Origin of the sequence: uncultured Campylobacter sp. (assembly GCF_905373215.1) — a bacterium.
Lineage (GTDB): Bacteria > Campylobacterota > Campylobacteria > Campylobacterales > Campylobacteraceae > Campylobacter_B.
Window position 1 is genome coordinate 1 of the sequence record NZ_CAJPRT010000013.1, and the last position, 56,984, is coordinate 56,984.

The following is a 56,984-nucleotide window of genomic DNA, read 5'->3' on the forward strand; positions in this document are numbered from 1 at the left end:
TAGTCGGATTAGTCGGATTAGTCGGATTAGTCGGATTAGTCGGATTAGTCGGATTTTGGTGCGCCGGGTTCGTCCCGCGAAATTTCATTAAATTCTGCGTAAAATTCTACGCAGAATTCGGCGCAAAATTTGCGTGGGTTTGCATTTGAAATTTCGCTCGCAAAATTCCGCGTAAAAACCGAGCGCAAGATCTTAAACCGAGCCGCCCGCGAGCTTGCGAGCTCACTCGCGGCGAGATTTAAAATTTCATAATGTGCGAGCTCGCCGTAAAATTTAAAATTTCACGCGGCCGCGCACAGTGTCATGTGTCACTATGAGATTCTAAATTTCATGTCGAGCGCACCGTGAAATTAATCCGTCGGTCGCGCAGTAGATCGCCGCACGATCTAAAATTCGCGCTTGCGCCGCGACATGCACTGCCGCGAGTTAAATTACGCGACATCGCAAGCTAAATTTTACGCCCGCGCAATCAGTCATGTTGGCGGAGGTTTGCGGCGCCCAGATTAAATTTTACCAACCACCGTGCAGCGCCTGCAGTGGGCACGGATGTCTGATCCGCTTTGCTTGCAAAGGCGCAGGCGGCTATAGTTGCGCGGTAATAGGATTAAATTTTACGAGCCGATGCGTCGCGGCAATGAAATTTCGCGCCGTGCTGCCCGCTGCGAACTGAATTTGCGCGACGACTATATGCCGCTGCGCGCTCGTAAATTAAATTGCACTCCACGCGCCCGTCGCCTGATTGTCGCGCGGGATTGAAATTTGCGCGCTGCTGCTTGTCATAGATTTAGATCGCTGCGCGCCGCGCCATAGCTGTCGTGAAATTTTAAATTGCATGTCGTACGCACGAGCTAGCCGTGAAATTTAAAATTTCACGCGGCCGCGAAATTTGCTGTGCGTTATGCCGTATCGCGCATCTTCGCGAGCCAAATTATGCGCTGCTGCGGAATTAAAGTCTTGCATGCCCGCTGCTACCGCTCGGGCGCCGTATGCCTGGCGGCTCTGTTTTGCGATCCGTTCGCGCCGTATTTGTTGCGGCAGTTATGTAAGTCGCCGCGCCGCAGTGCGAGATTTCGCGTCGAGCTCTATTTTAGAGCTTTGATTTGCAGCGAGATTTTACGGCGAGCAATGGCGCTAAATTCCATCCTGCGTGAGATTTTGGAATTTTAAAATTCCCTTTCGCGGTATAATTGTATGAAATGCTAAATTTGCAGGATTTTAATAAAGGAATTTTAAAATTTATGCGGCGCGGCTTTGTGGCGCGCCCGCAAGAGAGGAGCGATCATGGACAAGCTGGATAAAGAGGAGCTTGCAGAGGCGTTTATCGCTAGGCTCAAAGCCCTAGCGCGTAGTGGCGGCGCCGATCTGCGCGAGCTTGATCGCGAGTTCTACGGATTTATCGTAAGGCTTGGCGTGCGTTATGACTTTGCCGGCAAGTTTAGCGTCTCGCGGATAAGTGGCGGCGAGCGCGCTCAGCTGCATTTCGCTGACGTCGCGCAGTTCGAAGCTCATGCGCGCGAGTGCCTGCGCGCGGCAAGCACTGATGCAGAGCTAAGCGAGGCTTTTATGCTACGCCTGCGTGCAGACCCCCAAAAAGCCGCTACGAATGCGGATCAGATCATAAAATTTCACGATTTTAAACCCTTTAGCGTTCAGCTGCGTTGCGAGCATTGCGGCGGTGCGGGCAGGAGACGCTGCAAAGCCTGCGAAGGTGCGGGCAAGACGCCGTGCGCTAACTGCGGCGGACGCGGGCGCTTGATCTGCCCCACTTGCAAGGGCGCCGGTGGTTATAGCCGTGCGGCATTAAGCTCTACGGACGCTCATGCGCGCGGTCTTTCTGGAAGCGATTCCGCAGGCTCTGCGTCAAATTCTATGGGCTATCGCTTCATTCCCTGCGCTAGCTGCGGCGGTAGCGGCTCGCGCATTTGTCCCGCTTGCGGCGGCGCAGGCAGATTGCGCTGCGAAAAGTGTGGCGGCGCGGGTGATTTTCGCTGCGAGCACTGCGATGGGCGCGGGTATTTCACTCGCACCGGCAAAGTATCCGTTTATGCCCGCCCGAGCGTCAGCATAGGCGCTAGCTCACAGGTTTTCGGGCGCGAGCTGCTGGATTTTTTATGCAGCAAGGGCGTGGGCTTTGCTGCGCGCAGACTTTTGTTTCGTCTAAGCTCGCTGCGAGCGGTGCAGGGCGGCTGCGAAGCGGTATTTAGCGCGGAGGATGATTTTTTGCGCTTGAGTTTTGCCGTCTGCGGCAAGGCTTACGATGCGGCGTGCTTCGGCGGCGTGACATTCGTAAGACCTAACTTTTTGGACGAAGTTTTTGCGTCGGAGCTTGCGGCGGTACGCGGCGCGCCTGCTAGGCTAGGGCGGGACGATGCGCAAAGCCTTTTTGCGCTATTTCGCGCAAAGCCTGTGCTGGATGCGGCGATGCGCCTAGCTAGTGCTAAGCTGCGCGGCGAGACGCTAAATCTTGAGCAGTTACGCGGCGCGGATGGACATTTTAACTCTGTAAATTTTGCCCGCAGCGCGGCTGATCGCGACGCTTTGAGCCTTGCAAAAGACGCTTCTCGCAAAGAAAATCTCGAGGGCGGCGCGAGCGTAAAATTTGCGGGCACGAAATTCGCGAGCGCTTCGGCAAATTCTATGGGCGCGGAAGATAATCGCTTGGGATCGCGCAGAGAGCAAAGCAGGTTCGCAGGAGGAGTGAGCGGTGGCATAAAATTTGCCGGGGCAGATCTTTCGGAAAGTGGAGAGAATTCTGCCGGCGATTTTGAGGCTAGGCAGCAAAACAGCGAAGCTCGCGCGCAGAATGGATCTAATTTCGCCGGCTCGCAAGAGGGCTTAAGCGGCACTTTTGATCGCGCCGCGGAGGATCTTTGCGAATTACGCGGCGAGCAGGATTACCGAGATTTAAGTGTCTTAAATGCTCAAAATTCCACAAATTCCATAGACTCCGCTGCGATAAATTCTGCAAATTCCAAAAACTTTGCCGCTGCAAAATTTAAAAATTGCGCGAATACGCGAGATCCTGCCGCGTCAAATTCTAAAATTTCGCCCTTTGCACGATTAAAGAAATTATTTTTCCCGCGTTCTTTGCGCGAGGATTGCGCGCAGAGTTTCGCCGCGGCGATTATGCGAGTTTGTGAGGGCTTTATTTCGCAGCAATGCGCTCGTGATTTGGGCGGAGCGATGGCTGGGGCGCTTGGCGTGCTAAGCCCACGCTATGACCGCGTAATGTGGTACGTAGGCGGAGGCGCGCTCATTGCGGCGGCCGCGCTGGCGTGCGAGGGCTGCTTCGAGATGATCTTTGCGGAGCATTATTTTTGGGCACTTGCATGTGGCGTGGCAATCGCTACTGCGGGGTTGTTAGGCGGTGTGGCGCTGTGGCTGGCAAGCGCAGTGCGGTGTGCCGTAAAAGCTCGTAAAATTCCGCGAGAGTATCGCTGCGGCAGAGGCGGCGCGGCGTTTGTTCGCTTTTGCAAAGCTCTGCTCTGCGCCGTTTTGGCTAGTGCAATCTACGGAGGCGCGGCAAATACGGGCTACGTGCTAAAAACCGGCGCAGCAGGGCTACTGCAAGGGTGGATGCCTACATTTTTTGAGGACGAAAATTCCGCTTCCGCGAGTGATGGCGTAAATTCTGCAGACGAAAATTCTACGAGTGCAAGCTCTAGCGGCTCTGAAAGCCCTGCTTCAAATTCCGTTTCCGGGGCGACTAAGGATTCCGCTGCTATGCAAAAGGATAAAATTTTATATATCCAAAAAAGCATCGGAGTGAAGCAAGATGGGATTTTTGGCGCACGCACGCTAAAAAAGGCGAGAGAGGTTTTGGATCAAAATCTAAGCGGCGTCGATGAAATTTACGAAGCGCTAAAAAGCAAAGAGCAGGCGACGACAAATCTACGCCAATGCAATAAATCCGCACCTTAGGCTTAGCGCGCGATCTTAAAAAACGAAAAGGATGAAAATGAAAAATAAAATTTCAATTCTAGCGCTTATCGCGACGTTTGCTGCAAATTTCGCGCTTGCCGAAAATTTTGAAATCACCGCAGACGATATAAGCTGGGCTACAAAATCCTGCGATAAGGGCGATGTGAAGGCGTGCGGGGCGTTGGCGCAGATTTATAATTATGGCTGGGGCGTGCCACAAGATCTGCTAAAGGCTGCGCCGTTATACGTCAAAGCTTGCAAAGGCGGCGATGTGGAGTCGTGCGTAAATTTAGGCATTTTGTATCAAAGCGGAGAGGGGATACCGCGCGATGAGGCGAAGGCGGCGGAGCTGTTTGACAAAGCCTGCGATGACGGGCACGCGATAGGCTGCAGTAACGCAGGCTCTGCGTATATGGGAGGCAGAGGCGTGCGCAAAGACGCTATAAAGGGCGTAGGTTACTATGTGCGCGGTTGCGATATGGATATCGCAGACAGCTGGCTTGCGTGTTTAAATTTAGCACGTCTTTACGAGGGCATAGATAATGTTAAAGCCGTAGAATACTACAAAAAGGCCTGCGAGCTAGGCGGCAAGGATAGATTTATGAGCTCGGTAGCGGAACATGAAAGGGCATGGCAAAGCTCATGCGAAAGCTACGAAAGGCTTAAATAGCCCGCAAATCCATGCTTTGAAGCATACCCTCGCGCTCGTCGTGGCTACGGAGTAAGAACCATAGCAGATTTCGCATAAATAGCGCAAATCTAAACATCAAGTATCCTGTAGGAGCGGAAACATAACGGCGCAAGTTCTTAGCGGGCTCGTATTTTAGGAGGCAAGATAATGACGCTAGCGCTGATCCGCCACGTTACGCCGCTGATCGATCGCGGCGTATGCGACGCCGCAGAAGCGGCACGGCGCGCGATCCTATATGGCGCTACGCAAAGCTTAGCTCTGTATGAAACCTATAAATTTAAAAGCAGCGCCGCATACGAAAAGCTCGCTAGCATAAGCCGAGTATGTTCCTCGCCTCTGCCGCGCGCCGCGCTTACGGCGCAAAAGCTATTCCCGCAGCGGGACATAGAGTACCTAGAGGCTTTACGCGAGTTTAATCTGCGAATATTTCCCGTGCCGCTAATAAAAATGCCGTTTGATTGTTGGCTCGTGCTCTCGCGCCTGCTGTGGCTGTGCGGCATGAACCCTAGCGGTGCGAGCGCGAAAGAGGAACGGTGGCGCGCGCTTGATCTGGTGCCGTCTTTGCTAGAGACGGACACGGCGGTGATCGCGCACGGCTTCGTGCTGCGCGTCATATGCCATAGCGCGCGGCGGGCAGGCTACCGCTTGATATACCGCTTTTGCGAAGGCTGCTTTTGCGTAGAAATTTGGCAGCGCGCCGCGTAGAGATACCGCTCTGCGCGAAATTTTGAAATTTTGCGTTTTGTAAATTTTAAATTTAATGCGCCGTTTGACAGCTGTCGCGAGGCGGCGAAATTTTATCATGCAATGAGCGCTGCTTTTTGAATGCGGATAGCCCGCCGCCGCGAAGTAAAATTTAAACCATACGGCGCGAGCGAGGTCGTTTTCGAGCCCGAGGCGCAAAAGGTGCTGCAGCACATCAAGGCTTTGGGGCTTGAGCGGCTAAACGTCTGCGTTGCTAAGACGCAGTATAGCTTCAGCAACGATGCCAAGGCGCTCGGGCGCGCACGCGGCTTTAAGCTCAGCGTCAAAGACCTTCAGATCCGCACGGGAGCGGGATTCATCGTCGCCGTCTGCGGCAAGATAATGCTTATGCCAGGACTACCAAAAGTCCCTAACGCGATAAATATGAAGATCACTAGCGATGGCGTAATAAGCGGGCTGGCGTGATTTGAAATTTTATTTTTTGCGCCTCCATTTTTTTGTGCGCTCGCCTTGGGGTTTAAGCCTAGCTCGCCGGCCTAGTCGCGTTTTAAGCTTAGCGTTCGTAGGTACTCAGACGAGAGCGGAGTAGAGTTACCGATTTGCAAAATTTAGCTGAATTTGCTCGCTTGCGGGTAAATTTTAAGCGCGGGATTTTGCGGATCGGCTTTTATTTTTAAAAACAGAGGCGAATTTGACGTTAGGTTCGCCTTTTAAAATTTGACGAATTGCCCATAATCTCTCGCCAAAGCGGATAAAATTGCTTGCCTTTTTGGCAAATCGCCACTAATCGTAAATTTGAGATTTTTACGTCAAATTTAGGGGAAAATCGGCGTAATGTATTTTGGCGTTTTTATTGATCAAATTTGCCTAGGCAAGCCAAAAATCCTGCGCGAAACAGAGCTAAATTTTAACCCTCTCCCACGGCTCGATCCCGCCTGCGACCTCCTCAAAAACGCCTGCGATTTCTATATTTTTTATGCTTAAATTTCGCTCGTAAGCCTTGACATCGCGCATTTTTAGCTTCTTTTGTAAAAAGGCGAATTCATACTCGATCTGGCCGCGAGCGGCGCTGATTTTAGCCAAATTTCGCACGTCAAATTCGCCCACCTTCGCGGCGTCAAATTTATACCCGCGAGCACAGCCCTCCTCATAAACTTCCGCCAGATATGCATTTACCGCCTCTAGCGCGTTTTCGTGCGCGTAAAAGCGGTCAAGCTGCGGGTGATTTTTGTAGCCTTTAGTAAGCCCAGCTAGCACGTTTTTAGCTAGCAGCGCCTCGCGCCACAGCGCCACGAGCCCCTTTGCGTCGAGATATTTAAAGCTTATCGTCCAAAGTCTCATTTTCGCCTTTCGTTAAATTTTGTCGTCAAATTTGGCGCGCTTTGCGCCGCAGCCTGAGCGGCGATAAATTCGCGCCTTAAATTTAGCCAGGCTCTACCGAAGCTAAAATTTTATCTCGCCGCACCTTTGAGTTTGTCCGCTCATTGCAGCTTGCCTCTGCATAGCACGGGGATCTTTTCTACGACCTCGCCGCCGCTTACGAGATAGGCGAACTCGTGCAAATTTACGACGGGGCAGATGTGGTTTGGATAAATTTCGAGCCGATCGCCCACGTGCACGGCGTCTCTCAGCGCTCTGTCGTAGATGATCGCATGCTCGTCGTAAACGCCATTTATCCACACCTCCGTGCCCTTTATGCGCCCGAGCCCGGGCGTTGCCGTAAAGCCCTCGGTGCGCCTTTGCTGCGTGAGCCCCTTGGCACCGACGTCAGTGATGATGCGATCCGCCGTAGGTCTGCTGATGACGGTCGTAAAGATACTCGCCGCATTCATCGAATAATCGCCGTACGCCTGCGCTTGCGAGGCGTCCATAAAGATATATGTGCCCGGGCGGATCTCGGTGACGCCTTTTAAAATTTCAAAATCGTTTATGAGCGAGGGCGTCGAGCCGATACTAACGACGCGTGCGGGCAGAGCCAGCTCGCGCGCGATATCCGCAAACTCCAGCGTGCGGCGCTGAGCGGCTAGATGGATGCGCTCGCACTCGCTTTTATCGGCGGCCTTGTAGGAGTGGCCGTCGTGGGAGAACACGCCGCGAAATTCGATATTTTTGCAGCCTTTTAGAAATTTTATAAACGCCGCGAAATCCTGCTTTTCCACGAAGCCCGAGCGGTTTTCGCCCACTTCGATCTCGGCAAGCACGCAGGCCTTCGTGCCGCTGCGCTCAAAGGCACGCTCTATCAGGCGCGCCTGCTCTATGCTATCTGCGCCGAAGCTTAAGTTTATCCCCGCGCGCAAAAGCGCGATGATGCGCTGAAATTTCAGCTCGCCCACGATCTCGTTTGCGATAAATATATCTTTCAGTCCGTTTGCCGCCATGATCTCGGCCTCGCCCGTTTTGGCGACCGTGATGCCCGCAGCGCCGAGGCTTTTTTGCAGCTTCGCGAAATAGGGCATTTTGTGCGTTTTGGTGTGCGGGCGCAGGCGCACGCCCGCGGCGTCCGCGTAGCTTTGCATCTTTTTCAGGTTGCGAAGCACGATCTCTTGCTCAATCAGCAGCGCTGGCGTGTCGATGTCGGATACACTCATAAGCTTCCTCCTAGTTAAATTTACGAAATTTTAATTCAGCCGCGCTTATTGGCTGCGCCCGTTTTGCGGCGGCGAAATTTTAAAATTTAGCGCCGCTTGCAAAGGGCGAAATTTACCTGTCGCTCGCGAAAAGCGAATTTACTCGCCGTAAATCGGTGCCCTTCGCGAAACGTCTGAATTTAGCGAGTAAATTTGCGTTTCCTTGCTGCACAAAGCAGCGCAGGCAAAAGCAATACCGCGCGCCGCATGAAAAAATCAAAATAAAATTCTAAAATGCGCTGAGTGAAAATCAATATGCGCGCCATATTGCTAGGCTCACTGAGTTTTCGGCTCCGCTTCACGCCGTTTTATTCCTCGCGCGCCTGTTTTTCTTGCGGCACATATTCGCGTTAAATTTTTCAGCGAGCGACCCGGCGCACTATCTGTTTCCGCGCCGCCGCTCGTATTTTTTTGATAAATCTCGTTTGCGCCGCCGCCCGTGTTTTTTACTAAAGCTCGTTTTGCGTCGCATGCTGCACATCGCCGCCTATTTTTGTGCCGCTCGCTTCGTAGCAGCGCTTCATTTCTAGCGCGCCTCGCCTCGAGATTTGCTATTTTTTATCCTGAAGCACCTTGTCGCGCCATTTTGAGTTTGCTTTATTGTCGGTCGCTACGTCCTTGGATATCTCGGCTGCCGCTTCGAAATTTTTACTCACGCCCTCTTTGGAATTCTCGTATTTTAGGGCGTTTTCGCTTTTGATGCCGATGCTTTGCGCTTCGCTTGCGGCGTCGATATTAGCGCCTAAAAAGATAAACTCCCAGTCGTATTTTTCCTGCTTGTCGCTAATCATCTTTTTGATCTGCGCTTTGGAGTATTCGCGGCTCGAGTTCTCCTGTCCGTCGGTGATGATGACGAAAAGCACGCGATTGTTTTTGGCATAGATGTCAGGTACTCGCTCGATACGCGCTATCGTGCTGCCGACGGCGTCAAGTAGCGCGGTGTTGCCGCCGGCGTAGTACTCCTTGGACGTTAGGTTTTCGACCTTCTTAAGCGGCGTGCGGTCGTGGATGACATTAAATTTCGTATCGAAAAGCACGGTCGTGACGCTGGCGTCGATGCCCTCTTTGCGCTCCTTTTCTATCATCGAGTTAAATCCGCCGATCGTATCGCTCTCAAGCCCGCTCATCGAGCCTGATTTATCTAAGATCAGCACCAATTCCAGGTGATTTACGCCGTCTTTATGATCGGGCGGCGTCTCTAGCTCTACGCTTTTGGCAAACATTATGCCCGCAAGCGTGGCAACAAGAAGGATGATTTTTTTCATAGGGGCTCCTTTGTTAAAATTTCATTATTTTACTATTGTATCGCTTAAGCAATGAAATTTTATCGCTAAAGCTTCGCCGCACGCCCATGCTACGTAAATTTTAATACGAAATTTTGTCGTGGAATTTTAACGTATCCTTGCAAGAGGCGCCGCAAAATTTCGCGCGACATAGAATTCTGTGAGGCGCGGAATTTTATACGGCACGGGATTTCGCGTGCAAATTTTATGCGGCACGGAATTTTATGGCGCAAAATTCCACGTGGCATGGAAGTTATGGAATTTGCGCCGCCGCAAAATCAAGCGCCTGCGGATCTGCTCCGTTTTGCGCTAAGGTAGCTTCCGATCTCGCTTATCAAAACGCCTGCGAGGATGAGCGCCGCGCCTAAAATTTGCATCGCGCTTAGCCTCTCGCCGCCCACAAATACCCCCATAATGCCCGCCGTCACGGGCTCGAGCGTGAAAAACAGAGCTGTTTTTACGGGCGTAGTGTATTTTTGCATCAAAGCCTGCGCAAAAAAGCCAAAAACCGTTCCCAGCAGGCAGATCACCGCCATCGCGACGAAAAAGCTTCTATCCATCACTGGCACGATGCTGACTCTTTCAAAAAAGATCGCCGCGAAGCAGCAAAGCGCGCTTAGGCAGAGGATCTGTACGTAGGCGATGCCCGCTACGTCGCAGCTTTGAACGAAGCGGTTGGTCAGCACGATGTGAAACGAATACGCGCAGGCGCAGACTAGCGCCAGCGCTTCGCCCTTGCCCAGGCCTAGCTGCGTGTCGCCGATGAGATAGAGCCCAGCGATCGCAAGCGCGATGCCCGCGTAGGCGTAGGAGTAAATTTTATGTCTAAACAGCGCCGCGGCGATGAAGGGTACGAGCGCGACGTTTAGGCCGATGATGAACGCCACGGAGGAGCTTTGCGCAAATTTAAAGGCGAAGGTCTGCGACGTAAAACCCGCGAATAAAAACAGGCTAAGCACCGCGCCGTGCTTGATCTCGCGCGAAGTTATGGCTTTGAGCTTCGGGAAAAATATCGCGCCTGCGATGATGCTCGCGGCAAAAAAGCGCCAAAATAGCAGCACGAAGACGTTGTTGCTCGCAAGCGCCTGCGAGGTGGGCAGATACCCGAGCCCAAAAGCGATCGCCACGAAGAGCATTCCGATGTCGGCTCTGAATTCCAAACTTTTATTCATCTGCGTCCTTTTTGAAAATTTAAAGTGGTAATTTTACGAAATTTTAGGTAAAAAATAGGCTAAATTTTGACGATTTTGACGGATCGGTTTGGAATTTTGGTTTTTAAGATCGCGAGTTAAATTTTAAGCGCCCGGCCCGTCTTTTTAGGGCTTGCGTTGGGCTTGTTCGCGCACTTGTTGCCGCCGCTTCACTACGCGTACATTTTACAGCTACTACTCGCGTGATCATTATGCTGCTTTGCTACGGCTTGTCATAAATTTTCATAGCTATTGCTCGCGCGTGGATAAATTTAAAATTTAATCGCCCGCGCCCTCTTTGTCGTTTTTTAGAATTTCTATGTTTGCGCGCTCATTCGCGCCTTTTAAGCTTATAGTTTTTTTGAGCGCGGATTTGAGGGGAGCTTTCGCCTCTTTTGATTTCATCATCTTATAGCGCCTCTTTCTTATCTCTGCTTCGATAAATTTTATATCTTGCTGTGCGTATGGAAATGAGAGCGTAAAATTTTTGCCGCTTTGCCCGTCTTTTATTTTTAAAATCGGCATCTCGCCCTTCATCCCTTTTTCCATAAGGGCATTTTCTATATCGATCTTTGTGCTAAATTTAAACGGCAAACATTCCCATTCTCTCCTTATACTTCGGCTGTCTATGATGACCCCTTTTTCGGTTAATAGCCATAGCGATATAAGTATCAAAACAATGCCCATCGCGATCGCGAGTGCGGTCTCGTCGCCACTTCTGTGCAAGAAGCCGTCTATACATAAAGGGTCGCTTGCGTCAAAGCATGTAACTTTACCTTTACCTTTTATCCTTTTTATCCAGGGCTCGTCAAACGCCACTATCGACCCCCAAGATAAAATAAATATGACGAGCGTAAATTTGGCTACAGGGCTAGGCGGTATGAGCCAGGCGCCATTTTGCACGGTTTTATAAGAAGCGCTGCTTTTAAACAGAAAGTTTTTTAAACCGCAAAGTACAAATAGCACTACATTTGCAAAAAGTACAAAATACAAAAGTCTCATGCGGCTCCTTTCACTTCGGATATTTTACGACGATATATTTAAATTTAGGCGTTTCGCTCGACTGCTTCGGCTTTTGAAATTTCAGCTAGCTTTTCTAATATAAAATTTTGCAAAAAATCTATATCCCTTCGTGCATATAAAAATCCCGCCCCAAATTTAACGCCGCTAATTTTGCCGCGTATGCTGATTATTTTTACGCCTCTTATAAACCCTACGGCGTAGCTCATCTCGTCAAAGTTTATCCTTTCCGTATGTTTAAACGGCAAAACCTCCCATTCTTTGCAGATGCCGCTTTTATCTATTCTAATTCCTTTTTGAATTAGCACGATAAAGGAAAAAATTATGGCGCAGACAGATATGATTTTGCCAAGTATTAGTCTTGGCTCGCTTATTTGCAGATACCCATCCACGCATCTGGGATCGCCTTCTTCGAAGCATCTTAAATTTATGCCCGCCGCTTTGTACTCTTGCGAGCAAACTTTATCGTGAGTGTAAAAGCAGGGTACCGGATTACCGTTGTGTTTTGCTACATTCGAGCTGGATAGAGTGACTACACCGAAGCTTAGGCATATTATAAACATAGGTATTTTTAAAAGCGGATCGGTTGGGATAAATAATGTCCCGCGATACACGGTTTTATAGGATCTATCTGTCTGAAACAATGAAACAAGAAGGCAAAAGCCTATCGTAACATAAAGGATTATCGTAGCAAACTCGGTTATACTTTGCGACATAATAATGACCTTGTTTTTTGGATTACGCAAGCTCGCGTCTTTGGCAATTTTAGCGCAAAATTTCTAAATTTACGAGATTTTGAGCACGCTTTTTATAAATTTGAGATTAGAATTTTACTTTACTAGAGTGATCTTGTCGCACGAAAGGCGGATTAAATTTTTGGCTTCGATATTCTGAAATATGCAGTTTATGACATTGCGCGAGGTACCTAGGCGCTCTTGCGATGCCATAAAACGCCTTAAATTTTTGCGGCCTAAATCTTAATGATAATTATCTAAATATTTAAAATCGCACAATATAATTGCGAACCTCAATCAAATAAAGATTAAATTTATCTCGCAAGGATCTACAATGAGCTCGCTTTTGAAGCGTAATAAAATTTTGTTTAACGTCCATCTTATTTTGTCGATCGTTTTTTCTATCCCGCTGCTTATCATAGGCGTTACGGGCGCGATTTTGTCGTATCAGCACGAGCTTGAGGCGCTAATAAACGCGGGCTCTAAAAAGGTCGAAAAAACGGGCGAAATGCAAAGCGTGGAAAAAATTCTGCAAAGCTTTAGCGAGCAAACGGGCATTAAACAGCCCGTAAGGCTCGTCGTGCCCAAAAGCGATGACGAAGCCTTCGTCATTTACGCAAACAGAAATGATGCGTATCTGGTCGATCCGTACACCGCGCAGATCATCGGCAAGGATCGCGGCACGGGCTTTGTGCTAACGGTGATGGCGCTGCATCGAAATTTAGGCCTAGCGCTAAGCGGCAATAAAACCGCGGCCGAGATCGGCAAACAGATCGTAGGCATGAGCGCCACAGCGATGATACTGCTCGTAATAAGCGGCGTATGGCTGCATTTCCCAAGGCTAAAGCGTAAATTTATCGAGGCGATAAAGCCGAATTTTAAACTCAAAAAATACGCTCTTTTTTATAACCTACACACGAGCCTAGGTTCGCTAAGTGCGGTGATTTACCTACTTATCTGCCTAACCGGGCTTAATTGGTCGTACGGCTGGTATAACGATGCGGTGATGAAGCTTTTCGTTAGCTCTCAAAATTTACCGCAAGCTAGCGCACCTAAAGCCGCCGCTTCTAAAGATCACGCCGCCGCACCTGCTAAAGAGGAGGGCAAAAAGCCCGCTACGTATAAATTTAGCGACGCGCAGAGGGCTTATGAGATATTCAGATCAAGCGGCATAGAGTATAAAGAATTTACCCTAATGCTCGCAGCCGGAGATAAGATCGGCGTCAGATACTACGAGCCCGATGCACCCGCTACCGCCCGCCCAATAGGCGCGAGCGTGAAGCTAAAGGAGGGCAAAGTCGCACAGCAGAAGCAGACGGAGGGTATCACCGTGGGCGAGTTTAAAGACGCGAACTATCAGCTGCATACGGGCTATTTTTTTGGGCTCGCGGGTAAAATTTTATGGTCGCTCGTTTCGCTTTGTATGGCGCTTTTTATCTTTAGTGGCTTTTATATGACGGTAAAAAGGGCGTTTAAGTCAGAAAAGCTCGGCTAAATTTTACTTTGGCGATAGAGGTGCGACGAGCGGCGCAAGAGAGCCGAATACCTACAAAGCATTGAGATGAAATTTGCCGAAGCGGATCAAGAAAAGCTCTGATTTAACGATATTTGAGACATTCTAAAATTATCGCGGATTAAGTCTATGTGAGGTATATTGCGGAAAATTTTAGGAGCGAAATTTGAAAATGAGATATTATTTGTGCTTAGCCTTCATCATAATAATATGTGCTTCCGGCATAATATTTTATTTGGTCGAAAAAGAAGAAACCGATCCATATGAATGGATATGTAATATGGATGGCAATCTTACGGATATACAGCTTAAAGATAGGGCGTTAAAGTGTATGCTTAAAGATTGGCACTTTTTTTATAACTTTAATAAAAGAGAATATGATAGACGAATTAAAGCAGTTAAAAAGGAATATGGCGATACGGCCAACGAAATCGGCGGCGGCGTAGAGATCCGTTATTCAGAATGCCATAGCGATAAACGCCCCGATGATAAATGCGAATTTTACAAGATAGATAAAAGGCTAAATTTAGATTATCTTATGGATTTGGGCTCAAAAATTTGCAGAAACGGCAAAGCGATACAAGATGCCGAAACCCATATAGATAAAGAAATTTTTAATGCCGAAGTTGTATATCCTTGGGAAGATAAGGAAAGTTTGGTTTTGGAAGATGGTTCTTTAAAGTACGGAATATTTTTTAATTATATCGATGAAGATGACTATAGAGATAGGGAATCCGGGGAAATTATATTAACAGAAAAAATTTTCAATAATTCATTAGAAATTGATAAGAGTTTTGGTTTTGACCATACGGATATTGTATTTGTTATACCAATAAATTCGATATTTTTGAGTCTTTATGCATATATTGAGCCGAGTAATCCAAATTATGATATTTTTTGCCATAGGTATGAACAATATAAAAATAGAATAAAAATTGATGAAGCGAGTTATAAAATAGATGATTTTGAGACGCCTATAAAATATCTACCGCTCCATGTTAATTATGGCTTTCTATTTATAGTAATAGATAAAAATATGAAATTTAGCAAAAGTCTAGAATACGACTTATTGTATGAATATTACTACGATGAAAAAGAGAAAACAATAAAACAAATATCGAATAATGAGCGATAAATGGAGGATATAATTAAATTTTACCTTCGCGGCAAGAGGTGCGACGAGCGGCGCAAGAGAGCCGAATACCTACAAAGCATTGAGATGAAATTTGCCGAAGCGGATCAAGAAAAGCTCTGATTTAACGATATTTGAGACATTCTAAAATTATCGCGGATTAAGTCTATGTGAGGTATATTGCGGAAAATTTTAGGAGCGAAATTTGAAAATGAGATATTATCTGTGCTTGGCTTTCATCATAATAATATGCGCTTTGTGCGCGATACTTTCGATTATCGCGGAGTATAAATACCCAAATTCAGCCGAAAAAATTGAAACCGATCCATATGAATGGATATGTAATCTGGATGGCAATCTTACGGATATACAGCTTAAGGATAGGGCACTAAAGTGCATGCTTAAAAAGACCTATAAATCTATAAATATTTCAGCGGAGGAATTCCGTGATATGGAAAGAAAAATAAAGAAACAATACGGTAAAGTAGAGGATGAATTTTATAATTTTTATAGCGGGTTGGCGGAAAGATGCGGTGGAAATAATCGTCCAGATAAAGCTTGCGAATTTTTCATTGTAGATGACAATATAAATTTAGAATATTTTATGGGTTTGGGAGACAGGGCTTGCAACGGCAAACAAGCCGTAGCAAATTTCAAAGATTTTGTAAATATGTCCATGCTCAAAGGCGAAGTTGTTTACCCCTGGGAAAATAATAATAGTTTAATCTTGTCGGATGGAAATTTAAAATACAAATTATATTTTAGCGGATTAGAAAATGATAAACATGTATTTGATATGTTATTTACGGAAAAAATATTTTTAAATGAAATTAATCCTAAAATATACGATCACAAATATCCTAATGATAAAATTTTTTCTATTCCAACCGACATGCTATTTTTTGATATGTATGTAAGCCTAATAGATAAAAAATACGATAACTTTTGTAATTTATATAACTTTAAAAAGAAAGATATAAAACCGTATAAAGCGTTTTTTGAGTTAGAAGGTAGAAAATATAGTCGGTATGCTTTTTATCTAGGTATTTTTGATGAAAATTATACATATAAATGCGATATAAAAGATAATTTGCTGGGTGTGGAGCAAGGATATTATTACGATGAAAAAACCAAAGAGATAAAACGAGAGCAATAAAATAGAATTTATAAAATTTGCCCGTCGTGCACGCTTAAAATTTCTTATTTAGCGCTATTTGCTCCTTGCGCCGCGAGTGATCATCAAGGACTGCTCATAGAAAATTAGCAGCGTTATTGAAACGCCCGTGCCGAGCGCCAGTGAGATCGAGATCGTGGCGAGGGCATTATCGAAAAACGAGATGAGGTGGGCGAGTTTATGCTCTGCGCCCGCGGCTCTGATATAAGAAAACAGCGCCAAAACCGCCTTGTAGGCGTAGATGCCGGGGATCATCGGAAGCAGCGCAGGAAAGGCGATGATCTCTGCGGGTACCTTGAGGCGCTTGGCGCAGAGCATCCCTAAAACGCCGATCAGAAACGACGCAAAAAGCGTCGCGGCGGCGATCGAAAAAATTTGACTTTGGATCAGCAGAAACCTGCACGAATGCGCTACCGCCGCAAGCAGCGCCGAGAAAATAAGCGTCTTTTTAGGCGGCATGCACGCATACGCAAAACCAAGCCCCGCCGCAGCGGCAAAGCAAGCATCCTTAAATACCAAAAGCGCTATATCAAACATTTACAAGCCCCAAATTTGAGATGCTAAGCGTCAGAAAGAGCCCGATCGCGATGCAGATGATCAAAAGCCCCGTGTTTAGTCCTCTGCTGATGCCTACGAGCATATTTTCGTTTAGGATGTCAAATACAGAGTTTATCAGCCAGACGCCGGGGATCAAAAATAGTATACTCGATCCCACGGCGACGTCGGGCGTGGCGCTAAGCCCGTAGCGAGCGCCTAGCGAGACGATGAAGGAGACTGCGAACGAAACCGCGATGTATTGGATTTTTAGGCTGATTTTAAGCTTGCTAAGCAGATAACGAGCGCAAATTCCAAAAGCCGTAGCCGCAAAAACGAGCGCCATCGCGCCGCCATCGCCGCCGAAAAGCTCGCAGAACGCGGCGTTTGCGACGCTGAGCAGAACGAGGGTTTTGGCGAAGCTTTTCTTCTGCGAGGCCAAAATTTCTGCAAATGCGGCTCTGGCGCGCGCAAGGGGGATTTTTTCGTCGTAAATTTCCCAGCTAAGCGCGCTTAGCTCCGAGATCAGATCAAAGCTGATCCGCGCCGCAGCGCCCGTTTTAACGTAGGTGCGGCGGATGGAGTTGTCCGCAGGATCCATCACGCTGATGATGAAGTGGCGCACAAAGATCATCAGGCTCGCCTCATAGTCGTAAGCGTCCGCTATCCTGCGCACGCAGCGCTCGATGCGCGCGGTGTAAGTGCCGATACTAAGCATCTTGGCGGTGTATTCGCTAAGAAAATTGGTAAGCTCTTGGATCTGCGGCCTCGCCGCCTCTGCTTCTTTTGCTGCCGCCATTTCTGTTGTCATTATTTCCTCCGCTACCCTTGTAATCTCAATATCGTTTTGCGCTGTTTTCGTCGTTTTTACTTCTACGACGCTCGTTGTAGCTTCCTGTTTTTGCGGCGCCCGCCATCGTTTTTGATGTCGCTACGGTGTCCGCCGTCGCGGAATTTTTATTTTTAAAATTTAATGCAGTGGCAGCGTCCGTGGAGGAATTCTCGCTATCTAAATTTGACGCGGCGACATCGCTTGTAGCGGTAAAATTTTGATTGTTTAAATTTGACGTCGTTTCGGAATTTGAGTTATCTAAATTTAGTGCCGAGGCGGAATTTTGCTCGCTTAAATTTAACGCCGCCGCAGAGCTTTCATCGCTCAAATTTGAAGTGGCGCAATTCTGCTCTTTTAAAGAATTTTGCTCATCTAAATTTAAATCGCAGCCTGAATTCTGTCCGCTTAAATTTAAACTTTCGGCGTCCTCGCAAGATCCGCTAAATTTAGAATTTTCCCTGCTCACGGCTTACCTCAAGCTGATTAGATCAAGCGGGTTGATGTGGTAGTTCTGCTGCGTCACTTCAAAGGTCAGATCCGAGCCGATGCGCCCGATAATGTAGCCCTTTTTGACGTTGGAGCCGACGCGCACGGTAGGCGGGATCTGATTTAGATGCGCGTAGATCGTGTGGATGCCACCGCTGTGCTCTAGGATCACGACTTTATCGAGCACGGCGGTTTCTTTGGCAAAGACCACTTTGCCCGGCAGCACCGCCTTAACCTGCGTGTCGCCGTTGTTTGAGCCCAGCACGATATTTTCATTGAAAAGCTTGATATTATACACGGGATCGTTGTAATTGCCGAATTTTCGCTTCAAATACGCGCCGTTTAAAGGCGCTGCGGTCTTGGCTCCGCTGTATTTTTTAACGCGCGAGGACTGATAGCTCGAGCCGTACTGCTTGACTTTTTGGTTGATCTTGCTTACGCGCTCATCCGCTGGCTCGCTCACTTCGGGCTCGGGCTCAAGAGGCGGCGCAGGCTCGGGCTTGCCCGCTTTTTTGGCAGCCGCCTTTGCTTTGGCGTACTCTTTTTCGCGTGCCTGGCGCTCCTTTTGCTTCTGCGCTTCAAGCTTTGCTTGGCGTGCCGCTTCCTCCTTCTGCGCTTTGGCTTTCTCTTCGGCATCGTCGATGATCTTAAGCTCCTGCAGGGTCTTAGATATGGCGTCTTGCTCGTCGTTTATCTTCTCTAAGCGCGCGATATAGTCCTCTTTGTCCTTTTTCATCTGCGCGAGCTTCTCTTTTTGGGTGGTTAGCTTGGCGTTAAGATCGGTTTTTTTCTTGTCGTAGCCCGCCATGCTCGCCTGGATCGATTTGATCTTTTTGTTCTGCTCGTTGATAAAATTTTGATTATTTTCGTAGTCTTTGATCAGCCCCTTCAGCTCGTCGTTCATAACGACGCCGAGCCCCTCTAAAATTTCGCTAGCTACGATAGAATCGGGAGTGGTTGTGGAATTTACGTCGGTGATGAGATCAAATGATAGCTCTTGCGAGATCACGCTTATGATCTTGCTTTCTAGGTCGTTTTGCACGCTAAGAAGCATGACGTTTTGGCTATTGAGCTTCTCAAGCTCCTGCGCTTCGGCGGCGTATTGATCCTTTAGCCCTTCGATCGTTTCGCTTAGCTGTTTGATCTCGCCCTCGCGCTTTTTAAAGCCCTCCTGCTCCTTTACGATTTGGCCCGCAATCTCGTCGATCTTTTGCGAGAGCTGCATACCCTCCTTTTGCGAGCTTTTGAGTTCTTGACCCGCTTTGGCGATCTTATCTTTCGTGCTTTGCTGCTTTGCGGGCGCGGCATAAATAAGAGCCGCGGCAAGCCCCAGCGCAAGAAGCGGCGCTAAAAAAGCCCTTTTCATGCTCGTTTATTTCCGATTTGCAGCATCACAAAACTTACCGCGATTATAGATAGCGCTAAAGCCACGCCTAAAAGGATCAGCGCGTCGTAAGGCAACACTATGGCGGTGCGTAGATCGCCGATACCCTTAAGCGTGGTCGAAAACACCTCCCAAAAAGGAAGCGCTATATAAAAGCAGGTCACGATCAGCGTGGCGATGAAGGAGTCTATTATCGCCATTCGGTAGAGTTTGCCGCTTTTTATCAGAAACGACGCGCCGAAAAGCTCCATGATCTCGATGCGCTCTTTGTGTTCGTAAACCCAGATACGCATCTGGCGGTGAATTAACATCACGCCTAAAAGCACGATGAGAAACGCAAAGCCGTAAACGAGGCTTTTGATAAGTAGTAAAATTTTAAAAATTTCATCGTGGGTCTTTTTAAAAATTTCAACCCGCGTAAGCGAGCCGATAGATTTTAGATCCTGCTCGATCTTTGCAAGCTGCGCGGCGTCGGGGAAGCTTTCGAGCTTGACGCTATAAAATTTAGGCAAATTTTTACTAAGCTCGGCAAAGGCGTTTTGTGAAATTTTACCCTTCAGGCGCTCGGTGATGCCCGCTGTGGAAATTTCGCTAATCGAGCTGATTTTCGGTACCGCTTTTTGCGCGTCTTGCAGGCTGAGCGAGGTTTTGGAGACTAGCACGATGTTATATTCGTTTTGGATCGAGCGCTCGTAGCTTTTGGTTAGATTGCTCATAAAAATTCCAAACTGCACTGAAAAAAGCAGCGCGACGAGCGAAAAGATCACGCCGAAATGGGTTTTAATCGATTTCATTTACTTTAGCGTCCTTAATCTCAAAATGTCGGTGCCTAAAACGAAGCGTAGCGGGCATTTTATGCGTCACGATAACGACGCAGGCGTTCCACGACTCGCACGCAGAGCGCAGCAAATTCCAAATAATGGCGCTGGAGTAGTCGTCCAAATTTCCCGTAGGCTCGTCGCACAGCAGCAGGCGCGGATTATGCGCCATCGCGCGCGCCAAAGCCACGCGCTGCTGCTCGCCGCCGCTAAGCTCGAGCGGGTACTTACCCATCTTATGCCCGAGCTCGACGTGGCGCAGTAGCTTTTTGGCTTGGTCTTGGCAGACCTGCTGATTGTAGCCCATTATCATTAACGGAAGCATTATGTTGCGCTCGATCGTCCATTCGTTGATCAGGCGGTAGTTTTGAAAGATAATGCCGATGCGCTGGCGCAGGGTGCGCAGATCGGAGTTCGTGATGCCTTTTAGGTCGCACAGGCAGACGTTCAGCTCGCCGCCGATGATGTCGATGCCGCCGTAGAAGGACTTAAGCAGCGTGGATTTGCCGCTACCGCTCTTGCCCGTGATGATGACGAAGTCCTTCGCGCCGATGCCGAAGCTCGCGTCTTGGATGACCGCGCCCGCCTTTTCGTAGCCTAGCGTGAGGCCCGCTGCGGTGATGATGTTGTAATCGTCCGTTATCTCTGCCATTGTGAAAATATCTCCGAAATTTTTTGATGTGCCGCGTGGTTTTCGCGCGTAGGAAGCGGGCGGCGGATGAAGTAGCTCGTGCCACTTGCGTTTGCGCGGATGAAACACTGCTGCGGAAAGTCGAATGCCCCGAGCGAAAGCAGGATTAGCACGTCTTGCGGCTCGGCAGCGCACGGCTTGCTTTGCTGTTCGTTTTGCGGCTCGGCGCAACTTGGTTCGCTTTGCCATTCGTCTTGCGACTTAACGCGGCTTGGTTTGCCTTGCCATTGCTGCTCGGCACGATTTAATTTGCCTTGGTGTTCGGCTTGTAGCTCGTCATGGCTTAGCTCGCTTCGGTGACCGATTTGCGACTTGATAGGGTTTGACTTATTTTGTAATTCTGCTTGCGGTTCAGCAGCGTGGTTTAGCTCGTTTTTTAGTTCGGCTTGCAGCTTATTTTTGCAAGGCGCGGCGCTTGCTTTTTTTAGAATTTGCGTAGCGTTTGCTTCGTCTGTGTGGGTTGCATTTGATGCGGCGCTTGCTTTTGCTGTACGGGTCGCCGCGAATGAGCCATCCAAATTCGGCACATTGCTTGCATCTATTGTGCCGATCGCTGCGGGTGTAGTGCTTGCACCTGTCGCATCGATAGCCGCAAGCGCACCCTCCACACCGCTAGCATTTAGCGCGCTGCTTGTTACGATCTGCTCGCAGGCTAAAGCGCGCTTTTCGCTCGGGGCGGGGCGGCTAAATTTAGCGCTTACTGCGACGGGAACGTCGCTCGTTAAATTTACGCCGCTTGCGCTCAAGCGATCCTCGTTTAAATTTGCTCTGTCTTTTGCGTCCGCTTCATCCGCGCGGTTTGTATTCAGTGGGGCACTCGCTTTTTTTAGAATTTGCGTAGCGTTCTCGCAAGCTGAAATTTTATCGCCCGCTGCCGTAGATGAAATTTTGCCGCAGCCTGACGAAATTTCATCCATGCTTGTGCGCTTAGTTAAATTTTTTCCTCGCATTGCGTTTAAATTTATGGCTTCGGACATGCCGTCGGCGCCTGCTTCGTACGAGATAAAACCGCCATCTAGGTTTGCGCAAGGATTTGAGTTCGTTTTTGAGGTAAAATTTGAGCTACTGCCTGCATCAAAATTTACGCCGCCTGCCGCGCAAATCCCGCCTGCCTCCAAGCTTTTTTGCGCGTCAAAGTAAAAAATTTCCTCAAAATGCACGAAAAAATCCTCGCCTTTGAAGGTGAAATTTTTAAAATTTCGCGCGATTGCCGCCGCGTCAAATTTTAAAAATCCCATCTCAAACTGTTGCGGCTCGCCCCGGCCCGCGGCTTTGTTTTCATAAATCAGATCGTAGATATTTTTATCCATTTTGCGCCATCTATCCTCGTATTTGCTCGCTACGGCGGCGTCGCGGTTTTTGAAGTGCGAAATTTCGCCCGCTTTGCGCTGAACGTAGGGAGAGAGCTTTTGCATTGCGTAGAGGAAGTACTCCTCGCTGTCGGTGCGAAGCTCGAAGCGGCCGCTGCGCCCGAGCGTGCGTGCGATCTGTGAGGCGAACTCGTCACTTATGACGCGGCGGTGCGGCGCGTCATCCCACGGCACGGGGAAGTGCAAAAATACGCGCTGCAGGCAGCCCGCGGGAAGCAGGCTCAGCAAAACTCGCGCGTCGGTGGCTATGAGAGCGATGTTTTGCAGCCCCTCGCGGATCGCTAGCTTTGCGACCTGTTCGATCGCGGGCTTGTAAATTTCGATGCCGATTAGCAGCGCGTCTTGATTTGAGCGCGCTTGATGAAGCAGGTGTCTGCCCGAGCCGAAGCCGATCTCGATGAAAATTTTATTAAATTTAGAGCTTTTTACGAGGGATAAAATTTCATTCTCGTCCAAAATCAGCGGCGTTTTTTCGGTAAGTGAGCTGTCTTTGAAAGCAAACGCCTGTGATATGATCCGCCCGCAGAAGCGCTCTTTAAAAATTTCAAGCGCTCGCTGCAGATGGCCGATCTTAGCAGGCTTAGTGATCTTTTCGCCCTTTACTATCACTTTACCGCCGCTGGGCTTTAGGATGATAAAAAACTCGCTATCAAAGCTTTTGGTTCGCAGGAGCGTTAAATTTCTGCCGCGCGCCGTCTCTAAAAACTCGGTCTCGCCGAGCTTAATCGGCAGCCGCGGCAGGCTCACGCTTTGGGTTATGAAATTCGGCAAACTTTATTCTGCCTGCGCTGCGGCAATGACTGCACTAGGCTTGGACAGCTCTCCGTTTTCGGTTTTGACGGTAATGCGGTATTCATATCCTTCGCCGTAATCGATATTGTCGATATATTCAGCACTAAGTCTGCCGCGAACCTCTTTAATCGTGCTCCACGACTCGCCTCCCTTAGGACGGCGCTCTATTAGATAGGAGCTTACGCGAAGATCCGGATGCGGGCGCCAGATGATCTTAACGCGGCCCGGAAGTCCGTAGATCGCCTGCGCAAACGGCACGGACTCTAGCATCTTCGCGGTACTTGCGATAGCGACCGGAGAAGGAGCCGAAACGCCCTTAGCGCCGTATGTGCGCACGGTGTATTTATACGAAGTGCCCGGCTGCAGCCTCGTATCTACATAGTGGGTGGAGTATGGATCTGCGATGGTGGCGATCTTTTTGGCTTCGCCGCCGCTTGCGGGCGCTCGGTAAACGACAAAGCCCAGCACGGCGGCATCTGAGTCGTATCTAGGCCACTCAAGCCCGATCTCATCGTCGCTCGTGATCGTCCTAATGCCCTCTACGCGCGGCAGGCTCTCGTCGCTTGCACTAGGCGCGCTAGACATAGCGCAGCCACCCGCTAGTATCGCTAAAGTAGCGCTCAACGTTAGTCGGTAAAATTTTTTCATAAATTTCATCCTTTACCTTTTGATTTGTCGTAAAATTTAGAAATTCGCTCGGCAAGCCCGCGCATATTTTCACCTCTTTGCCGCTTCGCGGATGGATGAAATAGAGCAAATAGGCATGGAGCAAAATCCTGCTAATTTTAGCGTTTTCGCTCTTAAATCCGTATAAATGATCGCCCAAAATGTGCCGATTTATCGAGCTTAAATGCACGCGGATCTGATGCGTGCGACCCGTGAAGAGCTTCGCCGCGACGAGATTGAAGCTCTTTGGATTTATCGGCGGCAAAATTTGGTTTTGAGCGGGATTTTTAAAATTTAAAAATTTATTTTCGGCGAGACGGGCGGCTAGGGTTTGAGCTGCACTCATATCGGCGGTTAAAATTTTATCCTCGCTATCTACGTTGCCTGCGTTGCCAGTGCGGCTGCTTGGAATTTTATCTGCGTTGTCTGCGTGGTTTTTTGGAATTTTATCTACGCTTTGGATTGAAATTTTATCCGCGCTCCGCATGCAGCTATTTGAGATTTCGTCCGCGTTATCCGCGCCTGCGTAGTCGTCTAAAATTTCATCCATGCCTGCGTTCTTGCTCGCGCTCGCGTCGGTAGTTGAAATTTCATCCGTGCCGGCGGCTGGGTCTGCATTTAAAATTTCATTCCCGCGCGTGCTTGCGTCGGTGGCTAAAATTTTACTCGCATCTGCGCCTTTGCTAGCGCTTAAAATTTTATCCTCACCTGTGGATACGGCCAGAATTTTGCCCGTATCTGTGGTCGCGCCCGAAATTTTATCCGCATTACCAGTTGAAATTTTATCCATAGCGTCGCCCAAAATTTTGTCCTTAGTCGAAATTTTACTTACGCTTGCGTTCGCAGCTAAAATTTTATCGGCGGCTGAAATTTTATCCATGCCCGCAGTCGTACCATTGCCCGCGCCCGCGCCTAAAATTTCATCGCTCTTCTGGGCGGAGTTTTGAAGCTCGCTTAGTTCCGCTCCGCTTAAAATTTCATAAAACGCGCTCTTTGCGCTGCGTCCGCCGGGCACGATCCCCATTTTTAGACGGTTTGCAGGGTTGCGAGCGATCGGGCGCTCGATCACGCAGGGCTCTTTCAGCGGCAGGTTGATGAGCGCGAGGTATATCCGCCCCATGCTCTTGTCGCTTAGCTGCGCCGAGAGCGCGGCGTGCGCAGCGTTGTTTTTGGCGACGAGCAGGGCTCCGCTGGTAAGCTTATCCAGGCGGTGCACGATGCCCGCGCGAAGCTCGCCGCCGAGTGTGGAAAGCAGATAGCCGCGAGACTTGAGCCAGTCCACGAGAGTGGGCTCTTTGACGCTTGCGGCGGGGTGGACGGTAAGGCCTGCGGGCTTATTTACCACGAGCAGATCATCGTCCTCGTATAAAATTTCAACGTCGAAGTTTAGCTTCTCTGCGCTCATTTGCTGCGGCGCGGGCGCGGGGTAGTCGATACGCACGAGCTCGCCCGCAGATAGCTTGTAGCCGGGCTTAGTTTGCACGGCTCCGTTCACTCTGACTGCCGCGGATTTGATCAGGCTTGATATTTGATTGCGCGAAATTCCAAGCTGCGAGCTTAAAAAAACGTCGAGTCTTTCGCTGCATTGTGCTATTAGATTATCCAAATTTATACCTTTTTTGGCTATTCTTACGTCAAAATTTTAATAGGATTAAGCGTTGTTTAAAATTGACAAAAAGATTTTAGCATATTTTGATTTCATTCAACCTTTTTTGATCGTGCCGATAGTGGTTTTTTCATACGTTTTAATAAGCGAGGCAAACGACGTGCTGTCCTCGAAGCAGGTGGTTTATTTCGGCGTAGGATTTGCCGTTTTTACTCTATTTTTTCTCTTTCCGATACGCAAATTTTTATATCTCATACCGATATTTTATTGGATCAATATCATATCGCTGCTCAGCGTCGATTTTTTCGGCGTTAGTAAGCTAGGAGCTAGGCGCTGGCTGGAGATCCCTTTCGTGCATTTTACGCTGCAGCCCAGCGAGGTGATGAAACCCGCGTTTATCCTGATGCTGATGTATCTGATACACAAAAATCCGCCGCCGAAAAACGGCTACGGGCTCAAGGATTTTTTGCGCCTTAGCTTTTACATACTTCTGCCTTTCGTTCTGATCGCGAAAGAGCCCGATCTAGGCACCGCCGCGATACTTTTTTTGACGGGATTTGCGATCCTTTTCATCATCGGCGTGGATAAAAAAATTTGGCTCACGCTCATCATCGTTTTTGTGGCCAGCTCGCCGATTTTGTACGAAAACATGCACGATTATCAGAAAAAGCGCATCGCCGATTTCATAAGCGAGGAGCCCAATTACCAGGTCAAGCAGGCGATCATCGCTATCGGAAACGGCGGTATCTACGGCAAGGATAGGGATGAAGCGACGCAGACGCACTTTAAATTCTTGCCGATTGCGACGAGCGATTTTATCTTCGCTTACACGATCGAGCGCTTCGGCTTCGTGGGGGCTGCCGCGCTGATTGCGTTGTATGCGCTGCTGATACTGCATCTGCTGAGCCTAAACTACGATTTTAAAAGCGATTATCTGATACGGGTCTTTACGAGCGCGCTTGCCTCGCTCATCTTCATCTACGCGGGCGTCAATATCTCGATGGTGGTGGGTTTCGCGCCCGTCGTGGGCGTGCCGCTGCCGTTTTTCAGCTATGGCGGCAGCAGCTTCATCACCTTTATGATCCTTTTTGGAATTTTGCAAAATTTGCTGACGTTTAGGATGAAGGATAACTACAAAACCTACAAGATCAGGATGTAAATTTAGCGCCGCGCGAGCAGGGCAAATCGCTTAAAAACCGCGTGGAGCTCGGTTCTTCGCTTCGGCGGCGAAATTTTAAGCGGGGCACTAAATTTTAAAACTCGCTATAAAATCACGCCGATACCGAGCGTAAAAACCACTGCGAAAAGAGCGTATGTAAAGGCAAATTCCAAAGTTTGCGAATTAAAAAATCCGTAGTATAAAACGCTCGTGAAAAATCCGCCTACGAAAGCCACGGCAAAGATCCCGATCCGCGCCGCGACGGGCTTTGCGCCGCAAAATTTGTATAGGTAAAAAACCCCGCAGAAGCTGATCGCAAACCAGATCATCGCAGGCACCGGTCCGCTTAGGCCTATCATGCCGAAAAGATTGGCTAAATTTAAAAGCAGCAAAAATATTACCGCAAGCGCGATCAGTGCGGATCTAATCATCTATCGCGCCTTACGTCGTCTGCGGAATTTTCGTTCGAATCTAGCTTGAAATTTTCGCCGCCCTGATTGAAATTTTGCGAGGAATTTTCATCCGCGCCACCATTTGAAATTTTAAAATTTTCGTCGGAATTTTCACCGGCGCCGCTCGCGAAATTTTCACCGAGATCGCCACTGGAGTTTAAAATTTCATCCTCGCTTTGAGAATTTGAAATTTCGCCGCTTTCTTTGGAATTTTCGCTCTCGCCCCCATCTAAATCTTTAGAGCCTTCGTCCACAGAATTTTTATAAGCTTTATTTGAAAATCTTTTATGCCTGATCTGCAGATAAAAGACGAAGGCGACGAACGCCACCGCCGTGATCGCGATGTAGTAGCGGTTCTCGAAGAGCAGTACGCCCTCTACCAGCCCCGAAAACAGCGCCAGCAGCGAGGCAGTAAGAAACGGAAAGCGCACTACGTCTTTTTCGCCGATCGCTAAGGCGATGAGCGCGACGCCGAAGATCGTGGCGTTTAGCAGCGCGCCTAGGATTTTGATTTCGGCGAAAAGATTTGGATTTACGCGCGAAGTAACATAAAGCGCGAGCGCAACGGCTGCGAAAAGCAGGATCAAAAATACAATTTTTTTCATTTTGGACCTTTTAAATTTTATCTTTAAATTTACGATTCAGCCGCGTCCCTTCATACGCATAGAGCGCAGGCATCGGCACGCTGTAACTGCCGCGTTCGCAGCATTACGCAAATATCGTGCGCTCTGCGAACATGGTGCGAAATTTCAGGACGCCGTTAAGCGCGGCTAGAGCGATACACATACTCATGACTTAATGCGCAATCCTAATTGCGCGGATGCGGTTTGAAACACGACTTGCGTTAGCGCGACAAAATCGCTATTTTCGCGCGATTTAAATGCGATTTTGTCGGTAAATTTTACTGCCAGCCGCACTCTGCTGCGTAGAGCAGCGCCAAGTCCGTGCTTTAAAATTTTATGCCGAGCCGCGTTAAAATTCCGCGCCTAAGCTGTATATATCCCTAGCTCGTGGCGCCGTAAGACGCTCTGTAACATTTACCGCCCGTAGTAAATATTTGGCATGCGGGCGGATTTTGCATGCAAGCACCGCACGTTTTGCTTTAAATTTAGCGCGGCGGGCTTTAAAATTTTAAATTTACCGCCTTCGCGCTGTGTTTATCGCAAGATCTGTGCCGCTCACCAAACTTATATCCGCGGAGCAAATCTCGCGCCGAAATAAAATTTCATCCTGCTCTCAGAAAGCGCAGCGCATAAAATTCCGTCACTTGTTTTTCTGAAAGTACGCGTCCACGCCGTTTGCGATGCCTTGGGCAATGCGATCTTGATAGGCGCTTTTGCCTAAATTTTTACCCTCCTGTGGGTGCGTGATGTAGCCCATCTCCACGAGCACCGCGGGCATCGTAGCGCCCACCAACACCCAAAATGGCGCCTCGCGCACGCCGCCGTCTCTGCTTGAGAAGCTCTTTTTGACCGAGCTTAGCATATAGCTTTGAATGTCGATGGCAAGCTTGTTTGAGGATATTATCTTCTCGCGATTTAAAAAATTTAGGAAGGTCTGCTTCGAGAAGGTGTTCATATCCTCCAAATCGCCCCTGTTTTCGAGTGCGGCGGCGTTTTTACTGCGCTCGCTTCTAGCCGGGCTTAAGAAAAATGTCTCCACGCCACTCATTTTAAGTGCTGAGCTAGCGTTAGGAGCGGCATTTGCGTGGATCGAAATGAACATATCGGCGTTTTTTTTAGCGGCGAAAGCGGTGCGCGACCTTAAATTTATAAATACGTCGGTGCTGCGCGTATAAAGCACCCTATAGCCGCGTTTTTGAAGCAGCGCGCCGAGCTTTTTGGATGTGGCTAGCACGACGTTTTTTTCCTTCAGCCCGTTTCCGACCGCGCCCGAATCGCTGCCGCCGTGACCCGGATCGATTACGATGAGCTTGCCCTTGGTGGATTTGTAAATTTTACCGGCGGCCACGGAGACCGATTTGGCGCCTTGAGATTCATCTATCGTGCTGATTTGCGACTCGCTATCTTGCTCTCGTCCGCGCTTGTGCCCTGATTTTTGATCCTTGTTTTTTTCTGCGCGCGCGGATTTTGCGGCTTTTAAGCCTTCGGCCGTACTTAAAATCATCATATTGCCGTTAATTTCTACGTTTGCGTTGAATTCTTTCGGATCACTAAGTACGATGCGTACGGTCTTGTCGTTGTATTGCGAGACGCGTACATCGCTAACAAAGCTATCTTTAAGCCGCGTTTTTTGCGATTTTTGCCGTGCGCTAAAATCAATCACGAAGCGAAAATTATCGCTACTTGCGATCGTAAAATCTTTATAATCGCCGCGCTTTAGATCGCGGTTAAACTCAAGTACGATCTCATCCGCATCGCCGCGCAGCGATGCTAAAGCGAGTTTGGCATCGGGGGCGGATTTTTTTACGCTGCTTTTGCGAAGCTCAGAATCTAATCGCTCAGTCGCAGCGCTACCTGCGGAATTCTGCGCTTGTAAGGAGTCATCGGCTCCTGCGGGATTTTCGTTTGAATCATAAGACTTTGTATCGTCCGTAGAGTTTTTTGCGTCGTCTGCATCGTGAGGTCTAGTAGAGCGTAAGAATTCTAGATCCTCGCTAGATAGCGAGCTTAGATCGGCTTTTTCTGGGGCGCGCGTCTTTTTGAGATTTTTGGAAGTGGAATTTTTTGAATCCTTAGAATTTTTAGAGGCGGAGGCTTTGGGGCTATGCGCTAAATTTGAAGCGTTTTTCTCGTCCGAGCTTTTGGAATTTTTTGCGTTTTCATCTTTGAGTTTTTTAGAATTCGTGCTGCTATCGCTTACTTTGCCCTGTAATTTGGCTAGCGCAGATTCATAAGGCGAGGAGTCAAGCCCTAAATTTTTCGAGCTATAAACCAGCCTCTTTAGTGCTTTTATGCGGACCTCTTTATCGGACGCGCCTTGGTAGAGCGATTTTAGCTCCTTGTGCAGCGAGCGCTTGTAATTCGGCGTCGCTACGATGAAATCCTTGTCGAATTTCGCAAAAAACGCCTCGCTGGAAGCTCCAAACGCCAATACGCAGCTAAAAGCCGCGATTAGAAAAATTTTAACTATCTTCGCCATTTACAAGTTTTTCTATCAATTCCTTCACGGATATTATCTCGTTTAATCGCCATCCGTTCGCGCCGGTAAAAAACAGACCGCTTTGTGTTTTGCCCAGATATGCGTCGCTTAGGCGGTCTGCGATGCAGTATCCTACGGCGTTAGCGCCCTTGCCGCGCTCGCATGGGCTTACGCAGTTGCTGATACAGCGGATTTTGGGCGCCGTGCCTGCGGCGATCATATCTTGCAGATTGGTATGAATTCCTCGCGCAGGGTAGCCTACGGGCGATTTTAGAAGCTTTATATCCTCTTTTTTGGCGTTAAGAAGTACCTGCTTAAATTCCTCCGCGGCATCGCATTCAAAGGTGCCGATGAAGCGCGTGCCCATCTGTACGCCGTCCGCACCCAAAGATTTCACGCGATCGATGTCGGTTTTATCCCAAATTCCGCCTGCGACAAATAGCGGGAAGCTGCCCCATTGCGCAATTTCCGCTTTTACTTGCGGGATTAGATTATCCAGCGCAAACGCCGGATCGCCACACTGCTCGTAGGTAAAACCTTGATGTCCGCCGCTAAGAGGACCTTCGAGCACTACGGCGTCTGGGATGCGGTCATAGCGCTGCTTCCAACGCTTGGCGATGATCTTAAGAGCCTTGGCGGAGGAGACGATGGGCACGAGCGCGACGTTCGGGAAATCTGCCGTAAATTCCGGCAGATTGGTAGGAAGTCCCGCGCCGCTTATGATGATGTCGATACCCGCCTCGCACGAATCCCTTACGATGCGCTCGTAGTCGTTCGCCGCGCACATTACATTCATCCCCAAAGGCGCATTTCCGCAAATTTTACGGGCGTTTTGTACGATGGTTAAAAGCGCCTCTTTGCTATAAAAATTCTCGCTTTGATAGGGTCTACCCTCGAGCGATTTTTTGGCAAATTTAAGATTTTCGTAGTATCCGGTGCCGACCGAGCTAATGACGCCTAGACAGCCGTTTAGGCTGACATTGCCGGCGAGGTTATCCCAACTGATGCCAAGTCCCATGCCGCCTTGAATTATCGGGTGTGCAATCTCGTGTTTGCCTATCTTTATACTCATTAATCTACCTTTAATCTGGCGAATTTTTTCTTTCCTACTTGAAGCGTGTATTCGCCCGAGCTAAGCTGAAGCTGCTCATCTAAAATTTTATTTTGATCGATACTGACGGCGTTTGATTTTATCAGCCTGCGCGCATCCGAGCTAGAGACGGCAAGCTTGCAGCTGATGAGCGCCTTTACGATCCATGCAGGCGAGCTTACGTGGTACTCCTTGATCTCGCTAGGAAGCTCGCCGGCACCGTGGACGCGGTCAAATTCCTGCTTGGCTTCAAAGGCGGTATTTTCGTCATAAAATTGCGTGACGATCTCGGAGGCAAGCTCCTCCTTAACCGCCTTAGGATGGATCGAGCCATCCGCCACAAAGCCTTTTATTAGCTCAATATCTTCGCTGCTCTTTTGGCTTAGTAGATTATACCAATCCCACATTAACGCATCGCTGATACTCATTACCTTGCCGTACATATCATGAGGCGTATCGGTTACGCCAATATAGTTACCAAGGCTCTTGCTCATCTTATTCGTGCCGTCGGTACCTACCAAAAGCGGCATCATCACGACACTTTGTTCTTTGCCGACATCATAAATTCTTTGCAGCTGGCGACCCATTAAAAGATTAAATTTCTGATCGGTGCCACCGAATTCTATATCGCATCTCATGCAGACGCTGTCGTATCCCTGCAGTAGCGGGTACATAAACTCGCTGATGCTGATCGGCTGCTCGGCCTTGTAGCGTTTCTCAAAATCGTCGCGCTCAAGCATGCGAGCGACGTTAAAGGTGCTGGATAGCTCGATCATTCCGCTGGCGCCCAAGCGGTTGGTCCATTCGGAATTAAACATCACTTTGGTTTTAGCGGGATTTAGAATTTTAAAGACCTGCTGCTCGTAGGTTTTGGCGTTTTGAAGCACAACTTCGCGCGCTAGCTTTTTACGAGTCTCGCTCTTGCCCGTAGGATCGCCGATTTGAGCGGTAAAATCGCCGATTAGAAACTGCACGATCGCGCCGTGGTTTTGCAAAAATGCAAGCTTATTTAGCACGACGGCGTGTCCTAGGTGCAGATCCGCAGCAGTGGGATCCATGCCGATTTTGACGTAAAAGACCTCGCCGCTGTCGTAATAGCGCCTAATCAGCGCCTCGATCTGCTCTTCGCCGATGATCTCCGCGACGCCGCGCTTAAAATTTTCCATAATGCCTTGAATGTCAGCCATTTGCTCTCCCTTATTTAGTTTTTATATACGTCCGTAAGCGATACGAAATCCACGATTTTAAAGCGGTTTTTGAGTTTGTCTTTAATCTCCGTGGAGTCTAAATTTTCGTTCAGCTCGATGATGATCTCAAAATAATCCGACGTCGTTTCACTATTTTCGTTGAGGCTTATCGACACCAGATCGATCTCGAGCTTGACTAAATAGTTCAAAAACGTCGCCAGCGAGCCGCGCTTGTTTTCTAAATTTAATATGATCTTGTAGCGGTGCGGCGCATTACGCGTCCATTTTACGAAGATCATCTCATCGGTTTTGATTAGCTCGCTTGCACGTTCGCACAGCTTATGATGCACCGTCACGCCGTGTCCGTTGCGAAAGCCGATGATGTCGTCGCCACGCTTTGGGTTGCAGCAGTAATCAAACTCAACCTCGTCGATTTTAAAATTTGAATACACCACGATGTTGTCAAATTTTTGCTTCTCAATCTCATACTTGCTGCGAAATTTCATATTGAAAAATTTCTCTTTGAGCGGGTATTTTTTCAGCGCGTTTACGACGTCTTTTAAAAATACCGAGTCGTAGGCTGCTTTGCCGATCTTTTTGCTTAAATTTTCTTTTTCAAGCCAGCTTAGAATGCTCTCCTTACTCGTCGTAAAGATCGCGCATAAAATTTTAATTGCTACTTCAAAATTTATATCTCTGATCTTTTGTTTGCAAAATGCCTTTATCGTCGCGCGCGCCTTGCCTGTTTTGACCGAGCTTAGCCAGCTGCAGCGGTAGTGTGGCTCGCTTCCGGTAATGATATGAACGATGTCGCCGTTTTTTAGCTCCGTAAGAAGCGGCACCTTGACGCGGTTTATAAAGGCCTCGGTTGCTTTTAAGCCCACTTGAGAGTGTATCTCGTAGGCGTAATCAAGCGCCGTAGCGCCGCGCGGTAACGTAAAAATTCCGCCCTTGGGCGAATACACGGCGATATCCTCGACGTAGAGGCTGTCTTTGGCGTATTCGTAAAGATCCTCGGCGTTGGCGTCGTCCTCTTCCTGCATGCCGATGTCGTTTAGCCAATCAAGCTTAGGATTGATTGAGCCGCTATATTTATATTTCCAGTGAGCGGCGACGCCGAATTCTGCGGTGTTGTGCATATCGAAGGTGCGGATCTGCACCTCTACGATCATACTTTCGTTAAAGACGGTCGTGTGGATCGTCTGATATCCGTTTTGCTTCGGAAGCGCGATATAATCCTTAAAGCGCGATATGAGCGGATTAAATTTAGTATGGATGATGCCAAGAGCCAAGTAGCAATCCATAGGCTTTTGCACGATGATGCGGATAGCCAAAAGATCAAGCACCTCCTCGATCGAAATTCCTTTGCGCTGCATCTTTAAAAATATCGAGTAGTAGTGCTTCATCCGCTTTTGGATCTCAAAGCTACCTTCACTAAAGCCGTTTGAAAGCATATACTCCTTGATCTTTTCGCTAAATTTGCTCAAGCTCATCTGAAGCTGCTGCTTATGCTCCTCGACGTAATCGGCGATCGCCGAGTACTCTTTAGGCATAACGTATTTAAAGCTAAGATCCTCAAGCACGTTTTTGATCGATGAAATTCCAAGCCTGTGCGCGATCGGCGCGTAAACCAAAAGCGTCTCCTCGCCGATGCGTTTTTGTTTATCGGGGCGAAGCGCGTCTAGAGTTAGCATATTGTGCAGCCTGTCGCAGAGCTTGACTACCAAAACGCGCTGATCGTTAATGGAGATCATTAGCATCCTGCGGAAGGTAAGCGCGGTAGTACGTAGCTTGGCGTTGCTATCGCCGGATGGAGCTAATTTATCCTCTCTGATGTTTACGATTTTAGTAAGCCCTTCTACGATTTTGGCTACTTCGTCGCCGAATCTTTGTCTAACCTGCTCGATGCTGTAATCTGTATCCTCTACTACGTCATGCAATAGCGCAGATATCACCATCGCGTCGTCTCCACCCATAAAAGATACGAAGCAAGCTACCAAAATCGGATGGATCGCATACGGCTCGCCGCTTTTGCGAAACTGCCCGTCATGCTGCGCGATGCATAAATTTATAGCATCCACCAGCAGTGGAGTGGGCTCTTTTAGATTATAAAGCAGCTGCTTGGCGCTTTGAATGTCTTTGGTATCGACGACATCGTCGATGAGACTTTCTAGGAAGTTATCATTAATCCTTGTCAACGATTCCATCTAATGCGATCTTACCTTCGGCTAGTTCCAAGATTGCTATATCGGCAAATTTCATCCTGCGAGTATCTACGTTCTCTATCAGCGGCGGTTCGCCCGCAGCTAGCTGCTCGGCGCGTTTGCTTATCATCAAAGATAGCTTATATCGGTCTCCGCCCGTTACTTTTAAAGCCTTGGCTACAATTTGTTCGGTTCTCATCAATTCTCCTTAAATTTAAAATTTCAGTTTTTTACGATCGAGCAGGAGCTTAGATCTCCGCCATCGACGATTTTGTATAAATTTCCGCTCTTAAACATATTGCACACGATGATCGGAAGTGCATTGTCTTTAGCAAGCGCGATAGCCGTATCGTCCATCACCCTGATGTTGTCGTGCAGGGCTTGATCGTAAGTGACTTTGGAAAGCAATTTAGCGTCTTTAAATTTTTGCGGATCCTTGTCGTAGATCCCCATTACCTTGGTGGCTTTTATGATAGCGTCGGCTCCGATCTCGATCGCGCGGAGAGTGCCCGCAGTATCGGTCGTGAAGAATGGATTTCCCGTGCCCGCGGCAAAGATCACGACGCGGCCTTTTTCGAGGTGCCTTTTAGCGCGGCCGATGATAAAGGTCTCGCAGATCGCTTCCATCTTTATCGCGCTTTGCACGCGCACATCCATGCCTGCGTATTCTAGCGCCTCTCTCATCGCGATTGCGTTGATGACGGTCGCTAGCATGCCCATATGATCGCCACTGGTGCGTTTGATGATACCGCTAGCTGCGGCGCTTACGCCTCTTATGATGTTGCCGCCGCCGATTACGATGCCTACTTCGATGCCGCCCTCCACGAGCTGCTTGATCTCTTTAGCAATAAATTTTAAAATTTCGCTGTCGATCCCAAAGCCGTTCTCTCCCGCTAGCGCTTCACCCGAAAATTTTACGAGTATGCGATTGTATTTAGCCATAAATTTAGCTCCTAATAAAATTTTAAAATATTATCCAAAAGTCGTTTAAAAATAACTTTTTAGGCTATTTTAGATGATCTTTAAGGCGGTTTATCCAGATCTTTTTCGGAGCGATTATCTCGCTAGCGCTGCCGTTTACGGCGTGATAGATCAATGTGCCGTGCAAGCTCGCGTAGTAGCGGATTATGAGGCGCTGCAAATAGGGCTCGTAGCTCGGCACAAACCAGCCGTTATTGCTGATCGCTACGACATATTTGGGCGAGTCCTCGTAAAGCTCTGCGCGCGTAGCCTCGTAACAAACAGCGCTTCTTACGCTCTTGCCGCCAAGCTCGTAGTCGCTAAAACCGCTAGCTGTGGAAAAATCGGTCGCGCCGCCTAACAGCACGCGGTTGATAAAATTTCGCGCAAATTCCGGCAGCGGTACCATTTCGCCAAACGGCACCAAAATGTGCTTATCGAAGCGCTTCATTTCTCCGTTCGCAAAAAGATAGGCGCTGTTGTAAAATTTCCCGTTCTCATACGCTTCCGCACCCGCTATTATCGTAATTGCGCGCGATTTTTCCTTTAGAGCTTCAACTAGCACGTTTTCTAAATTTAGCGGCATCGCAAAGGCGCTCTCGGGCAAAATTATCGCATCTTGCCCCGCTGCGATCGCATCATCGATGCGAGCTAAATTTGCCAACGCGGCGGATAAAATTTTATCCTTTGCCCAGATGTCATACTGCGAAATATCGGTGTTTGCGAGCGAAATTTTAATCGGCAGCGGCTCGGCTTCTTTTTGGCTAAATTGCAGCGCGCAGATCAAAAATACCGCGAAGATCGCGGCATTAAGCTTAGCCGCCGCGCCGCGCCCCCGTAGATAAAAAACTGCGCAAAGCCCCGCTAAAATCAGAGCCAGCGCGCTAAGATCGGCTCTGAAAATTCCATGGCTTAGCAGCAGTTCAAAATTTAGCCAATCAAAGCCGAAAGGATGGATAAATTTTAGAATCAAAAGGCATGCGGCGCGCAAAACGGGCGCGTCAAAGATCGCAAAGATGCGGAAAATAAAAGCGTAAACAAGGCAAATTCCAAGAATTTCAATCGGGATTAAAAACGCAAGATCGAAATAGATCAGGCTGAAGCTGATCCAGTGCATCCACAGCGCGCCGATAAAAAATCCGCACCAAAACCACTCCGCCTTGCTTGCCTTTAGCAGATAATAAAACGCCGCTATCGCAATTAAAGGCGAGAAAAATTCCGCCGCTAGAGCGATTAAACTGTCAAATTTAGAGCTTAAAATTTCTACGAAAATAAAATTTGAAAGCGCAAGGGCAAGAACAAAGCCTTTATTTATGTAACTTAATGTAAAATAGCTACTTTTTAAATTTCTAATAAAGGAAACACATGGAACAAGGAAACTTCTTTGCATCAATCCTGCCTATCGTCGTAATCTTCGCGATTATGTATTTTTTGATTATCAGACCGCAGCAAAAACAGGCCAAGGATCATAAAGCGATGGTCGATGCGCTCGGCAAAGGCGATAAGATCATAACTAGCGGCGGCATAAAATGTACGGTCGTGAAAACAAGCAATGATTTTATCACAGTTAAGCTTAACGATGAGGTCATGGTTGAGCTGGATAAACAATTTGTGGCAAGAAAATTAGATGAGCAGTAAAATTTCATACCGCCTGCTGATCTTTTTGGCTGCGGTGATCTTTTCGGCGATTTTTGCCGCGCCTTCGATCTTTCAGACCGAAAAGGGAAGCAAGATAAACTTGGGTTTGGATCTTCAAGGCGGCCTGCATATGCTTTTGGAAGTTCAAAGCGACGAGGCGGTCGTTTCAAAGATCAAATCGATCGCCGCTAGCGTCAATTACGCCGCCAAGCGCGATGATCTGCTGATGGACGGGCTAAAATTGGAAGGCGATTCGTTTGAATTTGAAATTTTAGACGCGGACGAGGCTTCTAAATTTGATGCGATTTTGCATAACGCCGCAAGCGGTTTGGACATTCAAAAATCGGGCGAAAAATATCGCGTCACGCTAACGCCTGAGGAGATTGAGGCTACTAAAAAATACGCGATCGAACAGGCCGTTGAGACTATCCGAAACCGCCTAGATCAATTCGGACTTGCGGAGCCAACGGTAGCAAAGCAGGGCGAGAGCTATATTTTGGTGGAGCTTCCGGGCGTCAAAAACGCAGCGGATGAGCAGCGCGCCAAGGATCTGATCGCCAAAGCGGCTCACTTGCAGCTTATGGCGGTGGACGACGTGCGCCAAGATCGCGCGCAGACTATTAGCGCAGCGGATGCCAGAGCTTACGGCGACGTGATCTATCCCGACGTTAAAAATCCGAATTACAAGTATCTCATAAACGAAATTCCGGTTTTAGACGGCGCGATGCTAGTCGATGCGAAGGTTGCCTTCGATCAGCACACCAACCAGCCGATCATAAATTTTACGCTCAACTCTCAAGGCGCTCAAATTTTCGGCGATTTTACCGGTAAAAACGTCGGCAAACGTTTAGCCATCGTGCTTGACGGCAAAGTTTACTCCGCACCGCGCATAAACGAGCGTATCGGCGGCGGCAGCGGTCAGATCAGCGGTGGATTTAGCGTCGAGGAGGCGCACGACGTAGCGATAGCGCTTAGAAGCGGCGCGCTTTTGGCTCCCGTCAAAGTATCCGAAACGCGCAGCATCGGCCCTAGCCTAGGACAGGATAGCATCGATAAGAGCATGGCGGCGCTTAGTTTGGCGGCGGTTGCGATTTTGATCTTTATGATTTTCTACTACGGCGTAGCGGGGCTTTTTGCCGACATCGCGCTTGTGGTAAATATCTTGTTTTTGATCGCTTGTATGGCGCTATTCGGCGCAACATTGACGCTTCCAGGAATGGCGGGTATAGTTTTGACGGTCGGAATGGCGGTGGATGCGAACGTCATCATCAATGAGCGTATCAGAGAGGTGCTTAAAACGGGCGCTTCGATAGGTCAAAGTATAAGCAAGGGCTATGAGAACGCGATGAGCGCGATCATAGACTCCAATATCACGACGCTGATCACCTCTGCTGCGCTTTATGCTTACGGCACGGGTCCCGTGAAAGGTTTTGCCGTTACGATGAGTATCGGTATCGTAGCCTCGATGATAACGGCGATTTTGGGTACTCACGGAATGTTTGAGCTGGTGATTACCAAGATGGAAAAGAGCAAAAATACCGCGCTTTGGCTCGGCTACAAAATTAGAAAGGTCGCAAATGCAACTATTCGATAAAGATAAAATTTATGATTTTATGAAATTTAGATATTTCACCTTTGCGCTTTCTGCTATTTTGATAGTGGGCTCCATCGCGCTGTTTTTAATCAAGGGCTTTAACTACGGCATCGATTTTAGCGGCGGTACGCTCATTCAGGTCAAATATGACGCCAAAGCGCCTCTGGACGAGATTAGAAAGCGCTTCGAGGCGGCAAATTTAGGCAATATAAACGTGACGGAATTCGGCAGCGACGAGGAGGTTACTATAAGATACTCGGGCGCTGCGGATTCGCTGGGCGATAATCCCGCTCTTGCCGCGCAAGAAATTTTGCAAGGCAGCGGAAATTTTGAAGTTCGCAAGGTCGATATAGTGGGTCCAAAAGTCGGCGAGGAGCTTCGCACAAAGGGTATTATGGCGGTTTGCGTATCGTTTGCTCTGATTTTGGTTTATATCACCCTGCGCTTTGAGTGGAGATTTGCGGTCGCCGCGGTATTATCGGATCTGCACGACGTCGTAGTCGCGGTGGGTGCGCTAATACTTGCGGGCGTGGATTTCAACCTTGAAATTTTAGCCGCGCTTCTAACCATCATGGGCTACTCGCTTAACGATACCATCGTCGTTTTCGATAGAATTCGCGAGGGGGTGAAGGAAAGCAAATCGGTCAAGCTTAACGAAGTCATCAACGAATCGATCTCGCACACGCTTTCACGCACCGTCCTAACCTCGCTTACGACGCTCATCGTTATAGTGATTTTGTTCTTCTGGGGCGGTGAGATGATCCACGGCTTTAGCTTCGTGATGCTAATAGGCGTCATAGCAGGAACCTTCAGCTCCGTATTTGTAGCTGCTCCGATGCTGATTTTGTTTAAATTTAATGTCGAGAAATACCGCGCGTTTTTAGCCGAAAAACAGCGCCGTATCAAAGAGAAAGAAAAGAATCGCGCCATGTATGAAAAAGGCACGGTGTAAGGATAAAAGATGAACTGGGGAAGGGTAATTTACATATTTTTTGCGCTGATGAGTATGACTACGATAGGCGGGTTTTTGTATGAGAAGAATGAAATTTTACTTTTCATAGCAACCAGCGTGAATGCGGTCTCGACGCTTTTGAAGGTAGGCGTGCGAAATATGCTAGCAGCCGAGCTTTTTGCAAGTTCGCTAGTCGCGGATCTGCATCTCATACCGGCGTTCGTTTTGATTGTAGTAGCGCCGGGAGATCTGTCAATCGTGACCTCGCTTGCGATCGGCGCGCTACTTGCAAACTTTTTCTCGCTAATTTTAATAGCGATCGAATCGGCAAAAACTAAAGACGAATTCTAGGAGCGCAAAATGCCTTACGATAGTAAAAGTATTGAGCTTAAATGGCAGAAAATTTGGGACGAAGAGGGAGTTTTCGAGCCTAAGGACGATTATAGCCTGCCTAAAAAATATATCCTTTCGATGTTTCCCTACCCAAGCGGCCGCATTCACATGGGGCACGTGCGAAACTACAGCATCGGCGACGCTTTGAGCCGCTACTACAGGCTGCGCGGATACAACGTGCTTCAGCCGATCGGCTTTGACAGCTTCGGTATGCCTGCGGAAAATGCGGCGATCAAACACGGCATTCACCCTAAAACTTGGACTTACGAAAATATTGATTATATGAAAAATGAGCTGCACCGCCTGGGCTTTAGCTTTTCGGCCCGTCGCATGCTCGCTACCTCCGATCCGCTTTATACGCGCTGGGAGCAGGAATTTTTCATAAAACTTTTTGAAAAAGGGCTTATCTATAGAAAAAACGCCGTGGTAAATTGGTGCGAGCACGATCAGACGGTGCTTGCCAACGAGCAGGTCGAGGAGGGCAGGTGCTGGCGTTGCGGCAACGAGGTCGTGCAAAAGCAGATGCCGGGATATTATCTAAAAATCACCGCCTATGCGCAGGAGCTTTTGGATTGCCTAAAGCAGCTTGAGGGCAAATGGCCCGCTCAGGTGCTTACGATGCAGGAAAACTGGATCGGGCGCAGCGAAGGTTTGGAATTTAGCTTTAAATTTGACGAGCAAAGCAGCGCCAAGCTTGGCGGCATCGAGGGCTTTAAGGTTTTTACGACACGCCCCGATACGATCTACGGCATGAGCTACGCGGCGGTCGCGCCGGAGCACGAGGTCGTAAAGAGGCTTTTGGATAATAATTTACTTGACGCCGAAGCTGCGGCGAAGGTGAGGGAAATTTTAAATCAAAGCCCGCGTGAGCGTCAAGCAAGCGATAAAGACGGCGTGAGCCTCGGGATCAGCGTGCTTCATCCGCTAAGCGGCAAAAAAATCCCCGTTTGGACTGCGAATTTCGTCCTAGCAGAATACGGCGGCGGTGCGGTCATGGCGGTACCTGCGCACGACGAACGAGACTTTGAGTTTGCAAAAAAATTTAACCTACCGATCATTCAAAGTATCGCTCCAAAAAGCGGCGATTACGACGCTAGCAAGGCTTACGTAGAACCTGGAATTTTAATAAATTCCGCGGAATTTAGCGGCATGGATAGCGAGAAGGCAAAAAGCGCCGTCATTTCAAAATTTGAAAAACTAGGGCTCGGACGCCGCGTGGTAAATTTTAAACTGCGCGATTGGGGAGTGAGCCGCCAGCGTTACTGGGGCGCGCCGATACCTATGATCCACTGTCCAAAATGCGGGCTAGTAAGCGAGGAAATTTCAAATCTGCCCGTAGAGCTTCCGCAGGATATTAAGATCACCGGCAAAGGCAATCCACTCGACGCGCATCCTAGCTGGAAGTTTTGCAAATGCCCTAAATGCGGCGGCGACGGGGTACGCGAGACCGACACGCTCGATACCTTTTTTGAAAGCTCGTGGTATTTCGCGCGCTACGCAAGCGACGAGCGGACGTGGCAGCAGCGGGCGTTTGACGAGCAAAGCGTTAATTACTGGATGAACGTCGATCAATATATCGGCGGCATCGAGCACGCGATCCTGCACCTTTTATATGCAAGGTTTTTCCAAAAGGCCCTTCGCGACATCGGCTATCTGCGCGATAGCGAGCCGTTTGAGCGGCTGCTAACCCAAGGTATGGTGCTAAAAGACGGCGCGAAGATGAGTAAAAGCAAGGGAAACACCGTCGATCCCGACGACATTATCGAGACCTACGGCGCCGATACGGCGAGACTTTTTATACTTTTTGCCGCGCCGCCGCAAAAGGAGCTTGAGTGGAACGACAGCGCGGTAGAGGGCGCGTATAAATTTTTAAATCGCCTATACGATCGCGCCGAAAACGCTTATGCTACGGATAAAATTCCACAGATCGACCACGCAGCTTTAAATAAAGAGGAAAAATATGCCCGCCTTAAAGTTTATGAGGCGCTTAAGAAGTCGCAGCAGGTTTATGAGAGCAGTTTTGCTTTTAATACCCTAATCGCCGCGTGCATGGAGGCGCTAAACGCGCTAAACGCGCAGAGCAACAAAGACATATTTACCGAGGGCTATTTCGTGATCTTAAACCTGCTCGAACCTATCGTGCCGCACATATGCGCCGAGCTTAGCGGGCGGCTGTTTAAGAGGCAGAATTTCGGCGAGCTGAGAGTTTGCGAAGAGGTATTCGAAAGCGATACAATCAAGCTTGCTGTTACGATTAACGGCAAAAAGCGCGCCGAATTTGAAGCGGTTGCGAGCCTAAGCGAGGGCGAAATTTTAAGCCTTGCAAAGCAGAATTGCGTCAAATGGCTAGAGGGCAAGAGCATTATAAAAGAAATTTATGTCAAAAACAAGCTTGTAAATTTGGTGATAAAGTAGGCGAAGATGAGAAAAGTTTTAACCGTTTTTTGTTTGATTTTTTTAATCGGCTGCGGCTACAAGCCCGTTTCGAGGATCGCGAAAGAGACGATGAGTGGAAGCGTATTTGTAGACGTGATGATGAGCAAAACTGATCCGCAAAACACCGTCGCTATTAAAGATGCGATCAGGCAGGGTATAGTCCAGCGCCTAGGGATGAGCCTTGCGGATAAAAACTCGGCGCAGACGATCGTAGTAGCGAGCATAAAAAGCCTAAGCTTTAGCGAGCTTTCATACGATCAGTTCGGCTATGTCACTAGCTACCGCGCAAATCTTGTCGTAAATTTCAGCACCAAGCTTAAAAACGGCGATGTTTTCAGCAAGGATTGCGTGGGCGATTACGATTTTAAAGTTAGCCGCCTAGTCAAAAATAGCTACGATACCAGCTCGATCATTAGCGATAAGGACCGCTACAAGGCGATCGAAAATGCCTCCGCGCAGGCGTTTGACGAGTTTATTTCGGCGCTTGCGATTAGGGGATTCAGACTTGAGCGGGCGCAGCATTAAAGAATTTTTGCAAAATCGCCCGATTTATTACAAAAAAATCGACTACGAGCGCTTCCCGCAGGCGTATGCCGCCATTAAAGATAAAATTCCGCTCAAAAACGTCATTCAGATCATCGGCACCAATGGCAAGGGCAGCACCGGGCGGTTTTTGGCTAACGCGATCGCCGCAGCGGGCTTTAGCGTCGGGCACTACACTAGCCCGCACGTTTTTAAACTCAACGAGCGCATCTATCTAGGCGGACGCATCGCGCAAAGTCCCGTTTCTGCGTTGAATTCCGACGCTTCAAATTTTAAAAACGAGCAAAATTCCGCCTTGGCGTCAAATTTTACGGAAAAACAAAATTCCGCAAAGATGCAAAATCTTGCGAGCGGAGAAAATTCCGTCTCACAAATTTCTATTTCTAATTTGCAAAATTTCGCCACACAAGATTTTATCGCCATGCAGAATTCGCATAGTGAGCAGAATTCTGCCCTGCAAAACTCCGTTTATACCACACAAAATTTTTGTAGCGAGCAGAATTCCATCGCGCAAAATTCGACTGATATGCAAAATTCTGCTTCTACACAAAATTTATGGGATTCGCAAGATCTCAAATCACCGTCTGAGCAAAATTTCAAATTCTCGCCGGAGCAAAATTTTAAATCTCCGCTAAGATCAAATTTTAAATCCACTCAAAGCTCGCTTCCCATTTCGCTAGGTCGTGATGCTACGGATGAGGAGCTTGATTTCGCGCATGAGTTTTTACAGGCAAACTTGCCCGCGGAGTTTAAAGATAGCCTGTCGTATTTCGAGTATCTCACGCTTGCGGCGGCAGTGCTTTTTAGGGATTGTGATTACTGCGTGATCGAGGCTGGGATGGGCGGCGAGTTTGACGCTACGTCGAGCTTCGGGCGCATGCTGTCGCTTTTTACACCGATCGGCACCGATCATTTGGGCATGCTAGGACAAAATCTAGAGCAGATCGCCCACACCAAGCTCATTACGATGGATAAAGAGGCGATTTTAAGCGACGAGATGAGCGAGGTTCCGCTTCGTATCGCGCGGCAGATTGCAGAGCAAAAAGGAACTCATTTGAGGTTTGCAGCAGAGCTTTTAAGCAAGAGCGAGCAAGCGCAGATCGCGGAGTTTTGCGCGCACAATAATCTGCCTAAATTTCAAATTTCAAATTTAGCTCTAGCGCTTGCCGCGATGAAATTTTTAAATTTGAAATTTGAAATTTCGCAGCTGCCGCCTCTAAATTTACGCGGCAGGATGGAAGTTTTGGCGCCTAATTTACGCGTGGATGTCGGACACAACGAGCTTGCAGCACAGCAAGTAGCCCGCGAAATTATCGAAATCTACGGGGGCAGAAAGATCGTGTTAATTTATAACGCCTTTGCCGATAAAGACGTAGCCGCGGTGCTGCGGACTTTAGCGCCCGTGGTAGAGCGCGTGGAGATCTTTAACTACGAGGTTGCGGATCGCGAAATGGCAGCAGAGGCGATAACCCGCGAGCTTGAGGCGCTTAAAATTCCGTATTCGCCGTTTCGCGGCGAGCTTAAAGCGGACGAGGAGTATTTGGTTTTCGGCTCGTTTCATTTGGTAGAAAATTTCATTTTATGGCTTGAGGCGCGCCGTGGCTAAAACTAAACTCACCCTAAGCGATCACTTTGGCACCAAGACGCTGTATTTCGGCGAAAATTTTAGATTTCAACTTAAAATTTTATCTGCGTTTTTTGTAATTTTTCTGCTCGTTCTGTTTTTTGCGATCTTTAAACTCGCGAGCGATCGCTCAAATTTAAAGGAGCTAAACAAAACCCTCTACGCCGAAAATCTCGCGCTTAAAGAGCAAAATATCGCGCTTGAGGGCAAAAACGAGGAGGTACTTGCCAAGCTGGACGGACGCGAGGACGATGGAGGCGGGCTGGATAGTGATATCCAGGTAATGCTTGCGATGAATGAGATGAAAAAGGAGCGCAAAAAGGGCTCCGGCGCGCATATCGCAGCTAGCGAAAAAACGGCGAGCGCGATTCTTAGCGCTGTGCCTAATGGACTTCCGATGCAGTATCGCGGCGTAACTAGCCCTTTTGGGATGCGTACTCATCCAATCAGCGGCGTTATGAGAATGCACCACGGCATCGACTTGCGAGCGAGTGAGGGCACTCCGGTGTTTGCGACGGCAGAGGGCTTTGTGCAGTTTGCAGGTGGCAGCGGTAGTGGATATGGAATTTTAGTGATTCTATCGCACAATTACGGCTTTGAGACCCGCTACGGCCACCTTAGCTCCGCGGTCGTAACGCCGGGTTCTTGGGTTAAAAAGGGCGATCTTATCGGCTATAGCGGCAACACCGGCTACAGCACCGGCCCGCACCTGCATTACGAAGTTAGGTTTTTGGCTCAAAGCGTCGATCCTGCAAATTTTATGAGCTGGAACGCGCAGAATTTCAAAAATATCTCGACCTTGGAGCCTAACGTATCGTGGCAGGAGATCGCAAACGTCGTGCAGCACCAGATCGAAAGGTTTAAATAATGCAGGCCGAGGTTTACGAATATTTTTTGCAAAACCAAAAAGAGCTTTTGATCTGCGAGGATGAAAAGGAAGCAGCGGCGTGTGAGCAGGTGCTTAAATTTATGGGCTATGCGGCCTTTTGCCTGCCCGATTTTAGAGCGAGTTTCGGCGAGGATCTACGTAGCTACATGGGTGAGCTAGCAGGCATCAGCACCGCTCTTAGCGCGTTTTATAAAGCAAGCGGCAAAAAAATTTTAATCTCGCCGGTTCGCACGATCTTAAACAAACTCCCCGCCGCAAACCATCTGCGCCCGTTAAATATAAAATTTGGAAGCGAATTAAACTTAAGCGAACTGAAAGAGGAAATTTTACGCCTGGGATACGACGTGCGCGACATCGTCGAAAGCATGGGCGAGGTAAGCTTCCGTGGCGAGATCATCGATGTTTTTTCGGTAGGAAGCGAAAGCGCGGTTAGAATTCTACTCGACGGCGAGACGGTCGAGAGTATCAGGCGCTTTGATGTCGCGACGCAAAAAAGCGAAAAAGATGAGCTTGCGCAAGCCGAGATAGCGCCGTTTTTAGCAAATTTAAGCGAGAACGAGTTTGAGAGCGTGAGCGAAAAGATATCGCGCGCAGATAGCGACGCGTTAACGCGTGATCTGGGCTCGCTCGGGTTTTGGTTCATCGAGGGCTTCGTCGATTACGTGAGCGCGTTTGATTGCGTCTTGCTGCATGAGATCAAAAAGGATGAAATTTTTTCTGAGCGCAATTTGGATTTTTTAGACGCGATCGAGGTACTGCCCGCGGCGCGTAAATTTAAAGACCTCGCGGTGACGCCGTCGCAGGAATTTTTTGAATTTCACCGCAGCGATGCTATCACGCTGATCGCGCGAAACGACGCGCTGCTCGCGCCGTTTGATCTTGGTGGATTTAGCAATATCGAAATTTTACGCGAGGATTTCGTCGTAAATTTAATAAGCACTGAGCGGATCATCCTTTCGCTAAACAAAGCGGTGCCTAAAAAGCGCGTGCGAAGATCGAGCCTAGCTCTGGATGAGCTAAACGTGGGCGATTTTGTCGTGCACGAAGATCATGGTATCGCTAAATTTAACGGGCTTGAGCTCATAGAGGTGATGGGGCGCAGCAAGGAGTTCGTATCTCTGCTCTACGAGGGCGGCGACAAGCTGCTGCTGCCGGTCGAGTATCTAAATAAGATCGATCGCTACGTCGCAAGCGGCGGCGCGGTGAGCTTGGATCATCTGGGCAGGGCGAGCTTTTCAAAAATTAAAGAGCGAGTGCGCGAAAAGCTCTTTGCGATCGCTTCAAAGATCATCGCGCTGGCGGCAAAGCGCGAGCTGGTGCGAGGGCTCGTCATCAAAAATGAAAGCGCAGATTATGCGAAATTTTTAAGCGCAAGCGGCTTTAGCTACACGAGCGATCAGCAAAAGGCGGTGGGCGCGATTTTGGCGGATCTGCAAAGCGGCAAGGTGATGGACCGCCTACTTAGCGGCGACGTGGGCTTTGGAAAGACCGAGGTTGCGATGAATGCGATTTTTGCCTGCATTCGCAGCGGGCATTCGGTGCTGTTTTTCGTGCCTACGACGCTGCTTAGCTCTCAGCATTACGCCACGCTTAGCGAGCGCTTTAAGGAGTTTGAAATTCCTGTTTTCAAGCTCGATCGCTTCAGTAGCGCGAGGCAAAAAAGTGAAATTTTAAAGCGCCTGCAAGGCGGCGAAGCGATCGTCGTGGTCGGCACGCACTCGCTTTTAAATTTAAACCCCGCAAATTTAGGGCTTATAATCATTGATGAGGAGCATAAATTCGGCGTTAAGCAAAAGGAGCGGCTCAAAGAGAAAAGCGCCGCTTCGCACCTGCTTAGTATGTCCGCGACGCCGATACCGCGCAGTCTAAATATGGCGCTAAGCTCGATTAAAAGCTATTCCACGCTGCTTAGCCCGCCGCAGGATCGCCTGGACGTGCGCACCTTCGTCAAGCAGTGGGACGAAAAGATCATAAAAGAGGCGATCTCGCGCGAGCTGCGACGCGGCGGGCAGATTTTTTACGTCCACAACCACATCGCGACGATGCAAAGCGCCGAAAAGAAGCTGCTTGAAATTTTGCCGAGCCTTAAAATTTTAATTTTGCACTCCAAGATTGACGCTAAAACTACGGAGGATGAAATTTTAAAATTTGTAGCGGGCGAATACGATCTGCTACTTTGCACCAGCATCGTAGGAAGCGGCATTCATATGCCGCGCGTAAATACGATCATCGTCGAAAACGCGGATAAATTCGGTATCGCCGATCTGCACCAGCTGCGCGGCCGCGTCGGGCGCAGCAACAAACAGGGCTTTTGTTACTTTTTGATCGAGGATAAAACCGCCCTTACGCAGGACGCGCTAAAGCGGCTCGTAGCGCTTGAGAGCAACTCATTTTTGGGTAGCGGTTCGGTGCTAGCGTATCACGATCTGGAGATTCGCGGCGGCGGAAACCTGCTCGGAGAGGCACAGAGCGGGCATATCGAAGCGATCGGCTACTCGCTTTATCTAAAAATGCTCGAAGAGGAGATCGGCAAGCTGCTAAGCAGAAAGAGTGCCGCTGCGAGCGTGGAGCTTAAAATTTCGGTAAACGCCTTTTTAAACTCGGGATTTATCAGAGAGGATCGCCTGCGCCTGGATCTTTACAGGCGGCTTAGCAAGTGCTCCGAGGCGAGCGAAGTGCTTGAAATTTTCGGCGAGATCGAGGACCGCTTCGGGCGCGCGGACGTCTACACCAAGCAATTCATCGACGTGATGATGATTAAGGTTTTGGCTACGAAGCTTGGCTTGCGCGTGATTTCGAGCATGGATGAAAATATCTTTATCACCCTCGCAAACGGCGATAAGGTGCGATTAAAGGCGCAGACGCGCGACGATGACGACGTGATAAGCGAAATTTTAATCTATCTGCGAAGGGAGCTAAAAAATGCGAACTTGCGATGAAAATATCAAAAAAAGCGTGAGCAAAAGCAGAAGCGAAGAGTTAAATTTAGACGCGGCAAGCGGTTTAAATTTAGCGCCGCAAGCCGTCCTAAAAAGCGTGCAGAGCGCCGCCGGCGAGCAAATTTATTTCAGCGATTTTAGCGCGATTGATTGGCGCGCTGTGCAGGTCGCCGTCTTTCGCGCAAATAAAAAGGCGCTAAAGATTGTCCGTGATATCGATTTCACGGGTATTGACGCGCTTGTGGGGCTGGAGAGCCAAAAATCGGCTCTTATAAAAAACACTGACGCCTTCCTGCGCGGCGCAAGCGCCAACCACGCACTACTATGGGGCGAGAGCGGCTGCGGCAAATCAAGCCTTGCAAAAGCGGTTTTTTCTAAATTTATCCCGCAAGGCCTTAAGATCATCGAGATCGGTAGGGACGATCTGAGTTGTCTCATGGATATAATCGACGCGATCCGCGAAACAAGCTTTAAATTTATCATCTTTTGCGATGATTTGAGCTTTGAGCTCGGCGAGAGCGGCTACAAGCACCTAAAGCCTCTGCTAGAGGGCTCGCTGGAGCGCGCGCCGCGCAACGTGCTGATGTATGCGACGTCCAACCGCCGCCACATCGTAGGCGAATGCGCAAGCGACAACGACGTCGCGCAGATCAGTCGCGGCGAGCTGCACCTAAGCGATGCGGCGAACGAGCGAATCAGCCTGAGCGAGCGCTTCGGACTGCAGCTAAGCTTTTACGGCGGGAGCATGCGGGAGTATTTAGGGATCGTAGATGCCTATTTTGCGGCTGCGCAAGGTATGAGCGCGGCGGAATTTCGCTTGAGTTTTGCTGCAAATTTAGATGAGCTGCACGCAAAGGCAAGAGAGTTTGCGATGCTTCGCGCAAGTCGCAGCGGCCGCGCGGCAAAGCAGTTTTTCTTGAGCTTTGGCGAGGAATTTTTTGCAAATTTAAAAGGCGGCGGCAGATGAATACGGCGCGAGAATTTCAAAATGTCGTAAGCGAGCTTAGTTGCGGCGTAAAGCGGCTTTTGGAGCGAAACAGGGCGGCGGCTGCACTAAAATTTAAAGTTGCCGCTACGTGCGCGACGATCGTTAAATTTAAGCCTAGCGATGCGTCGAAATTCCTTCTCATCGCAGGTGTCTTGCAAGAACAAACCCCGTTTGCGTCTGTTTTTGCAACGCATAAATTTCAAATTTTTATGCGTTGCACGGCACTCTTTAAGCGAAATTTAAAAATTATTTCGGCGTATGCATCGCTTGTCGCAAGATGCGGCGAGGTACGGATTATAGAGCCGAAATTTGATGCCCCCAGCGTCCTTGGAAACGGCAGATGAGCGCGACCGAGCTTTTTATCGCGCTTTTTCGCGCCGTGAAAATCAAGGATTTTCGCTGGTGGCCCGAGTTTGGGAGCTTTGAGGTGGTCGTGGGGGCGATTTTGATCCAAAACACGGCGTGGCGCAATGCCGACGCGGCACTGCAAAACCTGCGTAATAAGGAGCTTTTGAGCTTAGATGGGATCGCCGGGCTAGATGAAGCGGAGCTTGCGGAGATCATCAAAGTAAGCGGATTTTATAATCAAAAGGCTAGACGTCTAAGCTTGCTTTGCAAAGCGATGATCGCGGATTTTGGGGATTTTGAGAGTTTTAAATCGGGCGTTAGCCGCGAGTGGCTGCTAGCGCGCAAGGGGATCGGCGCGGAGAGCTGCGATGCGATCCTGTGCTATGCGTGTGAGCGCGCGGTGATGGTCGCGGACAGCTACTCGGCGCGGCTGCTCGGGGCTTTGGGCTATGAGTTTGAAAGCTACGATGAGCTTAGCGCGTGGCTAGGCGAGCTAGAATTTGAGCGGATCTATGAGCTTGTAAATTCTGCTAATCTTCCCTGCGATGCGGCGGCAAAAGCAGATAAGCTGGAGAACGAAAACGGCGCATATGCACTATTTCATGGACTCATCGTGGAATTTTGCAAAGCGCATTTGAAAGGTAAAATTTTTGATGATTTTGCGATAGAATTTTTTGATAATTTAAAATAAATCTTAGTCATCTTTGAAGGAAAGAACATTCTATACCATCCAAGTAACGACAAATAGGTGAATTTATGTATTGTTAAGCGCCGATATAGCAAAATTTAATTAAAATTACGGCGATAAATTTGGTTAAAAAACCGATATTTAGGGGAGTTTATGACGAAAAGAAAAATTTTAATAGTATTTGGAACGCGCCCAGAGGCCATTAAGATGGCTCTGTTGATAAAGGAATTTCAAAAGCGCGCGGAATTTGAAGTGAAGGTTTGCGTCACGGCGCAGCACAGGCAGATGCTCGATCAGGTTTTGGAATTCTTTGAGATAAAGCCTGATTTTGATCTAAATTTAATGAAGCAAGGGCAGGATCTGTACGATATTACGTCTGGTGTTTTACTTGGTATGCGCGATGTATTTAGTGAATATACCCCGGACATCGTGTTTGTGCATGGAGATACGACTACTACTTATGCTGTTTCTTTGGCGGCGTATTATCAAAAAATAGATGTTGCTCACGTAGAAGCTGGACTTAGGACGCATAATATCTATTCGCCGTTTCCTGAAGAGATAAATAGGCAGATGACGGGGCTCATAGCTAAATATCACTTCGCGCCGACTACCGATGCGAGAGACAATCTCTTAAAAGAAGGCAAAGATTCAAGAAATATAGTTGTTAGTGGCAACACCGTTATAGATGCGCTTTTGTGGACGATAGACAAAATCGAAAACAACGAGCTGCTAAAAAATAAAATTTTATCCTTTATAAATGCCAAATATAAGCTTAGTGATAGAAAATTTATTCTCGTTACAGGACACAGACGAGAAAATTTCGGAGAAGGCTTTGTTAATATTTGTGAGGCTTTACGTGAAATAGCGCTAAAAAATGAAAATATCGACATCGTTTACCCCGTGCATCTAAATCCAAATGTAAGAAAGCCTGTGGGAGAAATTTTATCGGGCATTCCGAATATATTTTTAATCGATCCGCTAGAGTATGATAGTTTTGTCTATCTTATGAGCAAGTCATATATGATAGTAACAGATAGCGGCGGCATCCAGGAGGAGGCGCCGAGCCTATGCAAGCCCGTTTTAGTTATCAGAGAAACTACCGAAAGACCCGAGGGGATAAGGGCAGGATGCGTTAAGCTTATCGGCACCAAGCGCGAAAATATCATAAAAGAGGTGCAAAAATTATTAAATTTAAAAGATGAATATGATAAAATGAGTAAAAGTACAAGTCCGTATGGCGACGGTAAAGCTTGTAAAAAAATACTGGAATTTTTAAAAGGAATATTATGAAAAAAGTTTGCATCTTAGGTCTTGGATATATAGGGCTGCCGACGGCGGCGCTTTTGGCAAACAGAGGTTATAAAATCCATGGCGTTGATGTGGTTCAGAGCGTCGTAGATACGATCAATCAGGGCAAAATTCATATCGTAGAGCCGGAACTTGACGTATTTGTTAAAAAAGCAGTGCAGAGCGGAAATTTAAAAGCAGACGTTAGGCCTGATTTCGCAGACGTTTTTATCATAGCTGTTCCGACGCCGTTTCGAGACGGATACGTGCCAAATATCGATTATGTCATAAGTGCGGCAAAATCGATAATACCTTATGTAAAAGACGATAATATGGTCGTTTTAGAATCCACTTCACCGGTAGGTACTACCGAAAAGATAGGTGAAATTTTAAAAAATGGCGGTGTTGATATTTCTAAAATTTATATCGCTCATTGCCCGGAGAGAGTTTTGCCGGGTAAAATTTTAAAAGAGCTTACGCAAAACGATAGAATCGTGGGTGGAACTACAAAAATTGCTACTAAAAAAATAGCGGAATTTTACGCAGAATTCGTAGAAGGCGCGGTTTTGCAGACCGATGCGAAAACCGCAGAGATGTCAAAGCTTACAGAGAATTCTTTCCGCGACGTAAACATAGCCTTTGCAAATGAACTTAGTATTTTGTGCGATAAATTCGGCATTAACGTCTGGGAGCTTATCTCGCTAGCAAATCGCCATCCGCGAGTTAATATTTTAAACCCGGGCTGCGGCGTAGGCGGGCACTGCATAGCGGTCGATCCGTGGTTTATAGTGCATGCGGGCGGCTACGAAGCGAAGCTCATCAAATCCGCAAGGGAGGTCAATGATCACAAAGCTGAATGGTGTATTGAAAAAATCAAAAACGCCGCTTTGAAATTTGAGCTGCAAAACGGCAAAAAGCCCAAAATCGCGTGCATGGGACTTGCTTTTAAGCCCGACATCGACGATTTGCGGGAGTCGCCTGCGCTAAATATAACTAGACGCTTGATCGCAGACGGCGTCGATGTGGTCGTCGTAGAGCCCAATATCAAGGCTCACAAGGATTTTGAGATAGTGGACTACAAAAAAGCTATTGAAATTTCGGATATTATCGCATTTTTAGTCGGACATAAGGAATTTAAGGGGCCAGAAATAGAAAAAGAAGTTTTGGATTTTTGCGGGATTTTTAGATGAGAAATATTCCTAAATTGGCAATTATCGTTCCTTGTTATAACGAAGAGCAGGTTTTAGGCGAAACCATAAAAAGATTGAGCGAGACTCTAGAAAATTTAATCGATAAAAAAAGATTGAAAGCGATAGTTTTATTTTATACGTCGATGATGGTAGCGAGGATAGTACTTGGAATATAATAAAATCGTCTAGTGCTACAAATTTATCCACTAAAGGCATAAAACTTTCTAAAAACGAAGGCCATCAAAACGCCTTATTGGCAGGAATAGAGTATGTAGAAGATAAATGCGATTGCCTAATTTCTATTGATGCAGATTTGCAACAAGATGAAAAGTCTATGATACATTTTACTGATTCTTACGTGAATGGATGCGATGTTGTACTCGGCGTCAGGAACGATAGAATGTGTGATTCTTTTTTTAAAAGAGCAACTGCATTAGGCTTTTATAAATTAATGAATTTAATGGGGGTGGATATTATTAAAAACCATGCGGACTATAGATTGCTTAGTAGTAAGGCCATTAGAATGCTGCTTAGTTTTAAGGAAGTCAATTTATTTTTAAGAGGGCTTGTTCTTTTAATTGGACTAAAAACAGAGTATATATATTTTGATGTTAAAGACAGGTATGCAGGCAAATCAAAATATACACTAAAAAAGATGTTTACCTTCGCATGGGACGGCATAACTTCATTTAGCGTGGTTCCTTTAAGATTGATAACGTTAATAGGCTTTATCGTTTTTTTTGTTAGCTTGATAATGGGTGGGAGTGTGTTGTATTCTGTTATTGCTAATAAAACGGTGCAAGGGTGGGCCTCTACTGTTTTACCTATATACTTTATGGGAGGAATTCAACTTATGTGTCTTGGTGTAATCGGCGAGTATATAGGTAAAATCTATAAAGAAACAAAAAGAAGACCAAGGTATTTTATAGAGGATATTACTGATGAAAAAAGTTAATTTTGATGAGTACAGTAAAAACTATGACGATATAATGCAAAAACAGCACAAAAAATTCGGCGACATAAAATACTATGCGGAGTACAAGATAAAAATACTAAGCGATATAGTAAAAAGACGAAATCAAAAGCTAAAAATACTTGAATACGGATGCGGTACGGGTAGAAATTTACCGTATATAGTAGAAGCATTTCGCGAATCGTCCGTTTTTGGATTTGATATCTCAAAAGAAAGTTTAGAGATAGCAAGGCAAAATAATAAAGAAGTAAAGATTATAGAAACAAATGAAGAGCTAGCTTGCTACAACGGATATTTCGACGTGATTTTTATAGCGGGCGTATATCACCATATAGAACCTAGCCTACGAGATTACGTGACATCTAATGTATTTAAACTAGCTGCCGATAATTGCAATGTAGCGGTTTTTGAACACAATCCCTATAATCCTCTTACAAGACGTATGGTATCTACTTGCGAATTTGATAAAGATGCCGTTTTGCTATCAAAAAAAGAGTTGCAATCTATTTTTTTGATAGCCGGATTTAAAGATAACGGTAGCGCATATACGTTATTTTTTCCTCCTATTTTAAAATCGCTCTCTTTTTTGGAGAAATTTTTAAAATGGCTTCCGCTTGGCGGTCAATATTATATTGCGGTAAAGAAATCGGTCTAATGCGTTACGATATTTCTTTATTAAAGTATTTGCTCGTAGGCGTTATTAATACTATATTTGGATATGCAATAATCTTTACTTTACTTTATTTTGGAGCCATTGCGGAAATAAGTAATTTTATCGGTTATTTCGTATCGATATTTATATCTTTTTATTTAAATAAGTATTTTAGCTTTAATGACGATTCAAAAAATAAAATCCAAATATTTAAATTTATAATTTCAATGGGAACATCATACGTCTCGAATTTGGCTATTATGTCTTTCTCCTACCGATTTCTTAGCGTAAACGCATATATTAGTCAAATTTTAGGCGGCTTTGGATATATTTGTATAGGATATTTACTATCTAAAAATTGGGTTTTTTGTCGCCAAGCTAAGGTTGCAAGATGATAAAAACGATCATGCCAACTAGAATGAACGATATGCAACAAGCAATCGAATGCCTTGATAGGAACGGCATTATCGGCATTGCATATTACGACAAATACGGTTTTGAAAATTTTGCGCGCGGGGCCGATGATAAGGGCTTATATTTTTTCACTCAAGTTATGCATAAAATTTTTAATCTAAATTTAGAACAAATTATTATTTTGTTTCATATCGTATTTATCGGAGTCGGTTTCATAGTCTTTTGTATAGGCTGGATGTTATTTTTAAAAACTAATCTTGCAAAAATAGTTTCGGTAGTTGCAGTGTCAATACTTTCCGGATTGGTTTATGTAATAGGCGACGTGTATATTATGTTTTATTTTATGTCGTCTTTCGTGCCGCTATTTTTATATTTGATTGATAAAAATAACAAAAAAAATATTTTTTTTATGTTGGTTATCTTAGCTTATTTTTCAGTAGTATCGCATATTATACGCTCTTACTCTTTTGTGCCGACTGTTCTTTTTGTTCTGATTTATTTATTTTTTAATTTAAAATCTTCTATAAAATATTACTATATTTCATTTTTAATATTAAGTATTTTTGCCGGCTATGCTTCTTATAAGGTATATGAAAATAGCATTAATAATAAACTAATAGAGCTAAATGCGGATGCAAATTTAAACACTAAGCACGTTTTTTGGCATTCGGTATATATAGGCTTAGGTTATGTGGATAACGAATATATACCGCATTATCTCGACGAGGTAGCTATGCAAAAGGTTTATTCGATAGATCCTAGTATTAAGTATTTATCAAAAGAGTATGAAGAGGTATTAAAAAATGAAACATTTAAATTTATTAAAGAGCATAAGATGATTGCGATACAAAATTTTGGTGCTAAATTTGGCGTTATGTTCTTATACTTTTTGATTTTTTCAAATATCGGTTTTTATTGTTTTTATGCTTCAAAAAATAGAAAAAATAGGGAATTTTTCCTTCCATGTTTATGCGCCTTGTGTTTCAATGCGATTTTTGGATTCTTGGTTGTTCCTTCTGTAAATTATTTATTGGGCTTCGTGTCGTTTAGCGTAATTTTTGCGATATACTACATAAATAATTATATTAATGAAAAAAGGTTTTTAAGATGATACAAGCAATAGTTAAAAAAGGTAAAGTTTTAGCAGAGCAGATCCCAGCCCCGAGCGTTTCAAAGGGATGCGTTCTTATAAAAGTAGTAAATAGCTGCATATCGGCGGGCACCGAGATAAGCGGCGTATCAAATAGCGGCAAGAGTCTGATTAGAAGGGCCTTAGAGCAGCCGGAGAACGTAAAAAAAGTCATCAATATGGTGAAATCCGACGGCATAGCCAGCGTTTATGCGAAGGTAAAGGGCAAGCTTGATAGCGGAAGCCCGACCGGCTATTCGCTTAGCGGCGTCGTCATAGCAGTCGGAGAGGGCGTTTCAAATTTTGAGATCGGAGAGCGCGTCGCCGCAGCCGGCGCAGGGCTTGCGAACCATGCAGAATACGTAGACGTGCCTAAAAATTTAGTTATGAAAATGCCGCAGGATATGGACTTTGAGCGAGCTTGCACCGTGACGCTCGGCGGCATAGCGATGCAAGGCGTTAGGCGGATCGATCTAAGGCTGGGCGAGACCTGCGTAGTCGTGGGAGCTGGGATTTTAGGGCTTCTTGCGGTGCAGATGCTTAAAATTTCAGGGGTAAGGGTTGCGGTCAGCGATTTTGATGATAGACGCTTGCAGATAGCCAAAGAGTACGGCGCCGAGCTAATTATCAATCCTTCAAAGGAAAATTTGCTAGACGTCGTTTCATCTTGGAGCGGTGGGCACGGCGCCGACGGCGTGCTATTTACCGCCGCTACGAGCAGTAGCGAGCCGCTATCTCAAAGCTTTCAGATGTGCAAGAAAAAGGGCAGAGTGGTGCTCGTAGGCGTTGCCGGCATGCAGATCAATAGAGAGGATATGTATAAAAAGGAGCTCGATTTTCTCATCTCCACCTCTTATGGTCCTGGTCGCTACGACAAGAGCTACGAAGAGCAGGGACTTGATTATCCGTTTAGCTACGTCAGATGGACTGAAAATCGAAATATGAGCGAGTATCTAAGGCTGGTAAATGAAAATTTGATAAAGC

At 47.4% G+C, this 56,984-nt stretch carries 48 protein-coding genes and 4 pseudogenes; 27 read left to right on the top strand and 25 right to left on the bottom strand.

What is annotated here, in order from left to right:
• The first annotated feature begins 1,281 nt into the window (after positions 1 to 1,281).
• The 4 genes and pseudogenes from QZ176_RS07080 to QZ176_RS07095 form a co-directional block, all read left to right on the top strand.
• A complete protein-coding gene (locus tag QZ176_RS07080; RefSeq protein ID WP_295152337.1) occupies positions 1,282 to 3,921 on the top strand; it encodes a hypothetical protein in 2,640 nt (879 codons plus the stop codon).
• 37 nt (positions 3,922 to 3,958) lie between these two features.
• Positions 3,959 to 4,591 carry a tetratricopeptide repeat protein gene (locus QZ176_RS07085; RefSeq protein ID WP_295152339.1) on the top strand — a complete coding sequence of 211 codons (633 nt, stop codon included), beginning with the start codon at positions 3,959 to 3,961 and terminating at the stop codon, positions 4,589 to 4,591.
• Positions 4,592 to 4,759: 168 nt separating this feature from the next.
• Positions 4,760 to 5,317 carry a histidine phosphatase family protein gene (locus tag QZ176_RS07090; protein WP_295152341.1) on the top strand — a complete coding sequence of 186 codons (558 nt, stop codon included), beginning with the start codon at positions 4,760 to 4,762 and terminating at the stop codon, positions 5,315 to 5,317.
• A 153-nt stretch (positions 5,318 to 5,470) separates the two neighbouring features.
• Positions 5,471 to 5,782: pseudogene (locus QZ176_RS07095) on the top strand (formate--tetrahydrofolate ligase); the annotation flags it as partial.
• Positions 5,783 to 6,217: 435 nt separating this feature from the next.
• On the opposite strand, the gene QZ176_RS07100 reads toward QZ176_RS07095, so the two are convergent.
• The 6 genes from QZ176_RS07100 to QZ176_RS07125 form a co-directional block, all read right to left on the bottom strand.
• Positions 6,218 to 6,658: a pyrimidine dimer DNA glycosylase/endonuclease V gene (locus tag QZ176_RS07100; RefSeq protein ID WP_295152343.1), complete on the bottom strand. Its 441-nt coding sequence runs from the start codon at positions 6,656 to 6,658 to the stop codon at positions 6,218 to 6,220.
• Positions 6,659 to 6,798: 140 nt separating this feature from the next.
• Positions 6,799 to 7,905: an alanine racemase gene (locus QZ176_RS07105; RefSeq protein WP_295152345.1), complete on the bottom strand. Its 1,107-nt coding sequence runs from the start codon at positions 7,903 to 7,905 to the stop codon at positions 6,799 to 6,801.
• A 590-nt stretch (positions 7,906 to 8,495) separates the two neighbouring features.
• Entirely contained in the window at positions 8,496 to 9,209 is a 714-nt protein-coding gene (locus QZ176_RS07110) for a vWA domain-containing protein (protein WP_295152347.1), read from the bottom strand.
• A gap of 296 nt (positions 9,210 to 9,505) precedes the next feature.
• Entirely contained in the window at positions 9,506 to 10,399 is an 894-nt protein-coding gene (locus QZ176_RS07115; protein WP_295152349.1) for a DMT family transporter, read from the bottom strand.
• A gap of 297 nt (positions 10,400 to 10,696) precedes the next feature.
• Positions 10,697 to 11,419, bottom strand: coding sequence for a hypothetical protein (locus QZ176_RS07120; protein WP_295152351.1), 723 nt, complete (start codon positions 11,417 to 11,419; stop codon positions 10,697 to 10,699).
• A 44-nt stretch (positions 11,420 to 11,463) separates the two neighbouring features.
• The gene (locus QZ176_RS07125) at positions 11,464 to 12,153 is read right to left on the bottom strand and encodes a hypothetical protein (RefSeq protein ID WP_295152353.1); all 690 of its coding nucleotides are present in this window, start codon (positions 12,151 to 12,153) and stop codon (positions 11,464 to 11,466) included.
• Positions 12,154 to 12,505: 352 nt separating this feature from the next.
• On the opposite strand from QZ176_RS07125, the gene QZ176_RS07130 reads away from it, so the two are divergent.
• The 3 genes from QZ176_RS07130 to QZ176_RS07140 all read left to right on the top strand — a co-directional run bounded on the left by QZ176_RS07130 (position 12,506) and on the right by QZ176_RS07140 (position 15,972).
• Positions 12,506 to 13,666, top strand: coding sequence for a PepSY-associated TM helix domain-containing protein (locus tag QZ176_RS07130; RefSeq protein WP_295152355.1), 1,161 nt, complete (start codon positions 12,506 to 12,508; stop codon positions 13,664 to 13,666).
• Positions 13,667 to 13,850: 184 nt separating this feature from the next.
• A complete protein-coding gene (locus QZ176_RS07135; protein ID WP_295152357.1) occupies positions 13,851 to 14,819 on the top strand; it encodes a hypothetical protein in 969 nt (322 codons plus the stop codon).
• A gap of 202 nt (positions 14,820 to 15,021) precedes the next feature.
• Positions 15,022 to 15,972, top strand: coding sequence for a hypothetical protein (locus QZ176_RS07140; RefSeq protein ID WP_295152359.1), 951 nt, complete (start codon positions 15,022 to 15,024; stop codon positions 15,970 to 15,972).
• Between the two features lie 54 nt (positions 15,973 to 16,026).
• Here QZ176_RS07140 and QZ176_RS07145 read toward each other — a convergent pair whose 3' ends face one another.
• The 10 genes and pseudogenes from QZ176_RS07145 to QZ176_RS07190 form a co-directional block, all read right to left on the bottom strand.
• A complete protein-coding gene (locus tag QZ176_RS07145; protein WP_295152418.1) occupies positions 16,027 to 16,518 on the bottom strand; it encodes a threonine/serine exporter family protein in 492 nt (163 codons plus the stop codon).
• Between the two features lies 1 nt (position 16,519).
• Positions 16,520 to 17,335, bottom strand: coding sequence for a threonine/serine exporter family protein (locus QZ176_RS07150; RefSeq protein ID WP_295152361.1), 816 nt, complete (start codon positions 17,333 to 17,335; stop codon positions 16,520 to 16,522).
• A 25-nt stretch (positions 17,336 to 17,360) separates the two neighbouring features.
• Positions 17,361 to 17,822 carry a hypothetical protein gene (locus tag QZ176_RS07155; protein ID WP_295152363.1) on the bottom strand — a complete coding sequence of 154 codons (462 nt, stop codon included), beginning with the start codon at positions 17,820 to 17,822 and terminating at the stop codon, positions 17,361 to 17,363.
• Between the two features lie 3 nt (positions 17,823 to 17,825).
• Positions 17,826 to 19,208 (bottom strand): peptidoglycan DD-metalloendopeptidase family protein, encoded by a 1,383-nt coding sequence (locus tag QZ176_RS07160; protein WP_295152365.1) that lies wholly within the window; start codon positions 19,206 to 19,208, stop codon positions 17,826 to 17,828.
• Positions 19,205 to 20,020 (bottom strand): hypothetical protein, encoded by an 816-nt coding sequence (locus QZ176_RS07165; RefSeq protein ID WP_295152367.1) that lies wholly within the window; start codon positions 20,018 to 20,020, stop codon positions 19,205 to 19,207. Before QZ176_RS07165 ends, QZ176_RS07160 begins: the two co-directional genes overlap by 4 nt.
• Positions 20,007 to 20,696, bottom strand: coding sequence for an ATP-binding cassette domain-containing protein (locus tag QZ176_RS07170; protein WP_295152369.1), 690 nt, complete (start codon positions 20,694 to 20,696; stop codon positions 20,007 to 20,009). The genes QZ176_RS07165 and QZ176_RS07170 overlap by 14 nt, the downstream gene beginning before the upstream one ends.
• Entirely contained in the window at positions 20,684 to 22,876 is a 2,193-nt protein-coding gene (gene trmB, locus QZ176_RS07175) for a tRNA (guanosine(46)-N7)-methyltransferase TrmB (protein WP_295152371.1), read from the bottom strand. Before trmB ends, QZ176_RS07170 begins: the two co-directional genes overlap by 13 nt.
• Positions 22,877 to 22,879: 3 nt before the next feature.
• Positions 22,880 to 23,545, bottom strand: a complete 666-nt coding sequence (locus QZ176_RS07180; protein ID WP_295152373.1) for a fibronectin type III domain-containing protein — start codon at positions 23,543 to 23,545, stop codon at positions 22,880 to 22,882.
• Positions 23,475 to 23,801 (bottom strand): annotated as a pseudogene (locus QZ176_RS07185) (RluA family pseudouridine synthase); the annotation flags it as partial. The pseudogene QZ176_RS07185 and the gene QZ176_RS07180, both read right to left, overlap by 71 nt.
• A 738-nt stretch (positions 23,802 to 24,539) precedes the next feature.
• Positions 24,540 to 25,169, bottom strand: a pseudogene (locus tag QZ176_RS07190) (RluA family pseudouridine synthase); the annotation flags it as partial.
• 52 nt (positions 25,170 to 25,221) lie between these two features.
• Here QZ176_RS07190 and QZ176_RS07195 point away from each other — a divergent pair.
• The gene (locus tag QZ176_RS07195; protein WP_295152375.1) at positions 25,222 to 26,328 is read left to right on the top strand and encodes an FtsW/RodA/SpoVE family cell cycle protein; all 1,107 of its coding nucleotides are present in this window, start codon (positions 25,222 to 25,224) and stop codon (positions 26,326 to 26,328) included.
• A gap of 104 nt (positions 26,329 to 26,432) precedes the next feature.
• Here QZ176_RS07195 and QZ176_RS07200 read toward each other — a convergent pair whose 3' ends face one another.
• The 9 genes from QZ176_RS07200 to QZ176_RS07240 form a co-directional block, all read right to left on the bottom strand.
• Positions 26,433 to 26,759, bottom strand: coding sequence for a hypothetical protein (locus QZ176_RS07200; protein ID WP_295152377.1), 327 nt, complete (start codon positions 26,757 to 26,759; stop codon positions 26,433 to 26,435).
• Positions 26,756 to 27,385, bottom strand: a complete 630-nt coding sequence (locus QZ176_RS07205) for a hypothetical protein (RefSeq protein ID WP_295152378.1) — start codon at positions 27,383 to 27,385, stop codon at positions 26,756 to 26,758. Before QZ176_RS07205 ends, QZ176_RS07200 begins: the two co-directional genes overlap by 4 nt.
• Positions 27,386 to 28,043: 658 nt before the next feature.
• On the bottom strand, positions 28,044 to 29,882 hold the full coding sequence (locus QZ176_RS07210; RefSeq protein WP_295152380.1) for an N-acetylmuramoyl-L-alanine amidase: 1,839 nt from the start codon (positions 29,880 to 29,882) through the stop codon (positions 28,044 to 28,046).
• The gene (locus QZ176_RS07215; protein ID WP_295152382.1) at positions 29,866 to 30,954 is read right to left on the bottom strand and encodes a nitronate monooxygenase; all 1,089 of its coding nucleotides are present in this window, start codon (positions 30,952 to 30,954) and stop codon (positions 29,866 to 29,868) included. The genes QZ176_RS07210 and QZ176_RS07215 overlap by 17 nt, the downstream gene beginning before the upstream one ends.
• Entirely contained in the window at positions 30,954 to 32,159 is a 1,206-nt protein-coding gene (gene tyrS / locus QZ176_RS07220; protein WP_295152384.1) for a tyrosine--tRNA ligase, read from the bottom strand. The genes QZ176_RS07215 and tyrS overlap by 1 nt, the downstream gene beginning before the upstream one ends.
• Positions 32,160 to 32,173: 14 nt before the next feature.
• Positions 32,174 to 34,366, bottom strand: coding sequence for a RelA/SpoT family protein (locus QZ176_RS07225; protein WP_295152386.1), 2,193 nt, complete (start codon positions 34,364 to 34,366; stop codon positions 32,174 to 32,176).
• Complete coding sequence (locus tag QZ176_RS07230) at positions 34,344 to 34,562, bottom strand: DNA-directed RNA polymerase subunit omega (RefSeq protein ID WP_291935955.1); 219 nt, start codon at positions 34,560 to 34,562, stop codon at positions 34,344 to 34,346. The genes QZ176_RS07225 and QZ176_RS07230 overlap by 23 nt, the downstream gene beginning before the upstream one ends.
• 23 nt (positions 34,563 to 34,585) lie before the next feature.
• Positions 34,586 to 35,305, bottom strand: coding sequence for a UMP kinase (gene pyrH / locus QZ176_RS07235; RefSeq protein ID WP_005872284.1), 720 nt, complete (start codon positions 35,303 to 35,305; stop codon positions 34,586 to 34,588).
• 64 nt (positions 35,306 to 35,369) lie between these two features.
• Positions 35,370 to 36,713: an apolipoprotein N-acyltransferase gene (locus QZ176_RS07240; RefSeq protein ID WP_295152388.1), complete on the bottom strand. Its 1,344-nt coding sequence runs from the start codon at positions 36,711 to 36,713 to the stop codon at positions 35,370 to 35,372.
• Between QZ176_RS07240 and yajC the strand changes: the two genes are divergently transcribed.
• The 19 genes and pseudogenes from yajC to QZ176_RS07330 form a co-directional block, all read left to right on the top strand.
• Positions 36,689 to 36,961 carry a preprotein translocase subunit YajC gene (gene yajC, locus QZ176_RS07245; RefSeq protein ID WP_295152390.1) on the top strand — a complete coding sequence of 91 codons (273 nt, stop codon included), beginning with the start codon at positions 36,689 to 36,691 and terminating at the stop codon, positions 36,959 to 36,961. The two genes, QZ176_RS07240 and yajC, sit on opposite strands and share 25 nt — an antisense overlap.
• Positions 36,951 to 38,555, top strand: coding sequence for a protein translocase subunit SecD (gene secD / locus QZ176_RS07250; RefSeq protein WP_295152392.1), 1,605 nt, complete (start codon positions 36,951 to 36,953; stop codon positions 38,553 to 38,555). The genes yajC and secD overlap by 11 nt, the downstream gene beginning before the upstream one ends.
• Positions 38,539 to 39,507 (top strand): protein translocase subunit SecF, encoded by a 969-nt coding sequence (gene secF, locus QZ176_RS07255; protein WP_295152394.1) that lies wholly within the window; start codon positions 38,539 to 38,541, stop codon positions 39,505 to 39,507. The genes secD and secF overlap by 17 nt, the downstream gene beginning before the upstream one ends.
• A 9-nt stretch (positions 39,508 to 39,516) precedes the next feature.
• Positions 39,517 to 39,858 (top strand): DUF6394 family protein, encoded by a 342-nt coding sequence (locus QZ176_RS07260; RefSeq protein WP_005872279.1) that lies wholly within the window; start codon positions 39,517 to 39,519, stop codon positions 39,856 to 39,858.
• Between the two features lie 9 nt (positions 39,859 to 39,867).
• The gene (leuS, locus tag QZ176_RS07265; RefSeq protein ID WP_295152396.1) at positions 39,868 to 42,315 is read left to right on the top strand and encodes a leucine--tRNA ligase; all 2,448 of its coding nucleotides are present in this window, start codon (positions 39,868 to 39,870) and stop codon (positions 42,313 to 42,315) included.
• Positions 42,316 to 42,321: 6 nt separating this feature from the next.
• Positions 42,322 to 42,861, top strand: a complete 540-nt coding sequence (lptE, locus tag QZ176_RS07270; RefSeq protein WP_295152397.1) for an LPS assembly lipoprotein LptE — start codon at positions 42,322 to 42,324, stop codon at positions 42,859 to 42,861.
• A gap of 37 nt (positions 42,862 to 42,898) precedes the next feature.
• A pseudogene (locus QZ176_RS10450) lies at positions 42,899 to 43,093 on the top strand (bifunctional folylpolyglutamate synthase/dihydrofolate synthase); the annotation flags it as partial.
• 1,384 nt (positions 43,094 to 44,477) lie between these two features.
• Complete coding sequence (locus QZ176_RS07280) at positions 44,478 to 45,371, top strand: M23 family metallopeptidase (RefSeq protein WP_005872272.1); 894 nt, start codon at positions 44,478 to 44,480, stop codon at positions 45,369 to 45,371.
• Positions 45,371 to 48,331 (top strand): DEAD/DEAH box helicase, encoded by a 2,961-nt coding sequence (locus tag QZ176_RS07285; RefSeq protein WP_295152401.1) that lies wholly within the window; start codon positions 45,371 to 45,373, stop codon positions 48,329 to 48,331. The genes QZ176_RS07280 and QZ176_RS07285 overlap by 1 nt, the downstream gene beginning before the upstream one ends.
• Entirely contained in the window at positions 48,315 to 49,298 is a 984-nt protein-coding gene (locus tag QZ176_RS07290; RefSeq protein WP_295152403.1) for an ATP-binding protein, read from the top strand. Before QZ176_RS07285 ends, QZ176_RS07290 begins: the two co-directional genes overlap by 17 nt.
• Complete coding sequence (locus QZ176_RS07295) at positions 49,295 to 49,663, top strand: hypothetical protein (protein ID WP_295152405.1); 369 nt, start codon at positions 49,295 to 49,297, stop codon at positions 49,661 to 49,663. Before QZ176_RS07290 ends, QZ176_RS07295 begins: the two co-directional genes overlap by 4 nt.
• Positions 49,660 to 50,358: a 3-methyladenine DNA glycosylase gene (locus QZ176_RS07300; RefSeq protein WP_295152407.1), complete on the top strand. Its 699-nt coding sequence runs from the start codon at positions 49,660 to 49,662 to the stop codon at positions 50,356 to 50,358. The genes QZ176_RS07295 and QZ176_RS07300 overlap by 4 nt, the downstream gene beginning before the upstream one ends.
• 150 nt (positions 50,359 to 50,508) lie before the next feature.
• Positions 50,509 to 51,645 carry a UDP-N-acetylglucosamine 2-epimerase (non-hydrolyzing) gene (gene wecB / locus QZ176_RS07305; protein WP_295152409.1) on the top strand — a complete coding sequence of 379 codons (1,137 nt, stop codon included), beginning with the start codon at positions 50,509 to 50,511 and terminating at the stop codon, positions 51,643 to 51,645.
• On the top strand, positions 51,642 to 52,832 hold the full coding sequence (wecC, locus tag QZ176_RS07310) for a UDP-N-acetyl-D-mannosamine dehydrogenase (protein WP_295152410.1): 1,191 nt from the start codon (positions 51,642 to 51,644) through the stop codon (positions 52,830 to 52,832). The genes wecB and wecC overlap by 4 nt, the downstream gene beginning before the upstream one ends.
• A gap of 175 nt (positions 52,833 to 53,007) precedes the next feature.
• Positions 53,008 to 53,787, top strand: coding sequence for a glycosyltransferase (locus tag QZ176_RS07315; protein WP_295152420.1), 780 nt, complete (start codon positions 53,008 to 53,010; stop codon positions 53,785 to 53,787).
• Positions 53,774 to 54,460, top strand: coding sequence for a class I SAM-dependent methyltransferase (locus tag QZ176_RS07320; RefSeq protein WP_295152412.1), 687 nt, complete (start codon positions 53,774 to 53,776; stop codon positions 54,458 to 54,460). The genes QZ176_RS07315 and QZ176_RS07320 overlap by 14 nt, the downstream gene beginning before the upstream one ends.
• Positions 54,460 to 54,852, top strand: coding sequence for a GtrA family protein (locus tag QZ176_RS10455; protein WP_365951706.1), 393 nt, complete (start codon positions 54,460 to 54,462; stop codon positions 54,850 to 54,852). The genes QZ176_RS07320 and QZ176_RS10455 overlap by 1 nt, the downstream gene beginning before the upstream one ends.
• A complete protein-coding gene (locus QZ176_RS07325) occupies positions 54,849 to 55,982 on the top strand; it encodes a hypothetical protein (protein WP_295152414.1) in 1,134 nt (377 codons plus the stop codon). The genes QZ176_RS10455 and QZ176_RS07325 overlap by 4 nt, the downstream gene beginning before the upstream one ends.
• A partial coding sequence (locus QZ176_RS07330) for a zinc-binding alcohol dehydrogenase (RefSeq protein ID WP_295152416.1) occupies positions 55,979 to 56,984 on the top strand: 1,006 nt, incomplete at its 3' end. The genes QZ176_RS07325 and QZ176_RS07330, both read left to right, overlap by 4 nt.

What these genes read in the sequence shown, in the direction of transcription:
- QZ176_RS07080 (WP_295152337.1), top strand. Translation starts at nt 1,282, where the DNA reads ATGGACAAGCTGGATAAAGAGGAGCTTGCAGAGGCGTTTATCGCTAGG.
- QZ176_RS07085 (WP_295152339.1), top strand. Translation starts at nt 3,959, where the DNA reads ATGAAAAATAAAATTTCAATTCTAGCGCTTATCGCGACGTTTGCTGCA.
- QZ176_RS07090 (WP_295152341.1), top strand. Translation starts at nt 4,760, where the DNA reads ATGACGCTAGCGCTGATCCGCCACGTTACGCCGCTGATCGATCGCGGC.
- QZ176_RS07100 (WP_295152343.1), bottom strand. Translation starts at nt 6,658, where the DNA reads ATGAGACTTTGGACGATAAGCTTTAAATATCTCGACGCAAAGGGGCTC.
- QZ176_RS07105 (WP_295152345.1), bottom strand. Translation starts at nt 7,905, where the DNA reads ATGAGTGTATCCGACATCGACACGCCAGCGCTGCTGATTGAGCAAGAG.
- QZ176_RS07110 (WP_295152347.1), bottom strand. Translation starts at nt 9,209, where the DNA reads ATGAAAAAAATCATCCTTCTTGTTGCCACGCTTGCGGGCATAATGTTT.
- QZ176_RS07115 (WP_295152349.1), bottom strand. Translation starts at nt 10,399, where the DNA reads ATGAATAAAAGTTTGGAATTCAGAGCCGACATCGGAATGCTCTTCGTG.
- QZ176_RS07120 (WP_295152351.1), bottom strand. Translation starts at nt 11,419, where the DNA reads ATGAGACTTTTGTATTTTGTACTTTTTGCAAATGTAGTGCTATTTGTA.
- QZ176_RS07125 (WP_295152353.1), bottom strand. Translation starts at nt 12,153, where the DNA reads ATGTCGCAAAGTATAACCGAGTTTGCTACGATAATCCTTTATGTTACG.
- QZ176_RS07130 (WP_295152355.1), top strand. Translation starts at nt 12,506, where the DNA reads ATGAGCTCGCTTTTGAAGCGTAATAAAATTTTGTTTAACGTCCATCTT.
- QZ176_RS07150 (WP_295152361.1), bottom strand. Translation starts at nt 17,335, where the DNA reads ATGACAACAGAAATGGCGGCAGCAAAAGAAGCAGAGGCGGCGAGGCCG.
- QZ176_RS07160 (WP_295152365.1), bottom strand. Translation starts at nt 19,208, where the DNA reads ATGAAAAGGGCTTTTTTAGCGCCGCTTCTTGCGCTGGGGCTTGCCGCG.
- QZ176_RS07165 (WP_295152367.1), bottom strand. Translation starts at nt 20,020, where the DNA reads ATGAAATCGATTAAAACCCATTTCGGCGTGATCTTTTCGCTCGTCGCG.
- QZ176_RS07170 (WP_295152369.1), bottom strand. Translation starts at nt 20,696, where the DNA reads ATGGCAGAGATAACGGACGATTACAACATCATCACCGCAGCGGGCCTC.
- QZ176_RS07180 (WP_295152373.1), bottom strand. Translation starts at nt 23,545, where the DNA reads ATGAAAAAATTTTACCGACTAACGTTGAGCGCTACTTTAGCGATACTA.
- QZ176_RS07200 (WP_295152377.1), bottom strand. Translation starts at nt 26,759, where the DNA reads ATGATTAGATCCGCACTGATCGCGCTTGCGGTAATATTTTTGCTGCTT.
- QZ176_RS07205 (WP_295152378.1), bottom strand. Translation starts at nt 27,385, where the DNA reads ATGAAAAAAATTGTATTTTTGATCCTGCTTTTCGCAGCCGTTGCGCTC.
- QZ176_RS07210 (WP_295152380.1), bottom strand. Translation starts at nt 29,882, where the DNA reads ATGGCGAAGATAGTTAAAATTTTTCTAATCGCGGCTTTTAGCTGCGTA.
- QZ176_RS07215 (WP_295152382.1), bottom strand. Translation starts at nt 30,954, where the DNA reads ATGAGTATAAAGATAGGCAAACACGAGATTGCACACCCGATAATTCAA.
- tyrS (WP_295152384.1), bottom strand. Translation starts at nt 32,159, where the DNA reads ATGGCTGACATTCAAGGCATTATGGAAAATTTTAAGCGCGGCGTCGCG.
- QZ176_RS07225 (WP_295152386.1), bottom strand. Translation starts at nt 34,366, where the DNA reads ATGGAATCGTTGACAAGGATTAATGATAACTTCCTAGAAAGTCTCATC.
- QZ176_RS07230 (WP_291935955.1), bottom strand. Translation starts at nt 34,562, where the DNA reads ATGAGAACCGAACAAATTGTAGCCAAGGCTTTAAAAGTAACGGGCGGA.
- pyrH (WP_005872284.1), bottom strand. Translation starts at nt 35,305, where the DNA reads ATGGCTAAATACAATCGCATACTCGTAAAATTTTCGGGTGAAGCGCTA.
- yajC (WP_295152390.1), top strand. Translation starts at nt 36,689, where the DNA reads ATGGAACAAGGAAACTTCTTTGCATCAATCCTGCCTATCGTCGTAATC.
- QZ176_RS07240 (WP_295152388.1), bottom strand. Translation starts at nt 36,713, where the DNA reads ATGCAAAGAAGTTTCCTTGTTCCATGTGTTTCCTTTATTAGAAATTTA.
- secD (WP_295152392.1), top strand. Translation starts at nt 36,951, where the DNA reads ATGAGCAGTAAAATTTCATACCGCCTGCTGATCTTTTTGGCTGCGGTG.
- secF (WP_295152394.1), top strand. Translation starts at nt 38,539, where the DNA reads ATGCAACTATTCGATAAAGATAAAATTTATGATTTTATGAAATTTAGA.
- QZ176_RS07260 (WP_005872279.1), top strand. Translation starts at nt 39,517, where the DNA reads ATGAACTGGGGAAGGGTAATTTACATATTTTTTGCGCTGATGAGTATG.
- leuS (WP_295152396.1), top strand. Translation starts at nt 39,868, where the DNA reads ATGCCTTACGATAGTAAAAGTATTGAGCTTAAATGGCAGAAAATTTGG.
- lptE (WP_295152397.1), top strand. Translation starts at nt 42,322, where the DNA reads ATGAGAAAAGTTTTAACCGTTTTTTGTTTGATTTTTTTAATCGGCTGC.
- QZ176_RS07285 (WP_295152401.1), top strand. Translation starts at nt 45,371, where the DNA reads ATGCAGGCCGAGGTTTACGAATATTTTTTGCAAAACCAAAAAGAGCTT.
- QZ176_RS07290 (WP_295152403.1), top strand. Translation starts at nt 48,315, where the DNA reads ATGCGAACTTGCGATGAAAATATCAAAAAAAGCGTGAGCAAAAGCAGA.
- QZ176_RS07295 (WP_295152405.1), top strand. Translation starts at nt 49,295, where the DNA reads ATGAATACGGCGCGAGAATTTCAAAATGTCGTAAGCGAGCTTAGTTGC.
- QZ176_RS07300 (WP_295152407.1), top strand. Translation starts at nt 49,660, where the DNA reads ATGAGCGCGACCGAGCTTTTTATCGCGCTTTTTCGCGCCGTGAAAATC.
- wecB (WP_295152409.1), top strand. Translation starts at nt 50,509, where the DNA reads ATGACGAAAAGAAAAATTTTAATAGTATTTGGAACGCGCCCAGAGGCC.
- wecC (WP_295152410.1), top strand. Translation starts at nt 51,642, where the DNA reads ATGAAAAAAGTTTGCATCTTAGGTCTTGGATATATAGGGCTGCCGACG.
- QZ176_RS07320 (WP_295152412.1), top strand. Translation starts at nt 53,774, where the DNA reads ATGAAAAAAGTTAATTTTGATGAGTACAGTAAAAACTATGACGATATA.
- QZ176_RS10455 (WP_365951706.1), top strand. Translation starts at nt 54,460, where the DNA reads ATGCGTTACGATATTTCTTTATTAAAGTATTTGCTCGTAGGCGTTATT.
- QZ176_RS07325 (WP_295152414.1), top strand. Translation starts at nt 54,849, where the DNA reads ATGATAAAAACGATCATGCCAACTAGAATGAACGATATGCAACAAGCA.